This is a genomic window from Pseudomonas typographi (assembly GCF_014694385.1).
Taxonomy (GTDB): domain Bacteria; phylum Pseudomonadota; class Gammaproteobacteria; order Pseudomonadales; family Pseudomonadaceae; genus Aquipseudomonas; species Aquipseudomonas typographi.
In genome coordinates this window covers 171,219-226,309 of sequence record NZ_JAAOCA010000004.1, presented here as the reverse complement: position 1 = coordinate 226,309, position 55,091 = coordinate 171,219, and the positions used below count along the sequence as shown (strand labels likewise).

Below are 55,091 nucleotides of genomic sequence, written 5' to 3'. Positions count from 1 at the left end.
CCAGGCCCCACGGGCCGGTGAGCAGGATGTCGCGGGCGAACACCGGTAGCAACGCCGTGGCGCCACCCAGCAACACCGCAAACAGGTCCAGGGAGATGGCCCCAAGGATGTCTGGGCGGCTGCGAATAAAATGGATGCCGGCCAGCAGCGACTGCAGGGTAGCCTTACCTACCGTACTCGCCGCTTCCCGTGCCGGCAGTGTCGACACCAGCCCCATGGCCAGTACATAAAGCACCACCGAAGGGCCGTACACCCAGGTACTGCCAAAGGCATACAGGAACCCTCCAGCAGCAGGGGCGACGATGGTTGCCATTTGCATGGCCGAGGCCGAGGCCGCCACTGCCCGGGGGAACAGCCCGGCCGGCACGATGTTCGGCAGCAAGGCTTGGGTGGTTGGCATCTCGAACGCCCGCGCCGCGCCTAGGCAGAAGGCCATCAGGAAAATCAAGTTACGGCTAACGCTGTCGCTGAGGCTACACACCACCAAGGTCAACGCCACCAGTCCCTGCAGCGCCTGGCAGAGCGCGGCGATGCGGCGGCGGTCGTAGCGGTCGGCCACATGCCCGGTGTGCAGCATGAACAGCACCCGCGGGGTGAATTCCACCAAACCCGCCAGGCCCAGGTCCAACACGCTGCTGGTGAGTTGATACAGGTGCCAGCCGATCGCCACGGTGAGCATTTGAAAAGCGCTGGCGGTGCAGACCCGGGCCAGCCAGAAGGCAAGAAAAGGGCGGTGGTGACGCAACAACGTGGGGGTTGAAGAAACCATGAACGCCGGGCAGCCCTGCGCAAAAAAGGGGAGCAGGAGCGTACCATTTGTTTGTTGCAAAAAGTTACTTGGCTAACGAATTCTTTAAAAGTAAACCCCATGAGACAACCTGCCGCGCGTCGATCCACCGCATAAACGCTGCCCCACGATGGGTCTACTCTTTGTTCAAGCATTGACCTGTATCAATGCACTGCCTGAGAGGAACCTGCCATGTTCGGCTTAGAGGCACTAGATCTCGCCCGAATGCAATTCGCCTTCACCGTATCGTTTCATATCCTGTTCCCTGCCATAACCATCGGCCTTGCCAGCTTCCTGGCGGTGCTCGAAGGGCTGTGGCTGAAAACCCATGAAGCCGCCTACCGCGACCTTTACCACTTCTGGTCGAAGATCTTCGCCGTTAACTTCGGCATGGGCGTGGTGTCTGGCCTGGTGATGGCCTACGAGTTCGGCACCAACTGGGGTGGTTTCTCCGATTTCGCCGGCGCCATCACCGGGCCCTTGCTCACGTACGAAGTGCTCACGGCGTTTTTCCTGGAAGCCGGCTTTCTCGGCGTGATGTTGTTCGGCTGGAACCGCGTCGGCCGTGGCCTGCATTTTTTTTCCACGGTCATGGTGGCCATCGGTACGCTGATTTCCACGTTCTGGATTTTGGCGTCCAACAGTTGGATGCAAACCCCCCAGGGCTACCAGATTGTCGATGGCCGGGTGATTCCGGTGGATTGGCTGGCAGTCATCTTCAACCCGTCATTCCCCTATCGGCTCGCTCACATGGCGATTGCGGCGTTCGTGGCCACGGCGTTTTTCGTCGGCGCCTCGGCGGCTTGGCACCTGCTGCGCGGGCGCGACAACCCCGCGGTGCGCAAGATGTTCTCCATGGCCATGTGGATGGCGTTGATCGTCGCGCCGGTGCAGGCGTTCGTCGGTGACATGCACGGGCTGAACACCCTTGAGCACCAGCCGGCAAAAATCGCCGCGATCGAAGGCCATTGGGACAATGTGCCCGGGGAGCCCAGCCCGTTGATTCTGTTCGGCTGGCCCGACATGCAGGCGGAAAAAACCCGCTTCGCTGTCGAGGTGCCGTACCTGGGTAGCCTGATCCTCACCCACAGCCTTGACCGGCAGATCCCGGCGCTGAAAACCTTCCCACCCGAAGACCGCCCCAACTCGACGATTGTGTTCTGGTCGTTCCGGGTGATGGTGGGGCTCGGGCTGTTAATGATCGCCGTGGGTGTGTTCAGTGCCTGGCTGCGCTGGCGCGGCAAGCTCTACAGTTGCAAACCGTTTCTTTATTTGGCCCTGTACATGGGGCCCGCCGGGTTGATCGCCTTGCTTGCCGGGTGGTTCACCACCGAGATCGGCCGCCAGCCGTGGGTGGTGTACGGCTTGATGCGTACCGCCCATGCGTCATCCAACCATGATGCGGTGCAGATGAGCATCACCCTGGGGCTGTTCGTGGTGGTGTACTTCTCGCTGTTCGGCGTGGGCTTCAGCTATATGATGCGCCTGGTGCGCAAGGGCCCTGTGACCCACGAAGGCACCCATCAACCCCATGGTGGCCCCGGCCAGCCGCGCACCCCCGCGCGCCCGCTGTCGGCCAGCCATGACACCCAGGAGGCTTGAGCCATGGGCATCGATACTTCGCTGATCTGGGCGATCATCATTATCTTCGGGGTGATGATGTACGTGGTTATGGATGGCTTCGATCTGGGCATCGGCATCCTCTTCCCGTTCGTCAAGGCCGAACAAGACCGTGACGTGATGATGAACACCGTCGCACCGGTATGGGACGGCAACGAAACCTGGCTGGTACTGGGGGGCGCCGCACTGTTCGGCGCCTTCCCGCTGGCCTATTCGGTGGTGCTGTCGGCACTTTACCTGCCGCTGATCTTCATGCTCATGGGGTTGATCTTCCGTGGTGTGGCGTTCGAGTTTCGCTTCAAGGCCCGTGAAAACAAGCGCCATATCTGGGACAAGGCCTTCATTGGCGGCTCGCTGGCGGCGACCTTCTTCCAGGGCGTGGCGCTGGGGGCATTCATCGACGGCATCCCGGTGGTCGAGCGCCACTATGCTGGCGGCGCGCTCGCCTGGCTCACGCCGTTCTCACTGTTCTGTGGCCTGGGCTTGATCGCGGCGTATGCGCTGTTGGGCAGCACGTGGTTGATCATGAAAACCGAAGGGCCGCTGCAGGCGCGCATGTACCAAGTCACCAAGCCGCTGATTTTAGTGCTGTTGGCGGTGGTCGGCGTGGTTAGCCTGTGGACCCCGCTAGCCCATGGCGACATCGCCCAGCGCTGGTTCAGCACGCCCAATCTGTTCTGGTTCCTGCCGGTGCCGCTGCTGGTGCTGGCCACGGTGGCCGGGCTGTGGTGGGCGGTAGGGCGCGGCGCGAACTACATACCGTTCCTGCTCACCTTGCTGTTGATCTTCCTCGGTTACAGCGGCTTGGGTATCAGCTTGTGGCCGAACATCATCCCCCCAGCCATCAGCATTTGGGACGCCGCCTCGCCGCCGCAAAGCCAGAGCTTCATGCTGGTGGGCACGCTGTTCATCCTGCCGTTCATTCTCGGTTACACCTTTTGGAGCTACTACGTGTTCCGCGGCAAGGTCACCGCCGAAGACGGCTACCACTGAGTTCAGAGGGCAACGCCATGGCCGATACACAAGCGGTAAAGAAACCATTGTGGCAACGCCTGGGCTGGTTGGTGCTGATTTGGGCCGCCAGCGTGATCAGCTTGGGCCTGGTGGCCGGGTTGATCCGGCTATTGATGTCGGCGGCTGGGATGCATAGCCACTGACCGGGGTTCTCACCTTTTGCCCGCGCTCCAGCGGGCTTTTTACATAATGTTTGGCACGGGTGCCGTAGTTGCACATTGCCAGCCAATAGATCTGCCAGTTACCAGCCTGCCATTTGCCATTTAGCATTCTGGGCATAGGGGCTGTTGCCCATACATTAGTCATGGACAATGGGTACTGATGATCACCCCAGGCATAAAGGCATTTGTGCGTTACGCCTGCGTAGGCGCCGCCAACACCTGTATCCATTGGAGCCTGTTTCTTGGGCTTGTGTACCTTGCCGGCCGGGGCCAAGCCTCGGCTAATGTTCTCGCCTTCCTAGCTGCGGTGACATTCAGTTATTTCGTCAATGCTCGCTGGACGTTCCGCACCGCCGTTTCCTGGCGCCGGTATCTTTATTTCACCTGTTTTATGGCCGGCATGGCCGCAGCCTCCGGCTGGGTGGCGCAGCGGCTGATGTGGCCGCCTTTGCTCACGCTGTGCTTGTTCTCCGCAGCCAGCCTGGTTCTGGGCTATCGCTATGCCCACGGCGTTGTTTTCAAGCAAGGGCCTCGCTGATGCTGATATCCCTAGTGGTACCGGTTTATAACGAAGAGGATGCTGTTCCACATTTTTACCGGGCCGTGAAAACCATGGCCTGCACAGAGCCCTATACGTTTGAAATCGTATTCGTCAATGACGGCAGCGACGACGCCACGGCGGCCATCATCGAACAACTTACCCAACTCGACCCCCAGGTGATCCTGGTGAACCTAAGCCGCAACTTCGGTAAAGAGCCAGCGTTGTTGGCCGGGCTTGACTACAGCACTGGCGATGCGGTGATCCCCATCGATGTCGACCTGCAAGACCCGGTCGAGCTGGTTCCACAGTTGGTCGAAAAATGGCAGCAGGGCGCCGATATTGTGCTCGCCAAGCGTGTCGACCGCCAAGCCGATGGAGTGCTCAAGCGCAAGACCGCCCATTGGTTCTATCGCTTCCACAATGCGATCAGCCAAAACCCTATCGAAGAGAACGTCGGTGACTTCAGGTTACTGTCGCGCAAAACCGTGGAACAGCTCAAGGCAATGCCTGAGCGCAACCTGTTCATGAAGGGGCTGATGCAGTGGGTGGGAGGGCATCGCGAGATTATCGAATACAGCCGCCCCGCCCGCGTCGCCGGCAAGACCAAATTCAATGGTTGGAAACTGTGGAACTTCGCATTGGAGGGCGTTACGTCGTTTTCCACCCTGCCCCTGCGAGTATGGAGCTACCTAGGGGCAGCCATCGCCGGCGGCGCATTGGCCTATAGCGTGGTGTTGATTGGGCGCACGCTCCTGTGGGGCAACCCGGTGGCTGGCTACCCTTCGTTGATGGCCGTGTTGCTGTTTCTGGGTGGGGTGCAATTGATCGGCATCGGGATTCTTGGCGAGTACATCGGCAGAATTTACACCGAGGCCAAGTTACGGCCGCGTTATATCGTGGACAGCGTGGTGAACCATGCGGTAACCGGTGCAGTGCGCCCCGATGGACAGCGGCATTGATGTGCTGGGGTATGGCCGGGGCAGGTAAACTGTTACGGCCGGCTCGTAGGCGGCATGTCAAGATAGTTTCTTGGGAGTGTGCATCGAGGCGTGGTGAAGTCGAAGAAGGCAGTGCGCTCCACGACGTAAAACCGATAGATGCAATTGGCCGAAAGGACTCTCGACGGTATATAAGCGCGGGCCGCCGCGGTAGGTGGTATGTAGGGGTAATAAGCCAGCGCACGGTTCATAACGGCATAGTAGGCAAAATCTTCATGTTCCGAGAATGCAGGAAATATGATCTGGCGTAACAGGGGATAGTGTTCGAACACCGGCAGCGTATCGGGCGCCGCCGGGCTATTCCCTAATATTGATACGCCGTCGATGGGGCCTATATCTGTACGCGACAGTTCTGCCCGCAACGCCAGTGCCACACCTTGGTCGAAGTTGTTTTGGTTGATGAGCGCGCGAAAGCTGCTCATCATGAAAGACACCGAAAACATCAAATGCAGGATCAATGCTGCACTGATCAAGGGCTTGAATCTTGGAAAGGCTTTGCGCGCCATACAGGCATTGAACAACACCGCAGCGGAAAAAGCCGCCAGCACCCGGGGTTCGAACGCGGGCGTTTTCAGCAGCAGCAATAACCCAAAGGTGCTCAAGTACACCAGCACAGGCGCGCCAAAAGCAAACAGCCCGCGCAGTACATGAACGGCGCGCGTGGCCATCGCGAACTCACGCAGGCCAATGCGCCAACACGCCAAGGCACCCGCGGCGAGCAGGGCTGCTACAGGTAGCACGCTGTACCCCGGAAAGGCCCCAAGCAAGCTAAGGCTGGCGGCACGAACATGGGATGCCGCCAGCCTTAGCCCGACAAGGTCGAGGCTAAGCAATTGGCCGCGCCCAAAGTTATGCTCGTCGGTGGCGCACAACGGAAAAATCGCTAATTTGTATACCAAAACGGCGCAACCCAGTGCTGCGGCCTTGATCGCTGCAGCGTGCAAAGGCTGCTGGGCGCGGCTGTCGGCCACCGCGCCCATGGCCAGTAACACAATTGCAATGCATGCATAATTGGCCGCGGTCTGGTACAAGCAGGCCGCGGCGATGAAGAGCGCCAAGCAGATTAAAAAGTCGAGCCATCGAGGTGAAGCGCACGTGGCCATGGCCAGAAAAACCAGCGCAACAGAGAGGGAAATGGGTAAAGCGTCGTAGGCATAAAGCATCGGTTGTACGAGAAACGGGCAAAAGACTACGCTCAGTGCTAAAAAAGTTGAGCGCGGTGCCGCTTCGCCCGTGAGGCGGCCGGCCGAGATCGCCAGTGCTGCAGCAATTGAGGCCATTCCCAATAGTAGGGGCAACGGCGACGTATCACTCACAGTGGCCGAAAAATTGAGTAAATGAAAAAGCCAGGTGGCCAGGGGGCGGCCATTGTAGGTCCAGTATTGAACATTGCCGCCGATGGCGCGAAAGAAGTCGTCCCGATAATAGGCGTTAGCGCTGAACAAGGGTGATGCCACCGCCAGCAAGGCACCCCCAATAATAAAGAAACTGCGCCATCGCGCCGATGGATTTTCACCGGGGTAACGCTCGAAAAGAAAGGCCTTAATCATTCCAGGTATTCCGAAGACAATACGCGTGGCACGGGCTTAAAGTTGAAAGCAAGCCTAGCATGCAAGCGAAGTTATCGGATGAAAAATATTTTCCAAAGAAGTTATTTTAAGGCCAGTAAAACGACGAACTTAGGGTTCGCCGCCACCTGTTCCACCCCTCTGAATAACCGCCTTAACTTGGCGTGGTAACTCAAGTGCCGGTTGCCCACGATCATTAACCCGCCCCCCGATACCAAGGCATCATGGGCCTGCTGGAACATCCGCCAGGCCAGGAAATCGCCCACCACTTGTTGTTGGTGAAACGGCGGGTTACACAGCACCAAGTCGAGCGACGCGGCGGGTTGGCCGACCAGGCCGTCCGCCGCACGTATTGTCACTGGCCGCTCGCCGAGCGCCGTGCGCCAGTTCTCGCTCGCCGATCGCACCGCCATGTAGGATTCATCGACCAAGGTGTATTCAGCGTCCGGGTTTTCCAGTGCGCTGGCGATGGCCAATACGCCGTTACCGCAGCCTAGGTCCGCGACCCGTGCACGGCCGAGGTTGTGCGGCAGGTACGGCAACAACACCCGTGTGCCGATGTCCAGGCCTTCGCGGCAGAACACGTTGGCATGGTTGACCAACTCCAGTGCCGGCTTGTCCAAGCGGTAGCGCGTGGGGTAGGGCGACGCAGCCGGGTCACGGGGTGAATACTGGGCGGCCAGCAGGCGGGCTTTTTTCACCGCCAACGACGCTTGCATGGGCCCGATGTACTCCTCAAGCAGTTCCCCGGCCGAGCGTGGCAGGTGCTTGATCATGCCGCCGGCGACCACCATGGCGCCGGGCTTCAAATGGCGCTGCAGGCGGATCAATTGCTCTTCGAGCAAGGCCAAGGTTTTTGGCACTTTCACCAGCACATGGTCGAATTGGCCGGCGAAGGCTTCGCTGGCCGGCAGCAGCCTGAGTGCATCGAAGGGTTTGCCGTTGCGCGTAAGGTTTTTCACCAGGGCCGTGGCCGCCAGGTGCGAGTCGCCGCTGGTGACCACGTCGAAGTGGCCGAGCAGGCTGATCGCCAATGCGCCAAAGCCATCGTTGAGCACCAGCACCCGGCTATGGGCCGGCAATTTCTGTTCGGCCAGGTGGCCGAGCAGGTATTCGTCTGCCGCATCGAATGCGAACAACGGCTCGTTGGCTATTTCCGGCTGGCGGACCAGGTCGAGCTGGGCGTAGGCATTGTCAAAGCGGGGCATAGCGATGGCTCAGGCGTGCAAAGGGTAAATTCTACGAGGTTTCCACACGCGGTGTCGGTGTTTGTCGGCTGTGCTTTGCGCCACACTAGGCGGCTTGAACGTGGAGGCCCCATGACCGACGAAAAATTCACCCGCCAGCGCTTGCTCGATGTACAAACCCTGACGCCCAGCCTGTTCACCCTGCGCACCAGCCGTGATCAAGGCTTTCGCTTTAACGCCGGGCAGTTCGCCCGCCTGGGCGTGACCAAAGCCGATGGCAGCGTGGTGTGGCGGGCCTATTCGATGGTGTCTTCGCCCCACGATGAATTCCTTGAGTTCTTCTCCATCGTGGTGCCGGGCGGTGAGTTCACCAGTGAACTGGCGCGCTTGCAGGTGGGCGATGAACTGCTGATCGACCGCCAAGCCTTTGGGTATCTCACGCTGGACCGCTTCGCCGATGGCCGTGACCTGTGGATGCTGGCCACCGGCACTGGGGTGGCGCCGTTTCTGTCGATCCTGCAGGGCTTCGAAGTGTGGGAGCGCTTCGAGCGTATCTTCTTGGTGTACAGCGCCCGTGAAGGCAAGGAGTTGGCCTACCGTGAACTGATCGCCGGGCTTGAACAGCGCGATTACTTGGCCCCGTTTGCCGGTAAGTTGCGCTTCATTCCCACGGTGAGCCGGGAACGGTACCCTGGCGCGTTGCAGGGGCGTATTACCACACTGATCGAGAACGGAGAACTGGAGCGGGCGGCGGGTGTGCCGCTGGAGCCTGAGCATTCGCGGGTGATGATCTGCGGCAACCCGGCAATGATCGACGACACCCGCCAACTGCTCAAGGCTCGGGAGATGCAACTGAGCTTGAGCAGAAGGCCCGGGCAGGTGGCGGTGGAGAACTATTGGTAGGTGCCACCTGCCGGAGGTTACGGCGCGGGTGAGCTCGGGCCGGCTGGCGCCGCCGCCGGCTTACCACCTTGTTCTTTAAGAATGTCGCGAATCTCACCCAGCAGTAGTTCTTCCTTGGTCGGTGCAGGCGGCAGGGTGGGCGCCTTGGCTTCCTCGCGCTTAAGCTTGTTGATGGCCTTTACGCCAATGAAGATGGCGAAGGCCACGATGATGAAGTCCACCACCGACTGGATGAACTTGCCATAGGCCAGCACCACCGCCGGTTGGTCGCCTTGCGCGGCGCGTAGGGTAACGGCCAGGTCCGTAAAGTTTATGCCGCCGATCACCAGGCCCAATGGCGGCATGATGATATCCCCGACGAAGGATGAGACGATTTTGCCGAATGCCGCGCCGATGATGATACCGACCGCGAGGTCGACCACGTTGCCTTTGACCGCGAAGGCCTTGAACTCTTGAAGCAGGCTCATTGAGTTACCCCCTGTAGCAAATATTTGTGTACACGCAGTGTAATCCAACCTTTCGTCTGGTGCGCTGCGCTAGAGCAGTGACCGGGCTATCGCCCAATAGTTTGTTCAAATTGCCCGCCGCAGGCCGCCGGAGAGCGGGTTATCATGGCCGCCATCATTGAAAACCGGGGGTTGTTCCATGGTCAAGGCCAAGCGCATGTATGGCTGCACCGAGTGCGGCGCCACCTTTCCCAAATGGGCGGGGCAATGCGCGGAATGCGGGGCCTGGAACACCCTGGTGGAAACCCTCGTCGAAAACGCCCCGGCGGCGGCCACCGGGCGTGCCGGCTGGGCCGGCGAGCAGGCGCAGCTGAAAACCCTGGCCGAGGTCAGCGTCGAGGAAATCCCCCGCTTCAGTACCGCCTCTGCCGAACTCGACCGGGTGCTCGGCGGCGGGCTGGTCGATGGCTCGGTGGTGTTGATCGGGGGTGACCCCGGTATCGGTAAGTCCACCATTTTGCTGCAAACGCTCTGCGCGCTCGCCGCGCGCATGCCGGCGCTATACGTGACCGGCGAGGAGTCCCAGCAGCAGGTGGCCATGCGCGCACGGCGCCTGGGCCTGCCACAAGACAACCTGAAGGTGATGACCGAAACCTCCATCGAAGCGATCATCGCCACCGCGCGCCATGAAAAGCCCAAGGTGATGGTGATCGACTCGATCCAGACCATCTTCACCGAGCAGTTGCAGTCCGCGCCCGGTGGCGTGGCCCAGGTGCGTGAAAGCACCGCCTTGCTGGTGCGCTTCGCCAAGCAAACCGGCACGGCGGTGTTTTTGGTCGGCCACGTCACCAAGGAGGGCTCATTGGCTGGGCCGCGCGTGTTGGAGCACATGGTCGATACCGTGCTGTATTTCGAAGGTGAATCCGACGGCCGCTTGCGCCTGCTGCGCGCGGTGAAAAACCGTTTTGGCGCCGTCAACGAGCTGGGCGTGTTCGGCATGACCGACCGGGGCCTCAAGGAAGTGTCCAACCCTTCGGCGATTTTCCTCAGCCGCGCCCAAGAGGAAATCGCCGGCAGCGTGGTCATGGCGACCTGGGAAGGCACTCGGCCGATGTTGGTGGAGGTGCAGGCACTGGTTGACGACAGCCACTTGGCCAACCCTCGGCGGGTAACCTTGGGCCTGGACCCAAACCGCCTGGCCATGCTGCTGGCGGTGCTGCACCGCCATGGCGGTATCCCCACCCACGACCAAGACGTGTTTCTCAACGTGGTCGGGGGGGTAAAGGTGCTGGAAACCGCCTCGGACCTCGCGCTGATGGCGGCAGTGATGTCGAGCCTGCGCAACCGGCCGCTGCCCCATGGCCTGCTGGTGTTCGGCGAGGTGGGCCTGTCCGGCGAAGTACGCCCGGTGCCCAGCGGCCAGGAGCGCTTGAAGGAAGCCGCCAAGCACGGTTTCAAACGGGCCATCGTGCCCAAGGGCAATGCCCCGAAAGAGGCCCCGGCGGGGTTGGAAGTGGTGGCGGTGACTCGGCTGGATCAGGCGTTGGATGCGTTGTTTGAATAACCCTGGCAAGGGGGAAACGGACTAAGGAGAATTCCTATTCGGTAGCTGCACAAGTATTGAGATTGGTCTGATAATCCGAGCGCAAGGTTGGAGGATCGGAATTCGCCCAATACTCTATCACTCATCTCGAAGTAAAGAGCCTCCGTTATGTTAATCAGAGTCATTCATTGCGTACCCTCCCCACCTTGCCGGTTGGCAGAAAGCCCCAACTGTGCTAAGACCCGGCTTTGGTTGTCGAGCAACCTTAAGAAGATCCGAAACAATCCGGGTTCGCTTTCTAATATCGTAAACCGCAGTAATGTTCCTCATGTTGATTCAAAGTTATCTCAGTCCGGGAAAAAATACATTGGCAAAGGTGGGTGGGGTGAGGTCAAGCTGGTCGGTATCGCGTTACCATTCAGTGGACTGTGTCCGCAACTGAAGAACGACATACCGATTATTGTCTCTGCCGCATCCAAGCGGCCTACCGACAGCAGCGATGCCTGCATTGCATCTCAAGCGGAGCGTTTAGCCTTGAAGGCTTCCGCTGACCGGCCTCATCCGAACCTGCAGCGTTCGCTCGTCACTACCCGTGACCAAATAATCACCCCGCTAGCCGTTACGTCACTGGATAAATACTTTAAGGCAGGGCCCATGCCGATGCATGAATTGTTGAAACTTCATCGCGAGGTGGCGCAGGGGCTGGAGCATTTACATCAGTTGGGCTATTTACATCTGGATATAAAGCCAGAAAATATCCTTATTAATGCTGCCGGTTCAGCGATATTGTCGGATATTGGCGGGCATACCAAAACCTCGATTCAAGACCGTGGATATATCGGTTTCAGTTTTCCAGAGATAAGCGAAATCGGCAAAGCCTCCGATGTTTACGGTTTTGCGGGCATGCTGTTCGAATCGCTTACTCTCGAAAAGGTAACGGTCACGGAGGAGGGGTCAGAGGCTGCTCGAAAGTTTGCAAAGCGTCTAGATCCACAGCGGATAGATAAAATATTAAGTAGGGTTTTCCCGCCGTCGATCCAGGCGCAGAGCGGCGTGGAGGGTAAGCTTGTGGCGATGCTCAAAGAGGGGCTGAGCGTAGATCCAAATAAAAGGCCACCCCTAAGCGACTTCATTTCTGCTCTAAAGGCCTTTGAGCACACACTGAGACCTAGCAAAAGTTGACGGCGGGCATCCGCCGGGTTGTTTGGCTGCGGCCTGTGCACGATGTGTTGCTGTTGACCTAAAAGCGTGGGTAGCGTTCTATGGCGTTTTTATCCTTGGAACCCCCTGTGACCCATTCCATCCCCGCTATCAAAGCCGTCATCTTCGACATGGACGGCCTATTGCTCGACACCGAAGGCATCTACACCGAAGTCACCCAGATCATCGCGGGCCGCTACGGCAAAACCTTCGGCTGGGAGCACAAGCAGCACATCATCGGCCGCGGTGCCCGTGACTTGGCCACCTATGTGGTGGAGGCGCTGGGCCTGCCGATCAGCGTCGATGAGTTCCTGGAGGTGCGCAAGCCGCTGATGGTCGAGCGCTTCCCCGCCGCCATGGCCATGGCAGGGGCCGAGGCGCTGGTTCGGCACCTGAAGGCCCACGGTGTGCCGGTGGCGGTGGGCACCAGTTCGTCAAGCGCCTACTTCGCGCTGAAGACCCAAGGCCACCAGGGGTGGTTCTCGCTGTTCGATACCATCGTAACCGCGGACGACCCTGAAGTGACCGCCGCCAAGCCGGCACCGGATATCTTTCTGACCGCCGCACGGCGGTTGGGGGTGCCCCCGGCCGCTTGCCTGGTGTTCGAGGATTCCCCGTTCGGGGTAACCGCCGCCAAGGCCGCCGGTATGTACGCATTGGCAGTGCCGGATTCGGCCATGGACCCGGAGAAATACACCCACGCCGATGGCCGCTTGGGCAGTTTGCTGGCCTTCGAACCCCAGGCGTGGGGCCTGCCGCCGTTCCCGTGAGCCCTAGTTTGGTGTTTCAGAAGTTGGCTGCACCATTTGGCGGTGCCTTTTTGCTGCCGGGCGGCGTTGCCGCGCCGCGCCATAGCCCTGCTATGGCGCGTTATGGCGCCTTGCCCGACAGCAACATTCACGCGTCAAGGCTTGTGCGAACGTCTGGAACACCACACTAGGCGCGCAGCAGGGCCGCCAACTCCCGTTCCAATTGCGCCGCATCGCCCAAGTTCAGTTCTACCAACCGGCGCAGGTGGCTGGCGGAGTCCAGGTCGATATGGCCGCACTGAAAGCCCAGCCGCTCGGCTTCTTCGTGCTTGAGCCACACCTCCATCTTCACCGTAACCTGCTCGCCCAGGTCGATTTGCACCCCGAACGGCTGCGCCGGGTCGCCGGCCCAGTCCTCCGGGCGTTCCACCAGCAAGCCCTTGAGCGACACGTCCAGCAGTTGCACGGGCCAAGTGGTCCCGCCCTGGGCGATCAGGGTGTGGGCGTCGAAAGGTATGCGGATGAAGCGGCGGCGTTCGTCGGTCATGTAACACTCCTGAGCGTACCTGGACTATAGACCAGTCGGCCAGCGCGCCGGCTCTGGGCACACTGGCGCATAAGGCGCCCCGCAGCCGCGCTAGACCATGGTTGGGGGTGAGATTTACTTGAATTCTGGCTAGACTCAGCCGGTGGCCTTCCAAAACCCATACGCTGGATAAAAATAATATGAACAACACTACTAGCCCGGCCCGCCATTTGCCATGGCTTGCCTTGGCCGCCATAGGGGCGTGCGCCCTGGGAGTGGTCGCCCTGCGCCGGGGCGAAACCGTCAATGCCTTGTGGATCGTGGTCGCTTCGGTGGCGCTTTACCTGGTTGCCTACCGTTACTACAGCCTGTTCATCGCCAACAAAGTGATGCAACTGGACCCTCACCGCGCCACCCCGGCCGTTATCAACAACGATGGCCTGGACTACGTACCGACCAACAAGCACATTCTCTTTGGCCACCACTTTGCAGCCATCGCCGGTGCCGGCCCGCTGGTCGGGCCCGTATTGGCCGCGCAAATGGGCTACCTGCCCGGCACCCTTTGGCTGATCGCCGGGGTGGTGTTCGCCGGCGCCGTGCAGGATTTCGTCGTACTGTTCTTGTCTACCCGCCGCAACGGGCGTTCCCTCGGCGACATGGTCCGTGAGGAAATGGGCCAGGTGGCGGGCACCATCGCGCTGTTCGGCTGCTTTTTGATCATGATCATCATCCTCGCGGTGCTCGCCCTGATCGTGGTCAAGGCCCTGGCCGAAAGCCCATGGGGCGTGTTCACGGTGATGGCGACCATCCCGATCGCCATGCTCATGGGCGTTTACATGCGCTACATCCGCCCCGGCCGCATTGGTGAAATCTCGCTGGTGGGCGTGGTGCTGTTGCTGGCGTCGATCTACCTCGGCGGGCAAGTGGCCGCAGACCCGGTGTGGGCCAAGGCCTTCACCTTCACCGGCGTGCAGATCACCTGGATGTTGATCGGCTATGGCTTCGTCGCCGCCGTGCTGCCGGTGTGGCTGGTGCTGGCGCCGCGGGATTATCTGTCGACCTTCCTTAAAATCGGCACCATCATCGCCCTGGCCATCGGCATTCTGGTCACCATGCCCGAACTCAAGATGCCGGCCCTCACCCAGTTCGCCGACGGCACCGGCCCGGTGTGGAAAGGCACGCTGTTCCCGTTCTTGTTCATCACCATCGCCTGCGGCGCGGTGTCGGGCTTCCACGCATTGATCGCCTCGGGCACCACGCCCAAGCTGTTGGACAACGAAGTCAACGCCCGCTACATCGGTTACGGCGGCATGCTGGTGGAATCGTTCGTGGCGGTGATGGCCATGGTCGCCGCCTCGGTGATCGAACCGGGTGTGTACTTCGCCATGAACAGCCCCGCCGCGGTGGTGGGTAGCGACATCAACGCGGTGGCGGCCGCGGTCAGCAGCTGGGGCTTCATGATTACGCCGGATGCACTGCAGGCGGTGGCCAACGACATCGGCGAGCACACCATCCTGGCCCGTGCCGGGGGGGCGCCTACGCTGGCCGTGGGCATCGCGCAAATTTTGCACCACGTGCTACCCGGCAAAAACACCATGGCGTTCTGGTACCACTTTGCGATTCTGTTCGAGGCGTTGTTCATCCTCACGGCGGTAGACGCCGGTACCCGTGCTGGGCGTTTCATGCTGCAAGACCTACTCGGCGCATTCGTGCCGGCCCTGCGGAGTACCGAATCATGGGGCGCCAACCTGCTTGGCACGGCCGGCTGCGTGGCTTTGTGGGGTTACTTGCTATACCAAGGCGTAGTAGACCCGCTGGGCGGCATCAATACGCTTTGGCCATTGTTCGGTATCTCCAACCAAATGCTCGCGGGTATCGCCTTGATGCTCGGGACCGTGGTGTTGATCAAAATGAAGCGCGAGCGCTACCTCTGGGTAACCCTCTTGCCGGCACTGTGGTTGCTGGTTTGCACTACGGCCGCAGGCTTGATCAAGCTGCTGGACCCAAGCCCGGCGGTGGGCTTCCTGGCGCTGGCCAAGAAGTACAACGAAGCCCTGGCGGCCGGCCAACTGCTGGCCCCAGCCAAGAGCGTGGAGCAAATGCAGCAGGTGGTGTTCAATGCCTACACCAACGCTACGCTCACGGTGTTGTTCTTGCTGGTGGTGTTCAGTGTGCTGTACTTCGCCATTCGTACCGGCATCGCCGCGCTGGGCCGCAAGGAGCGTACCGACAAGGAAACACCCTTCCAGGCGCTGGGTGGCCAGCAATGATCGGCGGGCGTACGGATGTTCAATGACCTGGGCAAGTTAGGTAAATACCTCGGCCAGGCAGCCCGCCTGATGGTGGGCATGCCCGATTACGACAACTACGTCGAGCACATGCGCAACACGCACCCAGAGCAACCGGTGATGAGCTACGAGGCATTCTTCCGGGAACGCCAAGAGGCGCGTTACGGCGGTGGTAAAGGTTCCCCGCGCTGTTGCTAACTAGGTATCGACCTTCGCCGCTGGTGGGTCCCCTGTCGGCGGCGTTTTGCTTTTTGGAGGTAGCGTGACCCCAATACCTGTCACCATTCTCAGTGGCTTTCTCGGCGCGGGGAAAACCACCCTGCTGCGCTATTTGCTAAGGGCCGAGCACGGCTTGAAGGTCGCGGTGATCGAAAACGAATTCAGCGATGCCGGCATCGACAGCGAACTGCTGGGGGATGAGCCGGTGCAAGTGATGACGCTCGCCAACGGGTGTGTCTGCTGCAGCATCCATACCGACCTGACCCAGGCGCTTTACCTGCTGCTGGAACGGCTTGACGCCGGTAGTATCGCTTTCGACCGGCTGGTGATCGAGTGCACCGGCCTGGCCGACCCTGCGCCGGTGGCCCAGACGTTCTTCGTTGAAGAAGACCTGCGCGAGCGTTACCTGTTGGACGGTATCGTCACCTTGGTAGACGCGGCCCACGCAGGCGAGCACCTCAAGCAAACCATCGCCCAGGCCCAGGTGGGGTTCGCCGATCGCCTGCTCGTCAGTAAAACCGATTTGGTCAGCGCTGAGGCATTCGCGGCGTTGAGCGAGCGGCTGCGGCGTATCAATAGCCGCGCACCGGTGCGGGTGGTGGAGCAGGGCGAAATCGACCTGGCGGAATTTCTCGACATCCGCGGCTTCAACCTCAACGTTGACCTCGGCAGCGGTTTAAGCCTGCAACCGATGCGCAAGGGCACTTCCACCGACCGCATCCGCAGCATGGTGTTACGTACCGATAAAGCCCTGAACATCGATGCGCTCAGTGCATTCATGAACCAACTGCTCGAGGACCACGGCCGCCAATTGCTGCGCTACAAGGGTGTGCTCAACATCGAGGGCGAGGCACGCCGGCTGGTGTTTCAAGGTGTGCTCAAGCTGTATGGGTTCGATTGGGATCGGGCGTGGGACGACGATGAACCTCGCGAAAGCGTGTTGGTGTTCATCGCCGATAACCTCCCGGAGCAGGCCATCCGTGACGCATTCGAAGCACTCAGCCACTAGGCTCTGTACGAAATGTATTTGCGCTCGGTGAGGCTGCGTTGAAAACAGGCACGGATGTAATCACGGATGTAATCACGGATGTAATCACGGATGTCATCCCGGAGTGCTCATTTACAACCAGTAAACCCGGAGGCGGGCCCCGTCCGCTTCCTCGCCTGTTTTCGCCTTGCCTCACCTTCGCTCGAAAACAGTTCGTACAGAGCCTAGGGCGCTTAAGCTGTTAAATCGGGCACTGGCGCGGCGGCTATCCCGCTATCGCTCAGGCCTCGCCCGGGTTACTTAGCCAGGGCACGTTGCGCTCCCGTACTTTTAATATCCAGGGCTGGGGCGCCTGCACGGCCTGATGCTGCGCCATGAGGTATTCATACCGCGTATTTGGCCTTCTGGCGCGCCGGATGGCCGCCCCCTGGCTGGCCAAGATGATCAGCTGGCTGTCGGTGCGCAAATCGCCCAGGCGGATATGTTCGCCTGACGGCTTGTTTAATTCAAAGCGTGAAGGCGCCTGGGTTTCAAACAGGCAGTACACCGAGGTGAGCATGACCGTGTATCACCACGCCCTGGCCGAAATACGCCCCAGGTTCGCGCACATACAATTGATAACCCCCCGGCGTATGGCGAAAGTACAGGGTCAAGGCTGCCTGGGTAATGCCCGCCTGGCAGCTGAGCATCGCCGAATCATCGCGTACGGTACCGACGATGTGGGGCACCGTGACGGGAACATTGCCGAGCCAATTGACCCAGGCGGGTTTGCCCAGCAGGGTGCCGAGGGTATTCACGGGTCGGTTTTTCAGCCACAGCGTGGCCAGAAAGGATTGTTGTCTATGTGTAGGCATGCCGAAAACGTCCTTGTATTAAAACGATGCGCCGATAGGCTTTTCAGGAGCGGTGCAAGGTTTCGAACATTAGCGCCTGGCCCTGCCCGATACAGTAGGGATGTCTTTCTGGGCCCGAAAAAAAGCCCGGCGTAAGGCCGGGCTGGTTGGGCGAGTGGCGCGGGCTTACTGGCCGTACACAGGCAGCTTGGCGCAGATCGCCTTGACCTTTTCGCGAACGGCGTCGATTACCGCTTCGTTGCTCAGGTCGGCGAGGATATCGCAGATCCAGCCGGCCAATTCGCGGCATTCGGCTTCCTTGAAACCGCGCGTGGTAACGGCCGGAGTACCGAAGCGCAGGCCGGAGGTGACGAATGGCGAGCGCGGGTCGTTAGGCACCGAGTTCTTGTTCACCGTGATGTAGGCGCGGCCAAGGGCGGCATCTGCGTCCTTGCCGGAGATGTCCTGCTTGATCAGCGACAGCAGGAACAAGTGGTTCTGGGTACCGCCAGAAACCACGTCGAACCCGCGCGCAATGAACACCTCGGCCATCGCCTGGGCGTTCTTCACCACTTGCTGTTGGTAGGTTTTGAACTCAGGCTGTAGCGCTTCCTTGAAGCACACTGCCTTGGCCGCGATCACGTGCTCCAGCGGGCCGCCCTGGGCGCCGGGGAATACCGCGGAATTGAGCTTTTTCTCGATCTCTTCGTTCTTTTTCGCCAAGATCAGGCCGCCGCGCGGGCCGCGCAGGGTTTTGTGGGTGGTGGTGGTCACTACGTCGGCGAACGGCACCGGGTTGGGGTACACGCCAGCGGCGACCAGGCCAGCCACGTGGGCCATGTCGACGAACAGGTAGGCACCCACTTTGTCGGCGATGGCGCGAAAACGGGGGAAGTCCAGCACTTGCGAGTAGGCCGAGAAACCGGCCACGATCATTTTCGGCTTGTGCTCCAGCGCCAGGCGCTCGACTTCGTCGTAGTCGATCAAGCCGTTGGCGTCGATGCCGTACTGCACCGCGTTGTACAGCTTGCCCGAGGAACTGACCTTGGCACCGTGGGTCAGGTGGCCGCCGTGGGCCAGGCTCATGCCCAGGATCGTGTCGCCCGCTTGCAACAGCGCCAGGTAAACGGCGGCGTTCGCTTGCGAGCCCGCATGGGGCTGCACGTTGGCGTAGTCGGCACCGAACAATTGCTTGGCGCGGTCGATGGCCAATTGCTCGACCACGTCGACATACTCGCAGCCGCCGTAGTAACGCTTGCCCGGGTAGCCTTCGGCGTACTTGTTGGTCAGCACCGAGCCTTGGGCTTCCATCACGGCGGGGCTGGTGTAGTTCTCCGAGGCGATCAGCTCGATGTGCTCCTCTTGGCGGCGAGCTTCCTGTTCCATGGCAGCGAACAGGTCGGCGTCGTATTTGGCAAGGGTCAAGTCACGGCTGAACATGGGCGGTCCTCGAGGGGCGGCAGGAGAAAGCGCGCATTCTACCCGATATCCCAGAGGCTGGCACATGAGCACTAGTAACGCCGAGATGATCGGCGCTCACGCAGCAACCTGTAAGAATTGCTAGTTACTCTTTTTTACGAAGTGGTTTATCAATGGGTTTAATACCTGTGTTAGGAGATGACCATGCGCGATGGGGCTTATAAAAAAGGTGGCGGGGCCAACCCGGGCCGGGCGCGGCTCTTGGCTACAGACCAGGCCGATAGCGTGGTGGTCCACGGCGGGTCCGGCCGGCAAGCTTACCTGCCGTTTGGTTATTCACCCCTAGCCGTGAGGCGAAGCGCATTCACCGGCGTATATCTAGAAACCTCGCCCGGCGCATACCTGCTAGGGAATGGGTATCGGGCCTACTTGGCGACGCTGATGCGCTTCATTGCGCCTGATTCATGGAGCCCGTTCGGTGGGGGCGGCATGAATGCTTATGCGTATTGCATCGCGGAACCGGTCAACCAGGTGGATCGCAACGGGCACTCATTCATGGGGTTCTTTTCACAGGTCATGGGCAGTACGCGATCAGCACTGATACCGGGGAAGGTCGCAGGGGAGCTGGCGGCTGAAGTGCCTAACCGATTGCTCCTGAGCAAGGCCGTGAAACAGATAGAAGATCCACAGGAGTTTGTGAGGGCCGTAGCCATGGTCAACACCAATTTGATATCAAACAGTAATAGCAAACATGTGGCGGACATATCGTCGTACAAGGCAACGCACTATACGCAACTGACGGCACAGGTGGCGCAAGGTGAGATCAGCAACACCACGGCTTTTTTCCAGTCAGCCATGGGCTGGGCGGGCGATAAAACCACTGCAGCGCCCGATCGGGCCGTCGGTACGGTATTCAACATAGCGGGTGCCTTTGTGTCGGGCGGTATAGAGGCGACTAAACTCCGCACCGGCAAGGTATTGCATAGTCCCCTGCCTTCGCCCGGCACCAGGCCATAGTCACTCCAACATGAACAGCGCATCGTTACTGAACTGCGCCGCGAACCGGCTGGCCTGCATGGGCCTGCCGAACAGGTAGCCCTGTACCTCATCGCACCCATGCTCGCGCAAGAACGCCAATTGGTCGTGGGTTTCCACGCCTTCGGCGATCACCGCCAGGTTCAAGCTGTGAGCCATGGCCACGATAGCCCGGGCGATCTGCGCGTCTTGCTCGCCATCGGGTAGCCCATCGACGAACGAGCGGTCGATTTTCAGCACATCGATAGGGAATTGCTTCAAGTAATTGAGCGACGAATAGCCGGTGCCGAAGTCGTCCACCGCGATGGAAATACCCAGGCGCTTGAGGCTGGCAAGTATCTGCATGGCTTCGTCTACCTCATGCATCAGGATACTTTCGGTCAACTCCAATTCCAGGCACGCCGGCGGTAGGGCGGTTTCTTCGAGAATGGCCGCAATGCGCGTACCGAGCTGGCCGTCGGAGAATTGCCGCGCCGAAATGTTGACCGACACCTTCGGCACCCGTACCCGCGCCTGGTGCCAGGCCTTGAGTTGGCGGCAAGCTTGATGCAGTACCCATTCGCCCACATCGACTACCAAGCCCAGCTCCTCCAGCACCGGGATGAAATCGCCCGGCGGCACCAGGCCGCGGCGTGGGTGGTTCCAGCGTAGCAATGCCTCGGCGCCGGTCAGGCGCTTGCCGTCGCCACTGAATTGCGGCTGGTAATAAAGCACGAACTCTTGCTGCTCCAGGGCATGGCGCAGGTCGCTTTCCAATTCCAAACGCTCCAGGGCGGTGGCGTTCATGTCGGCCTGGTAAAACTGGAAGTTATTCTTGCCGCGCTCCTTGGCGTGATACATCGCCGTGTCGGCATTTTTCATCAGTTGGCTGAGTTCGTTGCCATCCTGAGGGCTCAGGGCAATGCCCACGCTGGCGGTTACAAAGAACTCCCGGCCTTCGAGCACGAACGGCCGCACCAGGCTGGCCAGGATTTGCTCGGCCACGCGGACGGCGCTGTTGAGGGCCTGCTCGCGGCTGGCACGCGGTTGCAGCAACAGGGTGAACTCGTCGCCGCCCATGCGCGCCACGGTATCGTCTTCATCCACACAGGCCAGCAAGCGCGTGGCCATGTCTTTGAGCATGCGATCGCCGGCGGCATGGCCGAGCGAATCGTTGATCGGTTTGAAACGGTCCAGGTCGAGGAACATCAGCACCACCCACGACTTCTGCCGTTCGGCCTGCTGCAAGGCATTGTGCAGGCGGTCTTGGAACAGTGTGCGGTTGGGCAGGTGGGTCAGTGCGTCGTAGTAGGCCAGGCGGTGAATGCGCTGCTCGCTGGCTTTGCGTTCGCTGATGTCACTGAAAAAGCACACATAGCTGGCCAGGTCGCCTTCATCGTCGAACACTGCGGTAATGCCCACCCAGGCGGGGTAATGTTCACCGTTGCGGCGCTTAAGCCATACCTCGCCTTCCCAACTGCCACGCTCGGCCAATTGCTTGACCACGTATTGCAGGTGCGCCTGTTGTTGTTCTTGCACGGTCAACAGGCTTGGCAGTTGGTCTTGCACCTGCTGGGCGCTATAGCCGCTCACCCGGGAAAACGCCTCGTTCACCTGCACGATGTAGCCGGCAGGGTCGGTGATCAGAATGGCCGAAGTGGAGTGCTCGAATACCGTGGCCGCCATGCGCAGGTCTTTTTCGGCACGGCGTTGTTGGCTGACATCGCGGCCTACGCCGAGGATACCCGCGAAATTGTCATGTTCGTCCCAAATCAGCACCAGCCGCAGTTCCATCGGTATCCGGCGGCCGTCGGCGCGCAGGCAGTCCACCAAAAAGAACTGGGTATTGACCTGGTGGCGCAGCTCGGCCAGCGCCTGCGGGTGGCCCAGGGCGTGGCCAACACGGTCAAGCAGTTGCTGCAGGGCCTGTAACTGCGTGGGGTTAGCCAGGATCGACTGCCAGCCCTGATCGAACACCGTTTGCACCTCGTAGCCGAGCACGGTGCTGACAGACGGGCTGACGTAATTGAGCGCCAAACGGCTGTCGGTGGAAAAAATCACGTCGCTGATGCTTTCGGCCAGCAGGCGGTAGCGCCGTTCGCTCTCCCGCAACGACTGGCCTGCCTCGAGCTGGTCGGAGATATCCTTGGCCAGGCCGATGATACGGCTTACCTGGCCTTGGGCATTGGTGCTCAGGGTTTGTTCGCGAATGTCGAAGCGGCGCCAACTGCCATCTTTGTGGCGAAAGCGCATTTGTGTGTGCAGCGGCTGTGCGTAAGCGGTATCACGCTGGTGCTGGCGCAGTTGCCTGGCCTGAGTAAGGTCTTCGGGGTGTATCAACGCTTCCCAGCAGGCGTCGCCCAGGCGCTTGATTTCGGCATCGCCATAGCCGAGGGTAGGGCCTAGGTGGTCATTGCTGTAGAGCAGCTGGCGGGTGAGCACGTTGGCCACGTAAAGGTGGTCCGGCACCGCCTGGATCACCTCCGACCAAAAGCCTTCGCGCTCCACCAGCGCCAGTTCGGCCTGCTTGCGCTGGGTGATGTCGTGCAGGTTCATGATCACTTCGTTGGCCTCGGCCGACGCGCGGATCGACACCCACAGGTATTGCACATCGCCATGCCGGTCTGGCAGCGATATTTCCCGTTCCAGGGTGTGTGCGCCGCCCAGCGCCAGCTTGAGCAAATGCTGGCCGAGGCTTTCGGCCACGTGCGGCGAGGGCTCGAGCAGGCGTTGCCAGAGCTGTTCGGCATTGGCCACGGCCAGTATTTGCAGGGCGAATTGGTTCACCTCGGTCACCCGCATCGCGCGCGCCAGCATGGCTTCTTGCTCGGGGTGGCGGGCCAGCCACGGGCCCAGCGCGGCGTAGCTTTCGATCGCCGAGCCGGCCAGCAGGCGGCGCAGTTCGGCGAGGTTCAGCACGCACAGGCCAACGCCTGCGCCTTCGAAAATATCGTGGTAACGCCGCCGCTCTGCTTGCAGGGCCCGTTGGCGGCGGCGGATGTCCACCAGCACCAGCAGGGCGATGATGGTGCACAGCCCACCGAGCAACAGTTTGCCGGCCATGGCGCGAAACAGGGCCAGGCGCAGGCGCTCGGCATCGAACAAGCCGCGCAGTTGCCAGTCGCTGTTGGCCAGCGCAGCGACCAGCAGGCTTTGCTCGCGCTCGGTGTCGTTGAGCTGTTCGTCGCCCGCGGCTAGGCGGTCGTCACGGTACAGCACCCGCCCGGTTTCGGCGTTTTCCAGCAGCCAATCGCGCTGTTTAGCAGGCTGCACCGTGCGGCTTAGGGTATCGAGCAGGCTGTGGTCGAAGGTCAGTAACCAGTGGCCGCGGCTGGGCACCGAGGGGTCGCGCAGCAGCAGATGGATGCGCTGCCCGCCGTCGCTGTCACTGTAACGAAACGGCTCATCGCCGGCGCGCACCAGCAAATCATCGAGAAAGTCACCGCTTGCCGCCGGGCCGGCCCAGGGGCTGGCGGTGTTCCGCCAAGTGACCGATTGCAGCGCCGGCAACTCCAGGCGCAAGCGCTTCTGGCCATCGGCCCGGGCGAGTGAGGCAGGGTCGGCACTGGCGGTAGCCAGTTGGGCCCGCATGGTTTGCGCGAACAGCGCCAAGTTCATGCCCAAGTGCTCGGCAAGCCCGGTGCTGAAGGCGACCGCCGTGTCGTGCTCGTTGTGTTCGCTACGTTGGTATTGGTCGAACAACTGCCAGAACAGTAGCCCGATAAGGGTCAACATCAGCAACGCCAAGGCGACGCGTAGCGAACCGAGCCGAAAGCCGCCCTGGGTGGTATCAGGCTTGCGGCTCAGCAAAGGCGAGGGGGGAGTGCTCAAACTGCAATACCTGGGTTTGGGCTAGGCGTAACGGTGGGCCGCAGCAATGGGGGGGGTGCCTGTGTAATCGGCATTGGGCGACGGATTAGCATGCCTTGAGCCGTGGCAAAGTGCCAGTGCTGTTTGTCGCTGGTTTGCCGACCGCGTGGCATTCCGGTAGCTTTGGCGCTCTTGGCAAGCTGCGGCTTGCGCCGCCTTTTTTCCACGGTCATCTTCATTTCAAATTCGTCAGGTTAACCATGGCCCAATATGTTTACACCATGCACCGGCTCAGCAAGGTCGTTGCGCCGAAACGTGAAATCCTAAAGAACATCTCCTTGTCGTTTTTCCCCGGTGCCAAAATCGGCGTGCTGGGCCTCAACGGCGCGGGTAAATCCACTTTGCTGCGCATTATGGCCGGCGTCGATAAAGACTTCGACGGCGAGGCCCGGCCGATGCCCGACCTCAACGTAGGTTATCTGCCTCAAGAGCCACAACTTGACCCCAGCAAGAGCGTGCGGGAGGTGGTCGAGGAGGCCGTTTCGGCGATCAAGGGCGCCCAGGCCCGCCTTGATGAAGTTTATGCCGCCTATGCCGAGCCCGATGCCGACTTCGACAAGCTCGCGGCCGAGCAGGCCAAGCTTGAGGCCATTCTGCAAGCCAGCGACGGTCACAACCTGGAGCGCCAACTGGATGTTGCGGCGGATGCCCTACGCCTGCCGCCGTGGGACGCCAAGGTCGAGCACCTGTCTGGTGGTGAAAAACGCCGCGTGGCGCTGTGCCGCCTGCTGCTTTCGGCGCCTGACATGCTTTTGCTCGACGAGCCCACCAACCACTTGGATGCCGATTCGGTGGCGTGGCTCGAACGGTTTTTGCATGATTTCCCCGGCACCGTGGTGGCCATCACCCACGACCGCTACTTCCTCGACAATGTCGCCGGCTGGATCCTGGAGCTGGACCGCGGTGCCGGTATCCCCTACGAAGGCAACTATTCCGGTTGGCTGGAAGCCAAGTCGTCGCGCTTGGCCCAGGAAGCCAAGCAGCAAAGCGCTCACGAAAAGGCCATGAAAGAAGAACTGGAATGGGTGCGCAAGGGCGCCAAGGCCCGCCAAGCCAAGTCGAAGGCGCGCCTGGCTCGGTTCGAGGAAATGCAGTCGCAGGAATTCCAAAAACGCGCCGAAACCAACGAAATTTACATTCCGGCCGGCCCGCGCCTGGGCGATAAGGTTATCGAGTTCAACAATGTCAGCAAGGGCTATGGGGACCGTGTGCTGATCGACAACTTGTCGTTCGCCATGCCCAAGGGCGCCATTGTGGGTGTGATCGGCGGTAATGGCGCGGGTAAATCGACCTTGTTCCGCATGATCATGGGCAAGGAGCAGCCGGATTCGGGCAGTATCGAAATTGGCGATACCGTGCAATTGGCCTGCGTCGACCAAAGCCGTGAAGACCTCGACGGCAGCAAGACGGTATTCGAACAGGTGTCCGATGGCTCCGACGTGATTCGCATCGGCAACTACGAAATCCCTTCGCGTACCTATGTGGGCCGCTTCAACTTCAAGGGTGGTGACCAGCAAAAATTCGTCAAGGACCTCTCTGGGGGTGAGCGCGGGCGCTTGCACCTGGCACTGACGCTCAAGGAGGGTGGCAACGTTTTGCTGCTAGACGAACCGTCGAACGACCTGGACGTCGAAACCCTGCGGTCGCTGGAAGAGGCCCTGCTCGACTTCCCCGGCGCGGCCATCGTGATCTCCCACGATCGCTGGTTCCTTGACCGGGTGGCCACCCACATCTTGGCCTATGAAGACAACTCGCAAGTGGTGTTCTTCGAAGGTAACTACACCGACTACGAAGCCGATCGCAAAAAGCGCCTGGGCGAGGCGGCTGCCCAACCCAAGCGGGTACGTTACAAGAGCCTGGCGTAAGCCAGGTTGGCCCGCTACCGTCGGCGATGGAGGGAAGTGGCCCCGGCGCGGGCACTGCTGGCCTTAGGTAGGTAGGGCGCTGATGGCGACGATCTCGATGCGCATATCGCCCGCCGGCCGTTGCCACAGCACTTCGTCACCCACCTGCGCGCCCAGCAGCGCGCGGCCCAGCGGCGAGGCCCAGTTGACCAGGCCGACGCCCGCATCGGCTTGGTCTTCTCCCACCAAGCACACTTGGCTGCGTACATCGTGCTCATCGGCAAAGGTGATCCAGCTACCGATCTGCACTTTATCCGTCGCGGTGACTGGCGGCACCTGCCGTGCGGTGGCCACACGGGCCTGGAAGTAGCGCAGGTCTCGCTCCAGGTCTGCCATCGACTGCCGGTCGCCCCGCTCGCCCAGGGCCGTTTGCTCAGCATGCAGCGCCTTGAGTTCGGCCACCCGCGCGTGCAACGAGGCCAGCCCGCTTTCAGTCACGTAGTTGGGCAGGTCGCTGACGCGCCGCTCTACCGGTTGGGCCGCCTGGGTGGCGGCCTGGTCTTCGTTAACGAACGCTCGGCTCATGAACACCTCCATGAAGTATTGGTCCATGGTGGCCGCCTGGAAGTTCGCGGTATGTCAGTCACCGTGGAAGGCACGGTAGGTCATGCGGTCCTTCTGCTGCTGCCAGTCACGGTCGCGGTCGTTGAGCACCCGGTCGTGCACCTCTTGCTGGTCGCCGCTTATGGCTTGGGCCTGGCATTGGCGAAAACCATCGTCCCAACCGCCGCTGTAAAGCTTGTCGGCGAGGTATCGGTTAACGTCCTTGGTGTAACTGCCGCTGAAAGAAGCCGCGGCGGCTCGGCCACTGCCGCAGCCATCGTGGTAACCGTCTGCGAAGGCTGGCGGGTAGCCTTGTTGGACCATTTGCTCGTGCGCGGTTTGGCACCCGGTAAGGGCCACCAACAGCGCCAGTACGCACCCATATCGCTTCATGTCGCGATACCTCACGCAATACCGGGTAAAAAGGCCCGGCTTGTTTAAAAGGTTGGACACCGGGCACTGCGGTTTTCGTCAAAGGAATGTAAAACGGATGCTCGGCCTCAATTTCAGTAATGGTACCAGCGGGCTTCCAGCATCACCTCGTTGCGCGCCTGGCCCAAGTGGCTGAAATCCCGCGCGGCGGTAAGCCGCAGGCCGAGGTTGGGGCTAAGCTCCCATTGCTGCCCCAGCGCGAGGCGGCGGCGCACTTCACCGTTGGCGAAGTAATCGCCCTTGGCCTCTGCAGTCAGGTTGCCCAGCCGGTTGCGCCACAGCAGCCCGGTATCGAAACCCACGGCAGGGCTTGCGAAGGCTGCAAAGTCATTGTTGTGTTCGATGCGCGCCGTACCCAGCGCATAGGCCAATGTGCCGCCGCCCAGGGCCCAACTGCTACCGGCCCCGCCATTGAGGTGGGTGGCCAGGGTGGGTTCGGCATGGCGGCCCGGCACACGCTCCAAGCCGCCACCGACCTGCCACGACAACGGCGTGAGCAGCGTACTACGTGGGGTGAGCGAGCGAATGTTGGCCAGGTCGAGCCGCTGTAACTGCCACCGGTTGCCCTCGTATTGGCGCAGCTTAAGGCCGAGGATTTCAATTTGTGCCCCGAGCGGGAAGCCGTAGGCGTTATCGGCCAGGTCATGGTAGGCCATGCGCAGGCCATATTCGCCGAATGCCCGGCCGTCGCGGCTGCCCACGCCGGCGCTCCAGGTGCGCGAGGGGTGGCCGTCTTCCGGGCGGTCTGGGCGTTCCAGTTGCAGGGGGGGCGGCGGGTTGACGTTCATCGCGCGCAGCAGCTCGAAGCTGCGCTGGGCACGCAGAGGGTCACGCTCTTGGCCGGTGGCGTGGTAACGTTCCAGCCGGTAGGCGGTGTCTTCCACCAGCGCGCGCCGGTCGGCGGGCAACGCTTGTACCGCCGAGGCGTGCAGTTGCGTGGTGTCGCCAGCCAAGCGCTCGGCCAGCCGTTGCTCGGCCGTAGACAGCGGCGCGGCCCTGGCCAGTAGCTCGCGCTCGCGTGACGGCCGGTAGTCGGTGCGGTCCACCAGCCCGGCTGCCTGCACCGCTTTGACCGTGTCGGTCGGGATGGCGGTAAGCGGGAATTGCTCGGTCAATTGCAAGCCCGGGCGGGCGATTTGCAAAAGCTCCAGCAGGCGGTAAGAGCAGTTTTCATCGAAAAAATAATAGTCGAAACGCACTTGGCGCAGCTCCCACACATGCTCGACCATGCGTGCGGTTTCCGCGGGTGTAAGGTTCAGGTGGTATTCCCACAGGTCGCGGTTTTCCAGGTTGCGGTATTCAGAGAGCTTTTGCTGGTAGGGCACCAGCGAAAACAGCCCGGGGTAGCCACCGGCCAGGCCCTTCCAGGCGTACAGCACGCTGTTGTCACTGCCTTGCACATAGGCACCGAAGTTGATCGCGTAGCTAAGCAGGGCGGTGCCGTCGGTGCGTGTCTCGGCCTGGTCGATGCGCAGCAAGGTGTGGCCGAACATCGACGACGGGCTGTTGAGGTAGGCTGCCGGGAACACCAGCACGGTGCTGTACGGTGCAATAGCCTTGTACCACTGGGTGAACTCGTCGCATTGAACGTGGGGCAGGTCGGTCAGGTGCAGTTGCGCCTCAAGCCAGCGGGCCCTTGCCGGGTAGCGGCATTGTGCATGTTGGCCAGCCTGTTCTGGCGGGGCATAGAGTGCCGCCAGCGTGGCGCGCAGCTCGCGTTCCGGATGGTGGGCACCGTCCGCGGCCAGGAAGAAACTGGCATCGTCGACATAGCTACGCCAGCCATGCACCTTGCTTGGGGTGTAGTGCCCCAACGCCAACCAATAGGGCGCCCGGGCCAGTTGCGAAAGGGTAGCGTCGTCCGCGCCATACAACGGCGCACAGGCCAGTAATGCCAGCCATGCCAGGCGCTTGAACATTCAGGAGGGTTCCGCTGCGTAGTGTGAAGGCCTGCCGAAGCGGCAGGCCGTGCTGCGCGAGGTTAAGCCTGTTCGCTGTATTTGGCCAGGCGTGCGTCGTTCTTCATGACGCCCAGGGTGTTGTTATGCACGTCTTCGGCCGTCACATCGGGGCGGTTGAAGATCTGCGTGAAATGTTGGTGAGCCACCGTTTCGAAGTAGGCACGGTCTTCGGGCTTGACCCCGAGTACCACCGCGTAGGTGGTCAGCGCTTCGCCTTGGCCTTTGGCCATGTCTTCGGAAAGCTCATCGATCATGCCGTTCATGGCGATCCACGACTTGCCGCCGTAGGTCAACGCGCCGCTGGTGTCGCAGCCGTTGGTGCCGCTGGTCATGCCGAAGGTGGCATTGCCCGAGGTACCGTTGGTGGTCGAGGCCAAAAAGTGCGCCGGCGTACCGCGCTGGCCTTCGAACAGCAGGTTGCCCCAGCCGCAGTTGGGCCCCCCGGGAGCCTGAGCCATAGCGTTGAATGAGGCGACGGTGAACAGGGTGCCTAGCAGAATCCGTTTCATAAGCGTTGTTCTCGTGATGTGGTTCAAGGACAGGCCGTTGCGTTAGCTGCGGCGCAGCTTGGAGTTTAGGGCTTTAACGCGAGTTCCGCAGTTGATTACTAAATATTTTTACAACCGACCTGCTCAGAACGCTTTGCATGGTTGGCCAATCTGCACGGCCAACGCCCGCCATTGCCGAGCACCCACAAGTGCCTTGCACGGTAGCGCCAGGGGGCGCCAGAATGCTGAAATAGCCTTGCCCGGAAGTTAAGGAAACCTGATGCCTGATTCTGTTGCCGCCAGCCTGCGCGTTGCCCCAGAGGCGCTTACCCGCCCTTTTACCGCTGAACAGTTCAGCTTCACCAGCACCGATGATTTGGAGCCGTTTCGCGGCGTGCTCGGGCAAGAGCGCGCTGTAGACGCGCTGCAGTTCGGGGTCGCGATGCCGCGCCCCGGTTATAACGTTTTTGTCATGGGCGAGCCGGGTACCGGGCGCTTTTCGTTCGCCAAGCGCTACCTCAAGACCGAAGCCAAACGCCTGCGCACGCCCAGCGACTGGGTGTACGTAAACCACTTCGACGAGCCGCGCAACCCCAAGGCGCTGGAGCTGCCGCCCGGCAGTGCCAGCGCCTTCATTGCCGACATCGGCGGGCTGATCGACAACCTGCTGGCGACCTTTCCGGCGGTGTTCGAGCACCCCTCCTACCAACAGAAGAAAAGCGCCATCGACCGCGCTTTCAACCATCGCTACGACCGCGCATTGGATGTGATCGAGCGATTGGCATTGGAAAAAAGCATCGCGTTGTACCGTGACAGCAGCAATATCGCCTTCACCCCGATGCTTGAGGGCAAGGCGCTGGACGAGGCGGAGTTCTCACAACTGGGCGAGGCCGAGCGCGAGCGGTTCCACCAAGACATCGCCGGGCTCGAAGAGCGCTTGAACGAAGAATTGGCCAGCCTGCCGCAATGGAAGCGCGAATCGAGCAACCAGTTGCGCCAGCTCAACGAAGAGACCATCACCTTGGCGCTGCAACCGCTGCTGGGCCCGCTGTCGCAGCAGTATGCCGAGAATGCCGGGGTATGCGGTTACCTGCAGGCCATGCAGGTTAACTTGCTGCGCACGGTGGTAGAGCAGTTCGTCGACGAGCCCAAGAACGATGCGGTGGCGCGCAAAATGCTCGAAGAGCAGTACGCCCCCAGCCTGGTGGTGGGGCATGGGGCCAGCGCGGGCGCGCCGGTGGCGTTCGAGCCGCACCCTACCTACGACAACCTGTTCGGGCGCATCGAGTACAGCACCGACCAAGGCGCGTTGTACACCTCCTACCGGCAACTGCGCCCTGGCGCGCTGCACCAGGCCAACGGTGGTTTTCTTATCCTCGAAGCGGAGAAGATGCTCGCTGAACCGTTCGTGTGGGAGGCCCTCAAGCGGGCCTTGCAGTCGCGCAAGCTGAAAATGGAATCCCCGGTGGGCGAATATGGCCGCTTGGCCACCGTCACCCTGGCCCCGGAACTGATCCCGCTGCAGGTCAAGGTGGTGATCGTGGGCTCGCGGCAGGTTTACTACGCGCTGCAAGACCACGACCCGGACTTCCAGGAGATGTTTCGCGTACTGGTGGACTTCGACGAAGACATCGCCATGGGTGAAGACAGCCTGGAGCAGTTCGCCCAGTTGTTGAAAACCCGCACATCCGAAGAGGGCATGGCACCCCTGACCGCCGACGCGGTGGCGCGCCTGGCCACCTACAGCGCGCGCCTGGCCGAACACCAGGGGCGCTTGTCGGCGAAGATCGGCGACCTGTTCCAACTGGTCAGCGAAGCCGATTTCATCCGCCAGGTGGCCGGTGCCAGCCACACTGACGCCGGGCACATCGAACGCGCGCTCAAGGCCAAGGCCACCCGCACCGGCCGGGTGTCGGCACGCATCCTCGACGATATGCTAGCCGGTATCGTGCTGATCGACACCGACGGTGCCGCGGTGGGCAAGTGCAACGGCCTCACGGTGCTGGAAGTCGGCGATTCGGCCTTTGGCGTACCTGCACGCATTTCCGCCACGGTGTACCCCGGCGGCAGTGGCATTGTCGACATCGAGCGGGAGGTCAACCTTGGCCAGCCGATCCACTCCAAGGGCGTGATGATCCTCACTGGCTACCTCGGCAGCCGCTATGCTCAGGAGTTTCCGCTGGCGATCAGTGCCAGCATCGCCCTTGAGCAATCCTATGGCTATGTCGATGGCGACAGCGCGTCATTGGGCGAAGCGTGTACATTGATTTCGGCCTTATCGAAAAAACCGCTCAAGCAATGCTTTGCCATCACCGGCTCGATCAACCAGTTTGGCGAAGTGCAGGCGGTGGGCGGCGTGAACGAAAAAATCGAAGGGTTTTTCCGCCTTTGCGAAGCACGTGGGTTGACCGGCGAGCACGGCGCGATCATTCCCAAGGCCAACGTGGCCACGTTGATGCTCGATGAGCGCGTGCTCAAGGCCGTGCGCGAAGGCAAATTCCATGTGTATGCGGTCAGCCAGGCCGATGAGGCGTTAAGCCTGTTGGTCGGTGAGCTTGCCGGGGCACCGGATGCTGCCGGGCAGTTCCCTGCCGGCAGCGTGAACGCCCTGGTAGTGGAGCGCTTGCGCGCCATTGCCGAAATGCTCAGCGAAGAGGAGCTTAAAGAGGCCGAAAAAGAGCACCAGGTCGACGCCTTGGCGGAGGTGAAACGCTGCCAGTAGCATTGCCGCCAGCGGCGGGTATCTGTTGTGCTTTGCGACCGCCCGTCGCCGCCCGCGGGGGCGGCTGGGATTTGGCACGGCCGCCGTGGTCTATGCTCAGGCAATCATATGCATAGATCAGCACGAGGAGCCTAGCGCATGGAACACGCGATGAGCCTGACACGGCAATGCCTGGGGCTGCAAACCCGCATCGAATGCATAATCCGCCCGGTAGCCGGTGACCAGGGCATCTGGACGCTGCTGTTCGCTGCGGGCATGGCCGGCGAGCAACCCTCTGCGGTCAAGGCTCAGGGCCCTTTTCATGGGCCAAAAGTGGCTGAATCAGTGCTCGGTGCCATCGTCGACAGCCTGACCCTCCACGGCTACCAAGTCGATGAACAGCCGCAAATCTGGAACCTTCACCTGCACGGGGAATTGCGCAAGATCAACGCCGACCGTGGCCGGCACCTGGGCGAGCAACTGGCGACCCCGGAGCTATGACGTTTTACCCTCGCCAGGGCATTCGTCGTCCGGGCCTTTGCCACGACATGCTCGAGCGAGAACACCCTGCGTTGATGTGCTAGGCTGCCTGCCCTTTGGCCGGGCCGCATTTCGCGGCCTGCACAACGGAGCAGCCCGATGTCCGAACTGAACCTCTCCACCGACGAAGCCCGTGTCAGCTATGGGATTGGCCGCCAACTGGGCGACCAGATCCGTGACAACCCGCCACCCGGTGTACGCCTGGAGGCCATTCTGGCCGGCTTGGCCGATGCCTTTGGCGGCCAGCCGAGCCGAGTGGGTGCCGAGGAACTCAATGCAAGCTTTCGCGTGATTCGCGAACTCATGCAAGCCGAAGCCCAGGCCAAGGCCGAAGCCGCTGGCGAAGCAGGCCGGGCGTTCCTCACCGGCAACGGCCAGCGCGACGGGGTGACTACGCTGGCCTCGGGCCTGCAATTCGAAGTGCTTAGCACCGGTGAGGGTGCCAAACCTTCCCGCGACGACACCGTACGCACCCACTACCATGGCACGTTGGTAGACGGCACGGTGTTCGACAGCTCGTACGACCGTGGCCAGCCGGCGGAATTTCCGGTGGGCGGTGTGATTGCCGGCTGGACCGAAGCCCTGCAATTGATGAATACCGGCAGCAAATGGCGCTTGTACGTGCCCAGCGAACTGGCCTACGGCGCCCAGGGCGTGGGCAGCATCCCGCCGCACAGCGCGCTGATTTTCGATGTCGAGTTGCTCGAAGTACTATAGGACCAAACACCAGGGCGCAGGTGAAGGGCGGCAGGTATTTACCTGCTACCTGCCGTGCGCCTAATGGGCCCCGACCTCTGGCCGCAGGGCCCGCGCATAGCAAAACAGAAACAGATTGCGCACTAACTCCTTGAGCACCACCGGCTCGCTGGAGTTAAGCCCGGTGAGGTCCAGGTCACCCTGGTCGCGCAGCTCGTCCAGGGCTTCTTGCCCCAGCACCGCGCAAACTTCGCCGGTTTCGCGGTGCAGGATGCGCAGGTAAGGCTGCGGCCGTTCGAGCCAGGCGTCGATGAGATAGGTCATGGCATTCTCCTTGAGATCGTTCCTCAATGAGAATAATTACTATTTACAGAAAAGCAAGTGACGCCGGTCAAGCTTTGCGCACGAACTCCGATTTGAGCTTCATCGCGCCGATGCCGTCGATCTTGCAATCGATGTCGTGGTCGCCTTCGCACAGGCGGATGTTCTTGACCTTGGTGCCCACCTTCACCACCAACGATGTGCCTTTGACCTTGAGGTCCTTGATCACCGTGACGGTGTCGCCGTCTTGCAGTACATTGCCGACCGAGTCGCGAACCTGGGGGCTGTCATCGGTTTGGGCTTCGCCTTGGGCGGGCCATTCGTGTGCGCATTCGGGGCATACGTACAGCACGCCGTCTTCATAGGTGTATTCGCTGTTGCACTGGGGGCAGGGGGGCAGGGCACTCATGGGGCAATCTCGGTCGGTAAAATGAAAACGCCGCGCCAAGGCGCGGCATCGGCACCGTAATGTGCCTCAGTGGGTGCGGGCGACGGCGAACTCGCTCAGTTCCACCAGCGCGTCGCGCACTTCGCCACGGGGCAATACGCTGAGGCAGGCAATAGCCTTGGCGGCATAGTCGCGAGCCAGCTGGGCGGTATAGTCTAGCGCCCCGGAAGCCTCGACGGCGTCGCGGATTCGCTCGAGGTCGTCCAGGCCGCCTTTCTGGACCGCCTGGCGCACCAGCGCGGCTTGCTCGGCGGTGCCTTCGCGCATGGTGTAAATCAGCGGCAGCGTGGGTTTGCCTTCGGCCAGGTCGTCGCCCACGTTCTTGCCCAGGTCTTCGGCGTCGCCGCGGTAATCGAGCACGTCGTCGACCAGTTGGAAGGCCACGCCCAGGTGGTCACCGAACTGGCGCAAGGCGTCGCATTGCTGTTCGCTGGCCCCTGCCAGCGCGGCGGCACTGTGGGTGGAGGCCTCGAAGAGCATCGCGGTTTTGCCGCGGATCACTTCCATGTAGGTGGCTTCGGTGGTGCTGGCATCACGCACTTTGGTCAGTTGCAGCACTTCGCCTTCGGCAATCACCCGGGTGGCGTGCGAGAGGATGCGCATCACCGGCATCGAGCCGAGTTGCACCATCATTTCGAACGAGCGTGAATAAAGGAAGTCACCGACCAGCACGCTGGGGGCGTTGCCCCACTTGGCATTGGCCGTGGAGCGGCCACGGCGCATACCCGACATGTCGACCACGTCGTCGTGCAACAAGGTGGCGGTGTGCAGGAACTCGATAATGGCGGCCAGCAGGCGCAGGTCGTCGCCGGAATGGCCCAGGGCCTTGCCGCACAGCAGCACCAGCAGCGGGCGCAAGCGCTTGCCGCCGGCCGAGGTGATGTAGTCGCCGATTTTCGACACCAGCGGTACGCGTGAGGTGAGCTGCTGCTTGATGATCTCGTCGACGGCGCTAAAATCGGCCGCCACCACGCGGTAGAAAGCTTGGGGTTGCATCAGCGACAAAGGCTCCAATAGGGTTGCGCGGCATGCTAGGTGCCACGTGGGGGGCTGTCAAGGCATGGGCCTGCGCGGTGAGCGTGCCGCTTGTCCCACACCCTTGCGCAGGGTGGCCGGGTTGCGTACAATCGCGCACCCTGAACTTCCTGGGCATCACCTGCCTTACGCAATTGCACAAGGGTTTCCAGCCCGTTGCAGCCATGCCAGCCAACATACCTATTCCAAAGCGCTGGGTGAGCAGGATTATCGGAGAAACATCCATGTACGCTGTAATCGTTACCGGTGGCAAACAGTATAAAGTCGCCGAAGGTGAATACCTGAAGGTCGAGAAACTGGAAGTCGCCACTGGCGAATCCGTGACCTTCGATCGCGTTCTGCTGGTCGCCAATGGCGATGACGTGAACATCGGCGCGCCTGTGGTCGCCGGGGCCACGGTGGTCGCTGAAGTCGTGTCGCAAGGCCGTCACGATAAAGTGCGCATCATCAAGTTCCGTCGCCGCAAGCACCACATGAAGCGCATGGGCCACCGCCAGTGGTTCACCGAGATCAAAATCACCGGTATTCAGGCCTGATTCGCGCCTGAAGCCCCAACAGGAGTATTGAACTCATGGCACACAAAAAAGCGGGTGGTAGTACTCGTAACGGTCGCGATTCCGAAAGTAAACGCCTTGGCGTGAAAATGTTCGGCGGCCAGGTCATCAAGGCCGGCAACATCATCGTTCGCCAGCGTGGCACCCAGTTCCACGCCGGCTACGGTGTTGGCATCGGCAAAGACCACACTCTGTTCGCCAAGATCGAGGGTGTCGTCAAGTTCGAAGTCAAGGGCGAATTCAGCCGCCGTTACGTGAGCGTCGTTGCGGCCTGACCGCGCGTTCGCTGCAAAAGCCCTGTCTCGCGACGGGGCTTTTTTGTTTGTGGTGAGTCTCTTGCAAAGGTTTGCTTGGGCTGCTAGCGCGGGTTCTTAAGTAAGGTGGATGGCGGCGCTGCGCTCAGTTTTGCAAGAGCCTTATGTCTTTTAAGCTCAAACGCTCGCCCTGGCGGCGAGAGGCGTGAATCATGAAGTTTGTAGATGAAGTGTCCATCCGCGTCAAAGCGGGTGATGGTGGTAACGGCTGCATGAGCTTCCGGCGTGAGAAGTTCATCGAAAATGGCGGCCCCAACGGTGGCGATGGCGGGGATGGTGGCTCGGTGTACATGGTGGCCGATGAGAACCTCAACACCCTGGTGGACTACCGTTACACGCGCCATTTCGACGCCCAGCGCGGGGAGAATGGCGGCAGCACCGACTGCACCGGTGCCAAGGGCCAAGACCTCGAGTTGCGCGTGCCGGTAGGCACCACCATCATCGATGCCAGCACCCAGGAAGTGATCGGCGACCTGGTCAAGGCTGGCCAGCGCATCATGGTGGCGCAAGGCGGCTGGCATGGCCTGGGTAACACCCGGTTCAAGTCCAGCACCAACCGCGCGCCGCGCCAGACCACCCCGGGTAAGCTGGGCGACCAGCGCGACCTGAAGCTTGAGATGAAAGTGCTCGCAGACGTGGGCCTGTTGGGCTTGCCCAACGCCGGTAAAAGCACGTTCATCCGTTCGGTGTCGGCCGCCAAGCCAAAGGTGGCCGATTACCCGTTCACCACCTTGGTGCCGAACCTCGGTGTGGTCAGCGTAGACCGCTGGAAAAGCTTCGTGGTCGCTGACATCCCGGGGCTGATCGAAGGTGCATCCCACGGTGCGGGCTTGGGGATTCGCTTCCTCAAGCACCTGGCACGCACCCGCCTGTTGCTGCACCTGGTGGACATGGCGCCAATGGACGGTAGCGACCCGGCCGATGCCGCCGAGGTGATCGTGAACGAACTGGTGAAGTTCAGCCCGGCCTTGGCCGACCGCGACCGCTGGTTGGTGTTGAACAAGTGTGACCAATTGCTCGAAGAAGAGCACGAAGAACAGGTAAAGGCCGTGGTCGAGCGCCTGCAATGGGAGGGGCCGGTGTATGTGATTTCGGCACTGGCCAAGCAGGGGACCGAGCGGCTTAGCTACGACATCATGCGTTACCTCGAAGAACGTGCCGAGCGCATGGCCGAAGACCCGGCCTACGCCGAAGAGCTGGCCGAGCTCGACCAGCGTGTCGAGGACGAGGCCCGCGCCCAGTTGCAAGCGCTGGACGACGCCCGTGCATTGCGCCGCAGTGGCGTTAAAAGCGTGCACGACATCGGCGACGATGACGACTGGGACGATGCCGATGACGAAGATGGCCCGGAAATCATTTACGTGCGCGACTGAAGCATTGCAGTACACTGAACGCCGCTCTCTTGAGCGGCGTTTTTGATTCCATGATTTGGTCAGGTTGATGATGATGCGGAGCAAGGTGACGAGCGCGCGGCGCTGGGTCGTGAAGATCGGTAGCGCACTGCTGACGGCCGACGGTAAGGGGCTCGACCGTGCGGCAATGGGCGTTTGGGTCGAGCAAATGGTGGCCTTGCACCAGGCCGGCGTAGAGCTGGTGCTGGTCTCGTCTGGTGCGGTGGCGGCCGGTATGAGCCGCCTGGGCTGGAGCACCCGGCCCAGCGCGATGCACGAGCTGCAAGCTGCCGCCGCGATCGGCCAAATGGGCTTGGTGCAGGCTTGGGAGTCAAGCTTCGGCCAGCATGGCCGCCACACGGCGCAGATCCTGCTCACCCACGACGACCTCTCCGACCGCAAACGTTACCTCAACGCGCGCAGCACCCTGCGCACCCTGGTCGGGCTGGGTGTGGTCCCGGTCATCAACGAGAATGACACGGTCGTAACCGACGAAATCCGCTTTGGTGACAACGACACCTTGGCCGCGCTGGTGGCCAACCTGGTAGAGGCCGACCTGCTGGTGATCCTCACCGACCGCGATGGCATGTTCGACGCCGACCCGCGCAAGCACCCCGATGCCCACCTCATCAGCGAGGCCCGTGCCGACGACCCCAGCCTGGACGCGGTAGCCGGTGGCACTGGCGGTGCCTTGGGGCGCGGCGGCATGCAAACCAAACTGCGCGCCGCGCGCCTGGCGGCCCGTTCTGGCGCACACACGCTGATCGTGGGGGGGCGCATCGAGCGGGTGCTCGACCGCCTCAAGGCGGGTGAGCGTATCGGCACGCTGTTGTCGCCGGAGCGCGGCATGGTCGCCGCGCGCAAGCAATGGCTGGCTGGCCACCTGCAAACCCGAGGGTCGCTTACCCTTGATGCAGGCGCCGTACAGGCCTTGCTCGAAGGGCACAAAAGCCTGCTGCCGGTGGGCGTCAAGGCTGTACAGGGCGGCTTTCGCCGTGGCGAGATGGTGGTGTGCCTGGCGCCGGATGGGCGCGAGGTGGCCCGCGGTTTGAGCAACTACAGCGCGGTCGAGGCACAAAAGATTATCGGCTTGCCCTCCGATGCGATCGATCGGGCGCTGGGTTACATGGCCGAACCAGAGCTGGTGCACCGCGATAACCTGGTGTTGGTATGAGGCGCGCGTTGTGGCTGCTGTGCTTGCTGCCCTTGTGGGCGCGGGCCGAACAGGTGGGCGAGGTGTCGACTGTGTTCAAGTTCGTGGGGCCGAACGACAAGATCGTGGTCGAAGCCTTCGATGACCCGAAGGTAGAGGGGGTCACCTGTTACCTCTCGCGCGCCAAAACCGGCGGCGTGAAGGGCGGCTTGGGCCTTGCCGAAGACCGCGCCGAGGCGTCGATCGCCTGCCGGCAAGTGGGGGCGATACGCTTTGCCACGCCACTGGAAGACGGCGAGGTGGTGTTCAAGGAGCGTACCTCGCTGGTGTTCAAGACCATGCAGGTGGTGCGCTTTTTCGATCGCAAGCGCAACACGCTGGTGTACCTGGTGTACAGCGACCGGTTGATCGAGGGTAGCCCGCAGAATGCGGTCACGGCGATTCCGATTTTGCCGTGGGCCGATGCCGCGGTGCCGGTGCGTTAGCCAGCGTGCTACGTGGCGCATTAGGCGTGCATGGTCGCCGGCTTTTGGGAAGCACACCGACTTCGACCTTGATCCTGTAGAGTCGGCCGTTCGGGCACCTGAACGGATCGGTTGTCTCCATTTCGGTAGGAGCGTAACAGGCCCCTACGGATCGGGCACGTGTCGAACTGCGTGGGCAACATCAGGCCTGTTGCCTTTGCGCTATATAACGATGGGGCGACGTGCCAAGCGCCTTGCGAAACATTGTGACGAAACTGCCCGCGCTTTCGTAGCCAAGATTGTCAGCGACCCGCTGCACTGAGGCACCCGTGCTCAGCCACTCTACGGCAAGCATCAGGTGGAGCTGCTGCCGCCAGCGGCCGAAGCTCATGCCGGTTTGCTGCGCCAGCAGGCGCGCCAGGGTGCGCTCGCTTAGCCCCACGCGTCGCGCCCAGGTTTGCACGGTGCCTCGGTCATCCGGCTTGTCGATGATCGCCTCCACGATCTTGCGAAGCCGACCATCAGCCGGCATGGGGAGATGCAGCGTCCCGATGGTGGCGACTGCGAGCTCATCCAGAAGGAGCGTGACCAAATGCGATTCGGCGCCGGCTTCTGGATAGAGCAATGGAAGCTGCGCGGAACGGATCACTAATTCGCGTAACAACGGCGTGGTCGAGACCGCGCAGCACCTTAAAGGAAGTTCCGACGCGACAGCCGAATCGATGAAGGCCACGTAGACCTCGATCATGCCGGCGGCCTTGACCTTGTGCAGGACATCGCCCGGCACCCACAACGCACTCTGCGCAGGCACGATCCACAGGCTACCTTCAACCTCACAGCTCAGCACGCCGCGAAGCAACAGCATCAGTTGCCCCTTACGATGGCGGTGGAAATCCTTCTCCAGCTGGTCCAGCCCATCGGCGTCGAGGTTGCGTCAATGCCGCAGGCCCCGAAGGTCACTACCGGGCGCGGCACGGCATCGGGATCGGCCCAATCGGCGGGATCAGTGAGATCGGTCAGGACGGGCATAGCATTTGGCCGGCAGCGAACGCGCTGTGGATTGGCAGGAATTACGAATATATTGGCATGGTTTCCCAATGCTGCCAAAGGGACCGCTCCCTACTATCGTAGCAAGGCCGATGAAAACCTCCCGGCCATCGGCATTGGAGCAAAAACCATGGATTCACTGAGTACCGGGCCCGTTGCGCAAACCTTGCAGCAACTTTTCCAGTAAGCAGATCAGGCTGACAAGGGGCTAATGGATCAGTTCGAGGCCGACCATGGCGAGCAGGCGGAACATGTCTTCGCCAGCACCATCGCCGACCTGATGGCGGCTGAAAAGCGCGACCTGCAGGGCGTCTACCGGGGCTACGCGGAAAATTTCCTCAACGTCACGCCAGCTTACGGCCGCTTCCTTTACCAGTGCGCATGCGCCCGCGGGGCGACGCGCATTGTCGAATTCGGCACGTCGATGGGGGTTTCAACCCTCCATCTCGCCGCCGCGCTGCGCGACAAGGGTGGCGGGCATCTGATTGGTACTGAGCTGGAACCCGGCAAGGCAGCCCGAGCGCGCGCCAATCTGGAAGCTGCCGGGCTTACCGATCTGGTTGAAATCCGAGTGGGGGACGCGCGCGAAACGCTGCTTGAGGTTGGCGGCCAGATCGACTTCGTCCTGCTGGACGGTGCATTCAGCCTTTATCTTCCCGTGCTCAAGCTGCTCGAACCGCATTTAAAGACCGGCACGCCGATCCTGGCGGAAAACGCCTTCGATCACGAGAACGAATACCTGGCCTATGTTCGCAACCCAGCGAACGGCTATCTTTCGCAGCCGATTCCCATCAATGAAGGCCGGGGCAAAGAATTCACGATCATCACCCGATAACGATGGCCGACGTCGACGAAGCGACATCCCAGCCGGGCCGCATCAGTTGATGCCTTGATCCGGATGTTCATGGGAGTGTGGTGGGCCGGCCCCGCACAAGATGAAATAAAAAAACCGGCCATCATCAGGCCGGTTTTTTTAGAACAGCACGCCGATCAAGCCGCTTTGAGCGCCTTGACGTGGGCGTTCAGGCGGCTCTTGTGGCGAGCGGCCTTGTTCTTGTGGATGATGCCTTTATCGGCCATGCGGTCGATGACGGGCACAGCCAGGGTGTAGGCGGTCTGGGCTTTGTCGGCGTCTTTGGTGGCGATGGCCTTGACTACATTCTTGATGTAGGTGCGGACCATGGACCGCAGGCTGGCGTTGTGGCTGCGACGCTTCTCAGCCTGTTTTGCACGTTTTTTGGCGGAAGGTGAGTTGGCCACCGTCGAGCTCCTTGGAAAGACTTAGTGTTAAGCAAACAAATAAGGCCGCGAATCATGCCGATGCCGCGCCCCGATGTCAAGGGCGAAGGGCGGGTTCCGCTAAATGGTTACGTGGGCGAAAGCGGCTTTCTTTCCGGGCGTGGCGGGTTACACTCACGGGCTTTTCCCCCGGCGCGCAAGCCTACATGAATTTGCTCAAATCCTTGGCCGCTGTCAGTTCGATCACCATGATTTCGCGGGTACTAGGTTTCGTGCGCGATACCCTGATTGCACGGATCTTCGGTGCCGGCATGGCCAGCGACGCGTTCTTCATCGCTTTCAAGTTGCCTAACCTGCTGCGGCGCATTTTCGCCGAGGGGGCGTTTTCCCAAGCGTTCGTGCCCATCCTGGCCGAATACAAGCACCAACAGGGTGAGGAGGCGACCCGGACCTTCGTGGCCTATGTGGCGGGCATGCTCACCCTGGCCCTGGCGCTGGTCACGGTACTGGGGGTGTTGGCCGCGCCCTGGGTGATCTGGCTCACGGCGCCGGGTTTTGCCAACACCCCCGAGAAATTCCAGCTCACCAGCGCGCTGTTGCGTGTGACCTTTCCTTATATATTGCTGATCTCACTGTCGTCGCTGGCGGGGGCTGTGCTCAATACCTGGAACCGGTTCTCGGTGCCGGCGTTCACGCCCACCTTGCTTAATGTCAGCCAAATCGGCTTTGCGTTGTTTCTCACCCCGTATTTCGACCCGCCGGTGATGGTGCTGGCCTGGGGGGTGCTGGCGGGTGGGGTACTACAGATACTCTACCAACTGCCGCACCTGAAGAAGATCGGCATGCTGGTGCTGCCGCGCATCGCCTGGCGGCACAGTGGCACGCGGCGGGTGATGCGCAAGATGCTGCCGGCGATCCTCGGGGTGTCGGTAAGCCAGGTATCGCTGATCATCAACACCATTTTCGCCTCGTTTCTGGCGGCCGGCTCGGTGTCGTGGATGTATTACGCCGACCGGCTCATGGAGTTGCCGTCGGGCGTGTTGGGCGTGGCGCTGGGTACCATTTTGCTGCCGACCCTGGCCAAAACCTACGCCAACAAAGACCGCGACGAGTATTCGCGCATTCTCGACTGGGGCCTGCGCCTGTGCTTCGTGCTGGTACTGCCGTGCTCGGTGGCCCTGGCGCTGCTGGCCGAGCCCCTGACCGTGTCGCTGTTCCAATACGGCAAGTTCGATGCGTTCGATGCCGCCATGACCCAGCGTGCATTGGTGGCCTACGCCGTGGGCCTGCTCGGGATCATCTTGATCAAAGTGCTCGCGCCTGGGTTCTATGCCCAGCAGAACGTTCGCACACCGGTGAAGATCGCCATCTTCACGCTGGTGGTGACCCAGTTGCTCAACCTGGCGTTCATCGTACCGCTCAAGCACGCGGGCCTGGCCCTGGCAATCAGCGGCGGCGCCACACTCAATGCGGCGATGCTGTATTGGCAGTTGCGCCGCCAAGGTTTGTTTCAGCCCCAGCCGGGATGGGCGCCGTTCCTGGGCAAGCTGTTGCTCGCGGTGCTGGCGATGGCGGCTGCGTTGTATGGGGTCATGTTGTGGATGCCGGCTTGGGGGGCGGGGGGTATGCTTGAGCGTTTGCTGCGCTTGGCGGTGTTGGTGGCCGTGGGGGTGGCGGTGTATTTCAGTGTATTGCTTGGGCTGGGTTTTCGCCTCAAGGATTTTGCCCGCCGTGGCTTGCATTGAAACGCCGTGGCGTACTTTTATCCGCTAACCGCCTGCCGGGGGCGTACTTGCCTGTCCTGCGACCTCCGGTGTGGTTATAATCGCCCACTTTATGAGCAAGAAGCGCGTTATGCAGCTGGTTCGAGGCCTTCACAACCTGCACCCCCAGCATCGGGGCTGCGTTGCCACCATTGGCAACTTCGATGGCGTGCACCGTGGCCACCAGGCGATCCTGGCACGGTTGCGTGAGCGTGCGTACGAGTTGGGGGTGCCCAGTTGCGTGATACTGTTCGAGCCGCAGCCAAGGGAATACTTCGCCCCCGACACCGCCCCGGCGCGCCTGGCACGCTTGCGCGACAAAATCGAGCTGCTGCGCGCCGAGGGCATCGACCGGGTGTTGTGCTTGCCGTTCAACCAGCGCTTGAGCCGGCTCAGTGCCGCCGAGTTCGTCGACACCATCCTGGTCGCCGGGCTTGGCGTGCGGCACCTGGAAGTGGGCGATGACTTTCGTTTCGGTTGTGACCGCTTGGGCGACTTCGCTTTTCTCACGGGGGCTGGCGTGCGCCTGGGCTTTACCGTCGAGGCGGCGCCAACGGTGGAGCAGGGCGGTGTTCGGGTTAGCAGCACCCAGGTGCGCAATGCGTTGGCCGTGGCCGATTTCGCCCTGGCCGAACAGTTGCTAGGGCGCCCGTTCCTGATTGCCGGGCGTGTATTGCACGGGCAAAAGCTGGCCCGCCAGCTTGGCTGGCCTACCGCCAACGTGCAGCTCAAGCGGCGCCGTGTGCCGTTGGCCGGTGTGTACCTGGTCAGCACCAAGGTGAACGGTGTTCGCTACCCTGGCGCTGCCAATATCGGCGTGCGCCCCACCGTCGCGGGCGACGGCCGGCCGCACCTGGAGGTCCATTTACTGGGTTTTCGGGGCGACCTTTACGGCCAGCGCCTGGCGGTACAGTTCCACCATAAGCTGCGCGATGAGCAGCGTTTTGCCTCGTTGGAGGCGCTGAAGTCGGCGATCGATGCGGACGTCGCCGCCGCCCAAGCCTTTTGGCAAGCCCATTCGAAGAGCCTGAAATGACCGACTACAAAGCCACGCTTAACCTTCCGGACACCGACTTCCCGATGAAGGCCGGCTTGCCACAGCGCGAGCCGCAGACCCTCCAGCGCTGGGACAGCATTGGCCTGTACCAGAAGCTGCGTGAAATCGGCCAGGGCCGGCCCACCTTCCTGCTGCACGACGGCCCGCCCTACGCCAACGGCAGCATTCACCTCGGTCATGCGGTCAATAAGATCCTCAAGGACATGGTCGTGCGCTCCAAAACCCTGGCAGGCTTCGACGCCCCCTATGTGCCGGGTTGGGACTGCCACGGCCTGCCGATCGAGCACAAGGTGGAGGTGACCCACGGCAAGGGCTTGCCGGCCGATAAAACCCGCGAACTGTGCCGCGCCTACGCCGGCGAGCAGATCGAAGAGCAAAAGGCCGGGTTCATCCGCCTGGGCGTGCTTGGCGACTGGGGCAACCCCTACAAAACCATGGACTTCGCCAACGAGGCCGGTGAGATCCGCGCGTTGGCCGAGATGGTCCGCGGCGGTTTCGTGTTCAAGGGTTTGAAACCGGTGAACTGGTGCTTCGATTGCGGTTCGGCGCTGGCCGAGGCCGAAGTGGAATATGCCGACAAAAAATCCACCACCATCGATGTGGCGTTCCCGGTTGCCGACCCGGCGGCCCTGGCCCGCGCCTTCAACCTGCAGGGGCTGGAGAAGCCCGCCGGTATCGTGATCTGGACCACCACCCCGTGGACGATCCCTGCCAACCAGGCCCTGAACGTGCACCCGGAATTCACCTATGCGCTGGTGGATGTGGGCGACCGCCTGCTGGTGCTGGCCGAGGAACTGGTCGAAAGCTGCCTGAAACGCTACGGCCGCGAAGGCCAGGTGATCGCCACGGCGCTGGGCGCGGCGCTGGAGAACCTTGCATTTCGCCACCCGTTCTACTCGCGCCTGTCGCCGGTGTACTTGGCCGACTACGTAGAGCTGGGCGCCGGCACCGGTGTCGTGCACTCCGCACCGGCCTACGGGGAGGACGACTTCGTCACCTGCAAGCGCTATGGCATGAGCAACGACGACATTCTCACCCCGGTGCAAAGCAACGGCGTGTATGTCGATAACCTTGAGTTCTTCGGTGGCCAGTTCATCTGGAAGGCAAGCCCGGCGATCGTCGAGAAGCTGCGCGAAGTCGATGCGCTGATGCACACCGAAACCATCACCCACAGCTACATGCACTGCTGGCGCCACAAAACGCCGCTGATCTACCGCGCCACCGCACAATGGTTCGTGGGCATGGACACACCACCGGTGGCAGGTGCAACCCTGCGCCAGCGCTCGTTGGCCGCCATCGAACAGACCGCGTTCGTACCCGACTGGGGCAAGGCACGCCTGCACTCGATGATTGCCGGGCGCCCCGACTGGTGCATTTCGCGCCAGCGCAACTGGGGGGTACCGATCCCGTTCTTCCTGCACAAGCAAACCGGCGAGCTGCATCCGCGCACCGTCGAGCTGATGGAGCAGGTGGCCCAACGTGTGGAGCAAGCGGGCATCGAAGCCTGGTTCAAGCTCGACGCCGCCGAGCTGCTGGGCGATGAAGCCGCCCAGTACGACAAGATCGCCGACACCTTGGACGTGTGGTTCGATTCCGGCACCACCCATTGGCACGTGTTGCGCGGCTCGCACCCATTGGGCCACGCCGTGGGCCCGCGTGCGGACCTTTACCTGGAAGGCTCCGACCAGCACCGTGGTTGGTTCCATTCCTCCTTGCTGACCGGCTGCGCCATCGATGGCCATGCCCCTTATCGTGCGCTGCTGACCCACGGCTTCACCGTGGACGAGAACGGCCGCAAGATGTCCAAGTCTCTGGGCAACGTGATCGCGCCGCAGAAAGTCAACGACACATTGGGCGCCGACATCCTGCGGCTATGGATCGCCTCTACCGATTATTCCGGCGAGATGGCGGTGTCGGACCAAATTCTGCAGCGCAGCGCCGACGCCTACCGGCGCATCCGTAACACCGCGCGCTTTTTGCTCTCGAACCTCAAGGGCTTCGACCCCGCCCAGCACCTGCTGGCCAGCGAAGACATGCTGGCGCTCGACCGCTGGGCCGTGGACCGCGCCCTGCTACTGCAGCGTGAGTTGCAGGAGCACTACAGCGAGTACCGCTTCTGGAACGTCTACTCTAAGGTGCATAACTTCTGTGTCCAGGAGTTGGGCGGGTTCTACCTCGACATCATCAAGGACCGCCAATACACCACCGCCGCCAATAGCGTCGCCCGCCGCTCGTGCCAAACGGCGCTGTACCACATCGCCGAGGCGCTGGTGCGCTGGATCGCGCCGATCCTGGCGTTCACCGCCGACGAGATCTGGCAATACCTGCCGGGCGAGCGCAACGAATCGGTGATGCTCAATACCTGGTACGAAGGCTTGGCCGTATTACCGCAAGGCGTTGAACTGGGCCGTTCCTATTGGGCTGGCGTGATGGCGGTCAAGGGGGCGGTGAACAAAGAGCTCGAAAACCAGCGCGCGGCCAAGGTGATCGGTGGCAACCTGCAGGCGCAGGTCACGCTGTACGCGGATGATACCCTGAGCGCGGACCTGGCCAAATTGGGCGACGAACTGCGCTTTGTGCTGATCACCTCCAAGGCCACGCTGGCACCCTTCGCCCAGGCCCCGGCCGATGCCGTGGCCACCGAGCTGGGTGGGCTCAAGCTGCACGTGGCGAAGGCCGACGGCACCAAGTGCGCCCGCTGCTGGCATTTTTGCCAGGACGTGGGGGTGAACCCGGAACACTCGGAAATCTGCGGCCGCTGCGCCAGCAACATCAGCGGAGCGGGTGAGGTGCGCCACTATGCGTGAATCGGCAGGGCGCTTCGGGCGCCTGGGCTGGCTGTGGCTCAGCGCCCTGGTGTTCATCATCGACCAGGCCAGCAAGGCCTGGTTCGAGCACACCCTGGGCTTGTACGATCAAATCGTGGTGATCCCCGACCTGTTCAGTTGGACACTGGCCTACAATACCGGCGCGGCCTTCAGCTTCCTGGCCGACCATTCCGGCTGGCAACGTTGGCTGTTCGCGGCCATTGCCATTGTCGTCAGCGCGGTGCTGCTGGTGTGGCTCAAACGCCTGGGCCGGCAGGACACCTGGCTGGCCATCGCCCTGGCATTGGTGCTGGGCGGGGCACTGGGCAACCTCTACGACCGCATGGTCCTCGGCCATGTGATCGACTTCATCTACGTGCACTGGCGCGACACTTGGCGCTACCCGGCCTTCAATGTGGCCGACAGCGCGATTACCGTGGGCGCGGTGATGCTGGCCCTGGATATGTTCAAATCGAAGAAGTCCGGAGAAAAGGCCCATGACTGATACGCGCATCGGCCAGAACACCGAGGTCACACTGCACTTTGCCCTGCATCTGGAAAACGGCGATACCGTCGACAGCACCTTCGACAAGGCACCGGCGGTGTTCCAGGTAGGTGATGGCAACCTGTTGCCCGGCTTCGAGGCGGCGCTGTTCGGTTTCAAGGCCGGTGACGAACGCACGCTGGTAATCCCGCCGGAGAACGGCTTCGGCCAACCCAACCCGCAGAACGTTCAACTGATGCCGCGTTCACAGTTCGAGGGCATGGAGCTTGCCGAGGGCTTGCTGGTGATCTTCAACGATGCGGCCAATACCGAATTGCCCGGCGTGGTCAAAGCCTTCGACGCGCAGCAGGTAACGGTTGATTTCAACCACCCGCTGGCCGGCAAAACGCTTACTTTCGAAGTGCACATCATCGACGTCAAGGCGCTTTAAGCCTTGGCACTGGCCGCTGGCCGGGAGCCCGTTATGCAAATCAAACTCGCCAACCCCCGCGGCTTCTGTGCAGGTGTGGACCGCGCGATCGAGATCGTCAACCGCGCCTTGGAGGTGTTCGGGCCGCCGATCTATGTGCGCCACGAGGTGGTGCACAACAAGTTTGTGGTCGAAGACCTGCGCTCGCGCGGGGCGGTCTTCGTCGAAGAGCTCGAGCAAGTGCCGGATAACGTGATCGTGATCTTCAGCGCCCACGGCGTGTCCCAGGCCGTGCGCCAGGAAGCGGCCGGGCGCGGGCTGAAGGTGTTCGACGCGACCTGCCCACTGGTGACCAAGGTGCACATCGAGGTGGCCCGCTACAGCCGTGATGGCCGCGAAACCATCCTTATTGGCCACCAGGGCCACCCCGAGGTGGAAGGCACCATGGGCCAGTACGACGCCAGCAATGGCGGCGCCATCTACCTGGTCGAAGACGAGCACGACGTGGGCCAGTTGCAAGTGCGCAACCCCGACAGCTTGGCCTTCGTGACCCAGACCACCTTGTCGATGGACGACACCAGCCGAGTGATCGACGCGCTGCGCGCGCGTTTTCCCAATATCGGCGGGCCGCGCAAAGACGACATCTGCTACGCCACGCAAAATCGCCAAGACGCGGTGAAGCAACTGGCCAGCGAGTGCGACGTGGTTTTGGTGGTGGGCAGCCCGAACAGCTCCAACTCCAACCGCCTGCGTGAGTTGGCCGAGCGCATGGCCACCCCGGCGTACCTCATCGACGGCGCCGAAGACCTCGACCGCCGCTGGTTCGACGGCGCCCAGCGGGTTGGCATCACCGCCGGCGCCTCAGCCCCGGAAGTGCTGGTGCGTGGGGTGATCGAGCAATTGCGCGCCTGGGGCGCCAGCGGTGCCGACGAGCTCGCGGGCCGGGAAGAGAACATCACCTTCTCCATGCCCAAGGAACTGCGGCTAAAGCAAGTGAACTGAGCGGTTTCATGGGGCGCACAAGTCCACGGCCGGCACCTCGCGGCTGATTCTGATCCGCCCCGTGCGGGCGATCACCACCCGCAGGTGCTCCCCCGGGCGGTGCGTGCTGCACAGATGCAACGACGCTGCCAGCGAGCCGTTGTGCGGCAGCACCGGCCGGCCCAGGTAGTCGAAGGCCACCTGCGCCGCCGCGTTGGGCGTGGGTACCACCCTTGCCGGGGGCTGGCCGTAGCGTACTTGCAACAGCGGGTTGCGCTCATCCGCTGCGCCGCCCCCGGTTTGGTCGGCGATCATGTGCCAACCCTGCGCCCAGTTGCCGCCGATGGGTTGCACGATCACCCGGTGGTTACGCTGGATCGCTTCCACCTTGGCCGCGCGCAACCCGTGGGCGAGGTCTTCGGCTAAGGTGCTACGCCGCTGTTGCTCCAGCAGTGGCGCCAGCCCCGTGGCGCCCCAATGCGCCAACAGCGCCAGCAACCCCAATGCCACCAGCAGCTCGACCAAGGTCAAGCCTGTTTGCCTGCGGTTCATGATGGTTCGTCCTTGAAAGTTCTAACATACCGGCGCGCCCGTGCGCTGGTGCTGCTCAAATAACCGTATATCCTATGACCGAGCGGTGGGCCGCGCCGGCTGGTTTATAGTCGGTGCGTCGAGGAGTACGGGCAATGCAACAACGTTTCAAAGGGTTTACGCTGGTGGAAATGCTGGTCACGGTCGCCCTATTGGTGATCGTGGCCACCGTTGCCGTGCCGTCGTTCAGTACCCTGGTCGCCAAAAACCGCGCCGATACCGAAACCGGGGATTTCTACCGGGCCCTCAACTATGCACGGCTCGAGGCGGTCAACCGAGGTGTGAGTGTGCGGCTGACGCCGGAAACCACGGGCAACTGGGCGGGGATCATCAACGTGACCGTGCCGTCGGTGACCACCGCCGCCGGCACATTGCGCGTAGTGCCGGCGATGTCGGCCTCCTCCACCATGGTCGCCGCCAACAGTGCGGCCTACATCGAATTCAACAACCTGGGCTCGCTGGTCAACCCCACCGAGACGCTGCTGTTCACCTACACCAATGGCAGCATCAGCCGCCACCTGGTGGTGTGTGTGAACGGCCGGGTGGTGCTCAACAACGGAACCACCTGTTCATGACGGCGCGCCAGCGGGGCGCAAGCCTGATCGAGGTGTTGGTGGCCTTGCTGGTGATGTCCATTGGCCTTTTGGGCGCGGCAGCGATCCAGCTCAATGCCTTGAAGTTCACCGACAGCTCGGCCTTGCGCACCAAGGCGAGCTTCATTGCCTACGACATGATGGACCGCATCCGGGCGAACCCCGATGGCGCTTACGCGTTGGCCAGCCTGGACGCCGCGCCCGGCAGCGGCAGCCTGAATGCACCGGCGACCCAGGACCTCTACGATTTCAAGGCCAATATCACGGCGACGTTGCCCGATGGGACCGGGGTGATTGCCAAGACCGGCTATGTATATACCATCACCGTGGGTTGGAATGATGCCCGCGCCGCCACGGCGGTCAATAGCAGTAATGCCAGCAGTACTGAAACCGCCACGCAGAGTTTTGTGCTTACCAGCCGCGTAGCCATGGATGCGGTGACCCAATGAAGCAGTATTCTCAGCGCGGGCTGAGCCTGATCGAATTGATGGTATCCCTGGCGCTTGGGTTGATCATCACCCTCGGCGTGATGAACATCTTCATTTCGGCCCGCAGCACCTACACCCTGCAGAACACCGCCGCCGCCATGCAGGAAGATGCCCGTTACCTGCTGACGCGCATGAGCCAGGAAATCCGCATGGTCGGCATGTTCGGCTGCCTGGCCACGGTCACCGACAAAAGCACCAGCGCCGCCTTCACCACAGCCTTCAACAAGCCCATCGTCTATAGCAAAGACAGCACCAGTACGGTGCTGACGCTGGTGACCAGCGACGTGGGCAGCGCCAGTACATCGCCAACCTGGACAGTGTTGTCCGATTGCATCAGCAGTTCGACTGCGTACACCGGTAAGGCGACCGCGGCCAGCGGGCAAATCGCTTTTCCGGTGCACCAAGTGGTGTACACCTTCAAGAGCAGCACCAACGCGCTGTATACCGGCACCGGTACAGCGCAGCAGGTGCTGCTGAGCAACGTCAAGGATTTCAGCCTGATGTTCGGCCTGGCGGGCAGTGCCAGCGACACGGCGGTGACGTCATACGCCACCACGGTCGCCAACCCCGCGTTGGTTCGCAGTATCCGTATCAGCCTCACCTTGGCCGACCCCACTACCAATACCAACGCCGCATTGCCGGACCAAGTGTTCAGCGTCGTGGCGTCCATACGCAACAGGTTGCTGTGACCATGGCCCGGTTTTCCTGCTCATTGCCGCCTGCCGCCGCGCAGCAGAGAGGCGCCGTGCTGATCGTTGCGCTGGTGTTCCTATTGTTGCTAACGATGATCGGCATTTCGTCTATGCAAAACGCCACCCTGCAGGAAAAAATGGCCGGCAGCGTAAGCTTGCGCAACACCACGTTCCAACTGGCCGAGGCGGCGCTGCGGGTGGGGGAGAATGCGGTAGCCAAGAGCAGCTATACCCTTGCGGTGTGCAACTCCACGACCAACTGCGCGCCGCCGGCAACCACTGCCGTGACTGCGGCGGGCGCGGGCGCCAATGGTGTGACCTGGGTGAGCGCGCAATCGGGCACCGCGACCACGGTGGCGCTTTACGGCGTCCAGTTCATTGGCACCACGGCAGACCCGGTTAACTTCGACGGTGAGGCTGGCACCTCGGTCAAGCTTTATCGCATCACCGCCATCGGCATTTCGGGCAGCGCCCGCACGGTGCTGGAGAGTATCTATGCCAAGCAATAAACCCAAACGCGCGTTGAGCAAGGCCTGGGGGTGGCTGTATGGCATCGCCTTGGCCCTTTACCTAAGCGCGCCGGCGTACGCCGCCTTCACGCCATCCCCCTCGCCCCTGATGAGCGCGGCGGCGGTGGTGCCAAACCTGATGTTGCTGGTCGATGACTCCGGCAGTATGAACAACTTGATTCGCGCTACGGCGTTTGACCAGAGCGTGGTGCAGCCGCAACTGTACTATTGTTCGCGGGACGACGACTGTAGATACATCGTGAAGATGGACATGACCAACGAGAACCAGTCCATTGGCGATCTCTACCGAGGCGGTTGCAGCAACGGTTATACCGGCCTGTCCTGGGGCTCGGGCAGGTATTGCCTGAAGCTGCCCGACCCGGTCGGCAGCGGCAACACCCGCTATTCGGTGCGTTACCTCAGCTACTTGCTCGGCCTGATGGGCAGCGCCACAACCAAGGACTACACGACCGGTACGATCCCCATCGACTACCGCATGAATGTGGCGCGCACCGTGGCCAGTGCGTTGGTGAAAGCCAATACCAGCCTTCGCATTGGCCTGGCCACCTTCAATGCGCCCACCAATTCGAATCGTGGGCCAGGCGGCAATATCTCGCAAAATATCGCTGACTTGCAGCAGACGACCAAAACTACCAGTTCCCAGGCTACGGCCAACTATAACAACTTGGTCAGCGCGATCAGCAAACTATCGGCGGTCGCCAACACCCCCCTGGCCGAAACCTATTACGAAATCACTCGCTACATGCGCGGGATGGCGCCGTACTACAACAACACGCCATCGACCTACACCAGCCCCCTCCAGTACCGCTGCCAAAAAAACTTCGGCGTGGTCATCACCGACGGCCTGCCCACCTACGACCGCACGTTCCCCCCGTCCGACCCGGCCTATACCACCACTCAAAAGCTGCCGAACTGGGACAACATCAACAACGACGGCGCTGACACCAGCGGCGACGACGAGGGCGATACCCTCTACCTGGACGATGTCGCTAAATTCGCCTACGACATCGACATGCGGACTAAAAGCGACGGTACCGACGCCGCTGGCAAAAGCTGGGATGCCGACGATTTCAAACAGCAAAACATGATCACTTATACCGTGGGGTTCACCGCGGCCAACCAAATGCTCTCGGATGCGGCCAGCTATGGCCACGGGCAGTACTACCAAGCCACCGACTCCGACTCGCTGACCACGGCCTTGACCGAAGCGCTCAGCCAGATCAGCTCGCAGTCCGGTTCCGGCGGTACCGGTAGCGCCAACACCACCAGCCTGACCAGCAGCTCTTATTATTACCAAGCGCTTTACGACCCCACCGACTGGCGCGGCACCGTCAAGGCGTTCCCGTTCAACACCGATGGCAGTTTGTCGACGACCGCCAGTTGGAGCACCGACCACACCATGGCGGTGGGCACCACCACTGCCATATACCAGACGTACAGCGGTTCGGCCGTGGTTTCACTGGCGTATAACGCGCTGTCGACGGCGCAACAGAAAGTGTTGGATGACGCGGCCAAAGCCATCAAAACCAGCCTCAAAGGTACCGACCTGGTGGAGTGGAGCAAGGGCACCAACAACGCCAACCTGAAGGCCCGAACCGTGTTGATGGGCGATGTGATCAACTCGCCGGTCACCTACGTATCGCCCACCGCGGTGACCGCGTCTGACACGTCCGGCGACACCAGTTATTCCAGCTACCTCACGACCAAGGCCAGCGGCATGACCGCCAGCCTGGTGGTGAACGATAATTCCGGCATGACCAGCGTCATCAATGCGGACAGCGGCACCCGCCGCTACGCCTATATGCCGTCTTCAGCCTTATCGGGCCTGTCGACCATCGCGGCCACAAGCTACACCGACGGCACCTCCCACAAGTTCCTCAACGATGGGCAAGTCGATGTGTTCGACGCGCAGCTCGGCAGCACTTGGGGCACGGTGGCCGTAGGAGGCACGGGCGCCGGGGGTAAGAGTTTCTATGCCATCCGCCTGTTCAACGCCGCTGGCAGCAACACGCCACAGGCGCTGTGGGAGATATCCGCGCCCAGTACCGCCAGCACCACCAATACGTTTAACGACCTCGGTTACGCCTACGCCACCCCGCAGGTTGCGCGGCTGGCCGACGGCACCTGGGCCGCGTTCATCGCCAATGGCTACGGCAGTAATTCAGGCGTGGCGGCACTGTATGTGATCAACCTTGCGACCGGTGCGTTGATCAATAAGATCGTGGTCGACAGCAGCGAGACAGACAACGGGTTATCTAGCGTGGCGTTGCGGGTCGATGCCTCGGACGTTGTGCAATACGCCTATGCCGGCGACCTCAAGGGGCGGCTGTGGAAGTTCGACCTGACCAACAGTAGCTCGGCCAGTTGGGGCCTGGCGTTCTCCGGCAAACCGCTGTTCACCGACACCGGCGGCACTGCCCAACCGATCACCGCGCCGCCGCTGGTGGTCGCCAACCCGAACGGCGGTTACAGCGTGTTCGTAGGCACGGGCAAGTTTATGGAAACCGCTGACAAAACCACCACGGCCACCCAGGCGTTCTACGCCATCCAGGACACCGATGCCGCCACCGCCAACTACACCATTAGTAACCTGGTGGCGCAGTCGATTACCGGCTCGTTCGCGACGGGCGGCTCCACTTACATGACCACCTCACAGAATACCGTCGACTACACCACCAAGAAGGGCTGGTACCTACCGTTGACCTATGACAACACCTTGGTGGGCGAGCGGGTGATCTTCAAGGCCACCTACAGCAGTGGGCGAATCATCTTCACCACCGCGGGGGTGGACACCACCGACCCTTGCGCCAGCCAGGGCTATGGCCGCGTCGTGATTCTGCAGGCGTTCACCGGGCAGATGTTCAGCACCTCGCAAATCCAAGCTACCTCTACCGCCAATAGCGGCATCGTACTCAGCAACGGCTACGCTGGGGGGGTGGCGGTACTGACCGGCGACTCTGCCGACGTGCTGGAATCCAATACCTCCAGCGGTACGCTGTTGAACACGGCGCTCACCAGCGGCGGCGCGGGGGGCACGAACCGCCGTATCATGTGGCGACAGATCCAGTAACCGGAGCATCTCATGGTGTGCAAGCAGCGCGGCTTTACCTTGATCGAGCTGATGATCGTGGTGGCTATCGTCGGCATCCTCGCCGCCATCGCCTACCCTAGCTACATCAATTACGTGAAGCGCACGCAACGGGCAGCGATCGTCGAGCTGATGAGTGAAACGGCGCAGAGCGCGGAGCGTTATTATTCACAAAAGGGCGCCTATACCGACTTCAAGCCCACTACCACGAGCAATAGCTATTACACGTTGAACCTGACCGTGACTGCGACGGACTGGACCCTGACGGCCACGCCCATTACCGACACCCTCATGGCCGGCGATACCTGCGGTACTTACACCCTGGATAACACCGGTAAGCGGAGCAACAGTACCGGCGCTACATCAGCCACCTGCTGGGGGCGCTAAAACATGAATCACGGCCCCCATACCCTGATCGTAGGCGCCGGCGCCATTGGCCTGCTCACCGCGTTGAACCTGGCCGAACAGGGCGAGCGGGTCAC

At 61.6% G+C, this 55,091-nt stretch carries 54 protein-coding genes (2 of these 54 cut by a window edge); 36 read left to right on the top strand and 18 right to left on the bottom strand.

What is annotated here, in order from left to right; all coding sequences use genetic code 11:
* Positions 1-769 carry the 5' portion of an MFS transporter gene (locus HAQ05_RS04685; protein ID WP_190417894.1) on the bottom strand. The gene continues 449 nt to the left of window position 1, outside the view, so only the first 769 of its 1,218 coding nucleotides appear in the window; its start codon is at positions 767-769; the stop codon falls past the left edge of the window.
* Positions 770-979: 210 nt separating this feature from the next.
* On the opposite strand from HAQ05_RS04685, the gene HAQ05_RS04680 reads away from it, so the two are divergent.
* From HAQ05_RS04680 to HAQ05_RS04660, 5 genes are all read left to right on the top strand, one after another.
* On the top strand, positions 980-2,389 hold the full coding sequence (locus HAQ05_RS04680) for a cytochrome ubiquinol oxidase subunit I (protein WP_190417892.1): 1,410 nt from the start codon (positions 980-982) through the stop codon (positions 2,387-2,389).
* 3 nt (positions 2,390-2,392) lie between these two features.
* Positions 2,393-3,400, top strand: a complete 1,008-nt coding sequence (gene cydB / locus HAQ05_RS04675) for a cytochrome d ubiquinol oxidase subunit II (RefSeq protein WP_190417889.1) — start codon at positions 2,393-2,395, stop codon at positions 3,398-3,400.
* 17 nt (positions 3,401-3,417) lie between these two features.
* A complete protein-coding gene (locus HAQ05_RS04670) occupies positions 3,418-3,564 on the top strand; it encodes a DUF2474 domain-containing protein (RefSeq protein ID WP_190417887.1) in 147 nt (48 codons plus the stop codon).
* A 178-nt stretch (positions 3,565-3,742) separates the two neighbouring features.
* On the top strand, positions 3,743-4,120 hold the full coding sequence (locus HAQ05_RS04665; protein WP_190417885.1) for a GtrA family protein: 378 nt from the start codon (positions 3,743-3,745) through the stop codon (positions 4,118-4,120).
* Positions 4,120-5,082, top strand: coding sequence for a glycosyltransferase family 2 protein (locus HAQ05_RS04660; RefSeq protein WP_190417883.1), 963 nt, complete (start codon positions 4,120-4,122; stop codon positions 5,080-5,082). Before HAQ05_RS04665 ends, HAQ05_RS04660 begins: the two co-directional genes overlap by 1 nt.
* Before the next feature lie 32 nt (positions 5,083-5,114).
* Here the strand turns inward: HAQ05_RS04660 and HAQ05_RS04655 are convergent, their stop codons facing one another.
* Both HAQ05_RS04655 and HAQ05_RS04650 read right to left on the bottom strand, forming a co-directional pair.
* A complete protein-coding gene (locus tag HAQ05_RS04655; RefSeq protein ID WP_190417881.1) occupies positions 5,115-6,671 on the bottom strand; it encodes a glucosyltransferase domain-containing protein in 1,557 nt (518 codons plus the stop codon).
* A 101-nt stretch (positions 6,672-6,772) separates the two neighbouring features.
* Positions 6,773-7,897, bottom strand: a complete 1,125-nt coding sequence (locus tag HAQ05_RS04650) for a methyltransferase (protein ID WP_190417879.1) — start codon at positions 7,895-7,897, stop codon at positions 6,773-6,775.
* 111 nt (positions 7,898-8,008) lie between these two features.
* Between HAQ05_RS04650 and HAQ05_RS04645 the strand changes: the two genes are divergently transcribed.
* A complete protein-coding gene (locus HAQ05_RS04645; RefSeq protein ID WP_190417877.1) occupies positions 8,009-8,779 on the top strand; it encodes a ferredoxin--NADP reductase in 771 nt (256 codons plus the stop codon).
* 17 nt (positions 8,780-8,796) lie between these two features.
* Here the strand turns inward: HAQ05_RS04645 and mscL are convergent, their stop codons facing one another.
* Positions 8,797-9,246: a large-conductance mechanosensitive channel protein MscL gene (gene mscL, locus HAQ05_RS04640; RefSeq protein ID WP_190417875.1), complete on the bottom strand. Its 450-nt coding sequence runs from the start codon at positions 9,244-9,246 to the stop codon at positions 8,797-8,799.
* 178 nt (positions 9,247-9,424) lie between these two features.
* On the opposite strand from mscL, the gene radA reads away from it, so the two are divergent.
* The 3 genes from radA (at position 9,425) to HAQ05_RS04625 (ending at position 12,738) form a co-directional block, all read left to right on the top strand.
* Positions 9,425-10,789 carry a DNA repair protein RadA gene (radA, locus tag HAQ05_RS04635; RefSeq protein ID WP_190417873.1) on the top strand — a complete coding sequence of 455 codons (1,365 nt, stop codon included), beginning with the start codon at positions 9,425-9,427 and terminating at the stop codon, positions 10,787-10,789.
* 147 nt (positions 10,790-10,936) lie between these two features.
* A complete protein-coding gene (locus HAQ05_RS04630; RefSeq protein ID WP_190417871.1) occupies positions 10,937-11,950 on the top strand; it encodes a protein kinase domain-containing protein in 1,014 nt (337 codons plus the stop codon).
* Between the two features lie 80 nt (positions 11,951-12,030).
* On the top strand, positions 12,031-12,738 hold the full coding sequence (locus HAQ05_RS04625) for an HAD-IA family hydrolase (protein ID WP_190417869.1): 708 nt from the start codon (positions 12,031-12,033) through the stop codon (positions 12,736-12,738).
* Between the two features lie 166 nt (positions 12,739-12,904).
* On the opposite strand, the gene HAQ05_RS04620 is transcribed toward HAQ05_RS04625, so the two are convergent.
* Positions 12,905-13,264, bottom strand: coding sequence for a PilZ domain-containing protein (locus HAQ05_RS04620; RefSeq protein WP_190417867.1), 360 nt, complete (start codon positions 13,262-13,264; stop codon positions 12,905-12,907).
* A 179-nt stretch (positions 13,265-13,443) separates the two neighbouring features.
* Between HAQ05_RS04620 and HAQ05_RS04615 the strand changes: the two genes are divergently transcribed.
* From HAQ05_RS04615 to yjiA, 3 genes are all read left to right on the top strand, one after another.
* A complete protein-coding gene (locus tag HAQ05_RS04615) occupies positions 13,444-15,513 on the top strand; it encodes a carbon starvation CstA family protein (protein WP_190417865.1) in 2,070 nt (689 codons plus the stop codon).
* 15 nt (positions 15,514-15,528) lie between these two features.
* Entirely contained in the window at positions 15,529-15,729 is a 201-nt protein-coding gene (locus tag HAQ05_RS04610) for a YbdD/YjiX family protein (protein ID WP_190417863.1), read from the top strand.
* A 64-nt stretch (positions 15,730-15,793) separates the two neighbouring features.
* Entirely contained in the window at positions 15,794-16,759 is a 966-nt protein-coding gene (gene yjiA / locus HAQ05_RS04605) for a GTPase (protein WP_190417861.1), read from the top strand.
* A gap of 509 nt (positions 16,760-17,268) precedes the next feature.
* On the opposite strand, the gene HAQ05_RS04600 is transcribed toward yjiA, so the two are convergent.
* Together HAQ05_RS04600 and glyA are read right to left on the bottom strand one after the other, a co-directional pair.
* The gene (locus HAQ05_RS04600) at positions 17,269-17,592 is read right to left on the bottom strand and encodes a hypothetical protein (protein ID WP_190417859.1); all 324 of its coding nucleotides are present in this window, start codon (positions 17,590-17,592) and stop codon (positions 17,269-17,271) included.
* 165 nt (positions 17,593-17,757) lie between these two features.
* Positions 17,758-19,011 (bottom strand): serine hydroxymethyltransferase, encoded by a 1,254-nt coding sequence (gene glyA, locus HAQ05_RS04595; RefSeq protein ID WP_190417857.1) that lies wholly within the window; start codon positions 19,009-19,011, stop codon positions 17,758-17,760.
* Positions 19,012-19,194: 183 nt separating this feature from the next.
* Here glyA and HAQ05_RS04590 point away from each other — a divergent pair, with 183 nt between their 5' ends.
* On the top strand, positions 19,195-20,007 hold the full coding sequence (locus HAQ05_RS04590) for an RHS repeat-associated core domain-containing protein (RefSeq protein ID WP_238936457.1): 813 nt from the start codon (positions 19,195-19,197) through the stop codon (positions 20,005-20,007).
* Here the strand turns inward: HAQ05_RS04590 and HAQ05_RS04585 are convergent, their stop codons facing one another.
* Positions 20,008-23,814, bottom strand: coding sequence for an EAL domain-containing protein (locus HAQ05_RS04585; RefSeq protein ID WP_476705386.1), 3,807 nt, complete (start codon positions 23,812-23,814; stop codon positions 20,008-20,010).
* A 260-nt stretch (positions 23,815-24,074) separates the two neighbouring features.
* Between HAQ05_RS04585 and ettA the strand changes: the two genes are divergently transcribed.
* A complete protein-coding gene (ettA, locus tag HAQ05_RS04580) occupies positions 24,075-25,739 on the top strand; it encodes an energy-dependent translational throttle protein EttA (RefSeq protein WP_190417853.1) in 1,665 nt (554 codons plus the stop codon).
* Positions 25,740-25,802: 63 nt separating this feature from the next.
* Here the strand turns inward: ettA and HAQ05_RS04575 are convergent, their stop codons facing one another.
* The 4 genes from HAQ05_RS04575 to HAQ05_RS04560 all read right to left on the bottom strand — a co-directional run bounded on the left by HAQ05_RS04575 (position 25,803) and on the right by HAQ05_RS04560 (position 29,223).
* Positions 25,803-26,303, bottom strand: a complete 501-nt coding sequence (locus HAQ05_RS04575) for a GreA/GreB family elongation factor (protein WP_190417912.1) — start codon at positions 26,301-26,303, stop codon at positions 25,803-25,805.
* Between the two features lie 54 nt (positions 26,304-26,357).
* Positions 26,358-26,714: a hypothetical protein gene (locus HAQ05_RS04570; RefSeq protein WP_190417851.1), complete on the bottom strand. Its 357-nt coding sequence runs from the start codon at positions 26,712-26,714 to the stop codon at positions 26,358-26,360.
* A gap of 113 nt (positions 26,715-26,827) precedes the next feature.
* Entirely contained in the window at positions 26,828-28,672 is a 1,845-nt protein-coding gene (locus HAQ05_RS04565; RefSeq protein ID WP_190417848.1) for an Lnb N-terminal periplasmic domain-containing protein, read from the bottom strand.
* Between the two features lie 62 nt (positions 28,673-28,734).
* Entirely contained in the window at positions 28,735-29,223 is a 489-nt protein-coding gene (locus HAQ05_RS04560; protein WP_190417846.1) for a DUF3015 domain-containing protein, read from the bottom strand.
* Positions 29,224-29,482: 259 nt separating this feature from the next.
* On the opposite strand from HAQ05_RS04560, the gene HAQ05_RS04555 reads away from it, so the two are divergent.
* From HAQ05_RS04555 to HAQ05_RS04545, 3 genes are all read left to right on the top strand, one after another.
* The gene (locus HAQ05_RS04555; protein WP_190417844.1) at positions 29,483-31,924 is read left to right on the top strand and encodes a Lon protease family protein; all 2,442 of its coding nucleotides are present in this window, start codon (positions 29,483-29,485) and stop codon (positions 31,922-31,924) included.
* 138 nt (positions 31,925-32,062) lie between these two features.
* Positions 32,063-32,404, top strand: a complete 342-nt coding sequence (locus tag HAQ05_RS04550) for a PA4575 family protein (protein ID WP_190417842.1) — start codon at positions 32,063-32,065, stop codon at positions 32,402-32,404.
* A 138-nt stretch (positions 32,405-32,542) separates the two neighbouring features.
* Complete coding sequence (locus HAQ05_RS04545; RefSeq protein ID WP_190417839.1) at positions 32,543-33,160, top strand: BamJ family beta-barrel-assembly machinery protein; 618 nt, start codon at positions 32,543-32,545, stop codon at positions 33,158-33,160.
* A gap of 60 nt (positions 33,161-33,220) precedes the next feature.
* On the opposite strand, the gene HAQ05_RS04540 is transcribed toward HAQ05_RS04545, so the two are convergent.
* The 3 genes from HAQ05_RS04540 to HAQ05_RS04530 form a co-directional block, all read right to left on the bottom strand.
* The gene (locus HAQ05_RS04540) at positions 33,221-33,463 is read right to left on the bottom strand and encodes a PA4570 family protein (protein ID WP_190417837.1); all 243 of its coding nucleotides are present in this window, start codon (positions 33,461-33,463) and stop codon (positions 33,221-33,223) included.
* Positions 33,464-33,530: 67 nt separating this feature from the next.
* Positions 33,531-33,869: a zinc ribbon domain-containing protein YjdM gene (locus HAQ05_RS04535; RefSeq protein WP_190417835.1), complete on the bottom strand. Its 339-nt coding sequence runs from the start codon at positions 33,867-33,869 to the stop codon at positions 33,531-33,533.
* 66 nt (positions 33,870-33,935) lie between these two features.
* A complete protein-coding gene (locus HAQ05_RS04530) occupies positions 33,936-34,904 on the bottom strand; it encodes a polyprenyl synthetase family protein (protein WP_190417833.1) in 969 nt (322 codons plus the stop codon).
* 263 nt (positions 34,905-35,167) lie between these two features.
* Here HAQ05_RS04530 and rplU point away from each other — a divergent pair, with 263 nt between their 5' ends.
* The 5 genes from rplU to HAQ05_RS04505 all read left to right on the top strand — a co-directional run bounded on the left by rplU (position 35,168) and on the right by HAQ05_RS04505 (position 38,840).
* Positions 35,168-35,479 carry a 50S ribosomal protein L21 gene (rplU, locus tag HAQ05_RS04525; protein ID WP_190417831.1) on the top strand — a complete coding sequence of 104 codons (312 nt, stop codon included), beginning with the start codon at positions 35,168-35,170 and terminating at the stop codon, positions 35,477-35,479.
* A gap of 35 nt (positions 35,480-35,514) precedes the next feature.
* Positions 35,515-35,772: a 50S ribosomal protein L27 gene (gene rpmA, locus HAQ05_RS04520; RefSeq protein ID WP_190417829.1), complete on the top strand. Its 258-nt coding sequence runs from the start codon at positions 35,515-35,517 to the stop codon at positions 35,770-35,772.
* 191 nt (positions 35,773-35,963) lie between these two features.
* The gene (cgtA, locus tag HAQ05_RS04515; RefSeq protein ID WP_190417827.1) at positions 35,964-37,184 is read left to right on the top strand and encodes an Obg family GTPase CgtA; all 1,221 of its coding nucleotides are present in this window, start codon (positions 35,964-35,966) and stop codon (positions 37,182-37,184) included.
* Between the two features lie 73 nt (positions 37,185-37,257).
* Positions 37,258-38,376 carry a glutamate 5-kinase gene (gene proB / locus HAQ05_RS04510; RefSeq protein ID WP_190417910.1) on the top strand — a complete coding sequence of 373 codons (1,119 nt, stop codon included), beginning with the start codon at positions 37,258-37,260 and terminating at the stop codon, positions 38,374-38,376.
* Complete coding sequence (locus HAQ05_RS04505) at positions 38,373-38,840, top strand: CreA family protein (RefSeq protein WP_190417819.1); 468 nt, start codon at positions 38,373-38,375, stop codon at positions 38,838-38,840. The genes proB and HAQ05_RS04505 overlap by 4 nt, the downstream gene beginning before the upstream one ends.
* A gap of 181 nt (positions 38,841-39,021) precedes the next feature.
* Here the strand turns inward: HAQ05_RS04505 and HAQ05_RS04500 are convergent, their stop codons facing one another.
* Positions 39,022-39,684: an AraC family transcriptional regulator gene (locus tag HAQ05_RS04500; protein WP_202988038.1), complete on the bottom strand. Its 663-nt coding sequence runs from the start codon at positions 39,682-39,684 to the stop codon at positions 39,022-39,024.
* Between the two features lie 393 nt (positions 39,685-40,077).
* Between HAQ05_RS04500 and HAQ05_RS04495 the strand changes: the two genes are divergently transcribed.
* The gene (locus tag HAQ05_RS04495) at positions 40,078-40,701 is read left to right on the top strand and encodes an O-methyltransferase (protein WP_238936456.1); all 624 of its coding nucleotides are present in this window, start codon (positions 40,078-40,080) and stop codon (positions 40,699-40,701) included.
* A gap of 155 nt (positions 40,702-40,856) precedes the next feature.
* On the opposite strand, the gene rpsT is transcribed toward HAQ05_RS04495, so the two are convergent.
* The gene (gene rpsT / locus HAQ05_RS04490; RefSeq protein ID WP_097087348.1) at positions 40,857-41,126 is read right to left on the bottom strand and encodes a 30S ribosomal protein S20; all 270 of its coding nucleotides are present in this window, start codon (positions 41,124-41,126) and stop codon (positions 40,857-40,859) included.
* Between the two features lie 185 nt (positions 41,127-41,311).
* Here rpsT and murJ point away from each other — a divergent pair, with 185 nt between their 5' ends.
* The 6 genes from murJ (at position 41,312) to ispH (ending at position 48,648) form a co-directional block, all read left to right on the top strand.
* A complete protein-coding gene (murJ, locus tag HAQ05_RS04485) occupies positions 41,312-42,850 on the top strand; it encodes a murein biosynthesis integral membrane protein MurJ (RefSeq protein ID WP_190417816.1) in 1,539 nt (512 codons plus the stop codon).
* A gap of 109 nt (positions 42,851-42,959) precedes the next feature.
* A complete protein-coding gene (gene ribF, locus HAQ05_RS04480) occupies positions 42,960-43,904 on the top strand; it encodes a bifunctional riboflavin kinase/FAD synthetase (protein ID WP_190417815.1) in 945 nt (314 codons plus the stop codon).
* Positions 43,901-46,732 carry an isoleucine--tRNA ligase gene (ileS, locus tag HAQ05_RS04475; protein ID WP_190417813.1) on the top strand — a complete coding sequence of 944 codons (2,832 nt, stop codon included), beginning with the start codon at positions 43,901-43,903 and terminating at the stop codon, positions 46,730-46,732. The genes ribF and ileS overlap by 4 nt, the downstream gene beginning before the upstream one ends.
* Entirely contained in the window at positions 46,725-47,237 is a 513-nt protein-coding gene (gene lspA / locus HAQ05_RS04470) for a signal peptidase II (protein ID WP_190417810.1), read from the top strand. The genes ileS and lspA overlap by 8 nt, the downstream gene beginning before the upstream one ends.
* On the top strand, positions 47,230-47,667 hold the full coding sequence (locus HAQ05_RS04465) for an FKBP-type peptidyl-prolyl cis-trans isomerase (protein WP_190417808.1): 438 nt from the start codon (positions 47,230-47,232) through the stop codon (positions 47,665-47,667). Before lspA ends, HAQ05_RS04465 begins: the two co-directional genes overlap by 8 nt.
* A gap of 33 nt (positions 47,668-47,700) precedes the next feature.
* The gene (ispH, locus tag HAQ05_RS04460; protein WP_190417806.1) at positions 47,701-48,648 is read left to right on the top strand and encodes a 4-hydroxy-3-methylbut-2-enyl diphosphate reductase; all 948 of its coding nucleotides are present in this window, start codon (positions 47,701-47,703) and stop codon (positions 48,646-48,648) included.
* Positions 48,649-48,654: 6 nt separating this feature from the next.
* On the opposite strand, the gene HAQ05_RS04455 is transcribed toward ispH, so the two are convergent.
* Positions 48,655-49,179: a GspH/FimT family protein gene (locus tag HAQ05_RS04455; protein WP_190417804.1), complete on the bottom strand. Its 525-nt coding sequence runs from the start codon at positions 49,177-49,179 to the stop codon at positions 48,655-48,657.
* Between the two features lie 134 nt (positions 49,180-49,313).
* Between HAQ05_RS04455 and HAQ05_RS04450 the strand changes: the two genes are divergently transcribed.
* The 7 genes in view from HAQ05_RS04450 to thiO are tightly spaced (at most 12 nt apart) and all read left to right on the top strand, a layout consistent with a single transcriptional unit that may run on beyond the window.
* On the top strand, positions 49,314-49,793 hold the full coding sequence (locus tag HAQ05_RS04450; RefSeq protein ID WP_190417802.1) for a GspH/FimT family pseudopilin: 480 nt from the start codon (positions 49,314-49,316) through the stop codon (positions 49,791-49,793).
* Positions 49,790-50,260, top strand: coding sequence for a type IV pilus modification protein PilV (gene pilV, locus HAQ05_RS04445; protein WP_190417800.1), 471 nt, complete (start codon positions 49,790-49,792; stop codon positions 50,258-50,260). Before HAQ05_RS04450 ends, pilV begins: the two co-directional genes overlap by 4 nt.
* Positions 50,257-50,988: a PilW family protein gene (locus HAQ05_RS04440; RefSeq protein WP_190417797.1), complete on the top strand. Its 732-nt coding sequence runs from the start codon at positions 50,257-50,259 to the stop codon at positions 50,986-50,988. Before pilV ends, HAQ05_RS04440 begins: the two co-directional genes overlap by 4 nt.
* Before the next feature lie 2 nt (positions 50,989-50,990).
* On the top strand, positions 50,991-51,500 hold the full coding sequence (locus tag HAQ05_RS04435; RefSeq protein ID WP_190417795.1) for a pilus assembly PilX family protein: 510 nt from the start codon (positions 50,991-50,993) through the stop codon (positions 51,498-51,500).
* Complete coding sequence (locus HAQ05_RS04430; RefSeq protein WP_190417793.1) at positions 51,487-54,591, top strand: pilus assembly protein; 3,105 nt, start codon at positions 51,487-51,489, stop codon at positions 54,589-54,591. The genes HAQ05_RS04435 and HAQ05_RS04430 overlap by 14 nt, the downstream gene beginning before the upstream one ends.
* A gap of 12 nt (positions 54,592-54,603) precedes the next feature.
* Positions 54,604-54,996, top strand: coding sequence for a type IV pilin protein (locus HAQ05_RS04425; protein ID WP_190417791.1), 393 nt, complete (start codon positions 54,604-54,606; stop codon positions 54,994-54,996).
* A 3-nt stretch (positions 54,997-54,999) separates the two neighbouring features.
* A protein-coding gene (thiO, locus tag HAQ05_RS04420; RefSeq protein WP_190417789.1) for a glycine oxidase ThiO crosses the window boundary here: on the top strand, positions 55,000-55,091 show its 5' portion. The gene runs 1,033 nt beyond the window's last position; the window shows 92 of its 1,125 coding nt (coding positions 1-92); it begins with the start codon at positions 55,000-55,002; its stop codon lies beyond the right edge, outside the window.

What these genes read in the sequence shown, in the direction of transcription:
- HAQ05_RS04680 (WP_190417892.1), top strand. Translation starts at nt 980, where the DNA reads ATGTTCGGCTTAGAGGCACTAGATCTCGCCCGAATGCAATTCGCCTTC.
- cydB (WP_190417889.1), top strand. Translation starts at nt 2,393, where the DNA reads ATGGGCATCGATACTTCGCTGATCTGGGCGATCATCATTATCTTCGGG.
- HAQ05_RS04670 (WP_190417887.1), top strand. Translation starts at nt 3,418, where the DNA reads ATGGCCGATACACAAGCGGTAAAGAAACCATTGTGGCAACGCCTGGGC.
- HAQ05_RS04665 (WP_190417885.1), top strand. Translation starts at nt 3,743, where the DNA reads ATGATCACCCCAGGCATAAAGGCATTTGTGCGTTACGCCTGCGTAGGC.
- HAQ05_RS04660 (WP_190417883.1), top strand. Translation starts at nt 4,120, where the DNA reads ATGCTGATATCCCTAGTGGTACCGGTTTATAACGAAGAGGATGCTGTT.
- HAQ05_RS04655 (WP_190417881.1), bottom strand. Translation starts at nt 6,671, where the DNA reads ATGATTAAGGCCTTTCTTTTCGAGCGTTACCCCGGTGAAAATCCATCG.
- HAQ05_RS04650 (WP_190417879.1), bottom strand. Translation starts at nt 7,897, where the DNA reads ATGCCCCGCTTTGACAATGCCTACGCCCAGCTCGACCTGGTCCGCCAG.
- HAQ05_RS04645 (WP_190417877.1), top strand. Translation starts at nt 8,009, where the DNA reads ATGACCGACGAAAAATTCACCCGCCAGCGCTTGCTCGATGTACAAACC.
- mscL (WP_190417875.1), bottom strand. Translation starts at nt 9,246, where the DNA reads ATGAGCCTGCTTCAAGAGTTCAAGGCCTTCGCGGTCAAAGGCAACGTG.
- radA (WP_190417873.1), top strand. Translation starts at nt 9,425, where the DNA reads ATGGTCAAGGCCAAGCGCATGTATGGCTGCACCGAGTGCGGCGCCACC.
- HAQ05_RS04630 (WP_190417871.1), top strand. Translation starts at nt 10,937, where the DNA reads ATGTTAATCAGAGTCATTCATTGCGTACCCTCCCCACCTTGCCGGTTG.
- HAQ05_RS04625 (WP_190417869.1), top strand. Translation starts at nt 12,031, where the DNA reads ATGGCGTTTTTATCCTTGGAACCCCCTGTGACCCATTCCATCCCCGCT.
- HAQ05_RS04620 (WP_190417867.1), bottom strand. Translation starts at nt 13,264, where the DNA reads ATGACCGACGAACGCCGCCGCTTCATCCGCATACCTTTCGACGCCCAC.
- HAQ05_RS04615 (WP_190417865.1), top strand. Translation starts at nt 13,444, where the DNA reads ATGAACAACACTACTAGCCCGGCCCGCCATTTGCCATGGCTTGCCTTG.
- HAQ05_RS04610 (WP_190417863.1), top strand. Translation starts at nt 15,529, where the DNA reads ATGTTCAATGACCTGGGCAAGTTAGGTAAATACCTCGGCCAGGCAGCC.
- HAQ05_RS04600 (WP_190417859.1), bottom strand. Translation starts at nt 17,592, where the DNA reads ATGCCTACACATAGACAACAATCCTTTCTGGCCACGCTGTGGCTGAAA.
- glyA (WP_190417857.1), bottom strand. Translation starts at nt 19,011, where the DNA reads ATGTTCAGCCGTGACTTGACCCTTGCCAAATACGACGCCGACCTGTTC.
- HAQ05_RS04590 (WP_238936457.1), top strand. Translation starts at nt 19,195, where the DNA reads ATGCGCGATGGGGCTTATAAAAAAGGTGGCGGGGCCAACCCGGGCCGG.
- ettA (WP_190417853.1), top strand. Translation starts at nt 24,075, where the DNA reads ATGGCCCAATATGTTTACACCATGCACCGGCTCAGCAAGGTCGTTGCG.
- HAQ05_RS04575 (WP_190417912.1), bottom strand. Translation starts at nt 26,303, where the DNA reads ATGAGCCGAGCGTTCGTTAACGAAGACCAGGCCGCCACCCAGGCGGCC.
- HAQ05_RS04570 (WP_190417851.1), bottom strand. Translation starts at nt 26,714, where the DNA reads ATGAAGCGATATGGGTGCGTACTGGCGCTGTTGGTGGCCCTTACCGGG.
- HAQ05_RS04565 (WP_190417848.1), bottom strand. Translation starts at nt 28,672, where the DNA reads ATGTTCAAGCGCCTGGCATGGCTGGCATTACTGGCCTGTGCGCCGTTG.
- HAQ05_RS04560 (WP_190417846.1), bottom strand. Translation starts at nt 29,223, where the DNA reads ATGAAACGGATTCTGCTAGGCACCCTGTTCACCGTCGCCTCATTCAAC.
- HAQ05_RS04555 (WP_190417844.1), top strand. Translation starts at nt 29,483, where the DNA reads ATGCCTGATTCTGTTGCCGCCAGCCTGCGCGTTGCCCCAGAGGCGCTT.
- HAQ05_RS04550 (WP_190417842.1), top strand. Translation starts at nt 32,063, where the DNA reads ATGGAACACGCGATGAGCCTGACACGGCAATGCCTGGGGCTGCAAACC.
- HAQ05_RS04545 (WP_190417839.1), top strand. Translation starts at nt 32,543, where the DNA reads ATGTCCGAACTGAACCTCTCCACCGACGAAGCCCGTGTCAGCTATGGG.
- HAQ05_RS04540 (WP_190417837.1), bottom strand. Translation starts at nt 33,463, where the DNA reads ATGACCTATCTCATCGACGCCTGGCTCGAACGGCCGCAGCCTTACCTG.
- HAQ05_RS04535 (WP_190417835.1), bottom strand. Translation starts at nt 33,869, where the DNA reads ATGAGTGCCCTGCCCCCCTGCCCCCAGTGCAACAGCGAATACACCTAT.
- HAQ05_RS04530 (WP_190417833.1), bottom strand. Translation starts at nt 34,904, where the DNA reads ATGCAACCCCAAGCTTTCTACCGCGTGGTGGCGGCCGATTTTAGCGCC.
- rplU (WP_190417831.1), top strand. Translation starts at nt 35,168, where the DNA reads ATGTACGCTGTAATCGTTACCGGTGGCAAACAGTATAAAGTCGCCGAA.
- rpmA (WP_190417829.1), top strand. Translation starts at nt 35,515, where the DNA reads ATGGCACACAAAAAAGCGGGTGGTAGTACTCGTAACGGTCGCGATTCC.
- cgtA (WP_190417827.1), top strand. Translation starts at nt 35,964, where the DNA reads ATGAAGTTTGTAGATGAAGTGTCCATCCGCGTCAAAGCGGGTGATGGT.
- proB (WP_190417910.1), top strand. Translation starts at nt 37,258, where the DNA reads ATGCGGAGCAAGGTGACGAGCGCGCGGCGCTGGGTCGTGAAGATCGGT.
- HAQ05_RS04505 (WP_190417819.1), top strand. Translation starts at nt 38,373, where the DNA reads ATGAGGCGCGCGTTGTGGCTGCTGTGCTTGCTGCCCTTGTGGGCGCGG.
- HAQ05_RS04500 (WP_202988038.1), bottom strand. Translation starts at nt 39,684, where the DNA reads ATGCTGTTGCTTCGCGGCGTGCTGAGCTGTGAGGTTGAAGGTAGCCTG.
- HAQ05_RS04495 (WP_238936456.1), top strand. Translation starts at nt 40,078, where the DNA reads ATGGATCAGTTCGAGGCCGACCATGGCGAGCAGGCGGAACATGTCTTC.
- murJ (WP_190417816.1), top strand. Translation starts at nt 41,312, where the DNA reads ATGAATTTGCTCAAATCCTTGGCCGCTGTCAGTTCGATCACCATGATT.
- ribF (WP_190417815.1), top strand. Translation starts at nt 42,960, where the DNA reads ATGCAGCTGGTTCGAGGCCTTCACAACCTGCACCCCCAGCATCGGGGC.
- ileS (WP_190417813.1), top strand. Translation starts at nt 43,901, where the DNA reads ATGACCGACTACAAAGCCACGCTTAACCTTCCGGACACCGACTTCCCG.
- lspA (WP_190417810.1), top strand. Translation starts at nt 46,725, where the DNA reads ATGCGTGAATCGGCAGGGCGCTTCGGGCGCCTGGGCTGGCTGTGGCTC.
- HAQ05_RS04465 (WP_190417808.1), top strand. Translation starts at nt 47,230, where the DNA reads ATGACTGATACGCGCATCGGCCAGAACACCGAGGTCACACTGCACTTT.
- ispH (WP_190417806.1), top strand. Translation starts at nt 47,701, where the DNA reads ATGCAAATCAAACTCGCCAACCCCCGCGGCTTCTGTGCAGGTGTGGAC.
- HAQ05_RS04455 (WP_190417804.1), bottom strand. Translation starts at nt 49,179, where the DNA reads ATGAACCGCAGGCAAACAGGCTTGACCTTGGTCGAGCTGCTGGTGGCA.
- HAQ05_RS04450 (WP_190417802.1), top strand. Translation starts at nt 49,314, where the DNA reads ATGCAACAACGTTTCAAAGGGTTTACGCTGGTGGAAATGCTGGTCACG.
- pilV (WP_190417800.1), top strand. Translation starts at nt 49,790, where the DNA reads ATGACGGCGCGCCAGCGGGGCGCAAGCCTGATCGAGGTGTTGGTGGCC.
- HAQ05_RS04440 (WP_190417797.1), top strand. Translation starts at nt 50,257, where the DNA reads ATGAAGCAGTATTCTCAGCGCGGGCTGAGCCTGATCGAATTGATGGTA.
- HAQ05_RS04435 (WP_190417795.1), top strand. Translation starts at nt 50,991, where the DNA reads ATGGCCCGGTTTTCCTGCTCATTGCCGCCTGCCGCCGCGCAGCAGAGA.
- HAQ05_RS04430 (WP_190417793.1), top strand. Translation starts at nt 51,487, where the DNA reads ATGCCAAGCAATAAACCCAAACGCGCGTTGAGCAAGGCCTGGGGGTGG.
- HAQ05_RS04425 (WP_190417791.1), top strand. Translation starts at nt 54,604, where the DNA reads ATGGTGTGCAAGCAGCGCGGCTTTACCTTGATCGAGCTGATGATCGTG.